The following is a 55,540-nucleotide window of genomic DNA, read 5'->3' as shown; positions in this document are numbered from 1 at the left end:
CGCGATCTTCTTTGGCCTGGGCACGGCGTCCTACACCTGCGTGCTGGCCTGGCTGGCGCCGTACTACGTGGAAAAAGGCTGGAGCGAACAAAACGCCGGTTTGTTGCTGGGTTTCCTGACGGCCATGGAGGTGTTGTCCGGCCTGCTGACGCCCGCGATCGCCAACCGCAGTCGCGACCGACGCCTGGTGCTGGTAGTGTTGCTGGCCCTGATCATGGCCGGTTTCTGCGGGCTGATTCTCAGCCCGCAACACATGAGTCTGTTGTGGCCGTGCCTGCTGGGGCTGGGCATTGGCGGACTGTTCCCGATGAGCCTGATCGTGTCGCTGGATCACCTGGACAACCCACAACGTGCGGGCGCACTGACCGCCTTCGTGCAAGGCATCGGCTACCTGATCGCCGGTCTATCGCCACTGATCGCCGGGATGATCCGCGATCGACTCGGCAGTTTCGAATGGGCCTGGTGGTCACTGACGGGCGTGATGGCGCTGATGCTGCTGATGGTCCTGCGCTTCAACCCACGGCACTACGCCCGTCACATTCACTGACCCGAAACGACCCTCGTGAAACACGTCACCGCGCCATGGCTGTCACTGTTCAGCGCTGAAGGTCACTGGCACTACCTCACAACTATTAGTGAAACTTCCTACAGGCCATTCTCCTGGAACTATCGTTCCGTTAGGATCAAACGCACGAGTTTGCGCTCAGTCAGCGCAAGGATCACAGCGAGACGAATGGATGCTGAACAGTAACTTGCTTAGAAAACTCGACATGCAGGACCTCATGGTGTTTGTGGCCGTGTATGAACAAAACAGCGTCACCAGCGTGTCCGAATCCCTCTGCGTCAGCCAGTCTACCGTCAGTTATTGCCTGAAAAAGCTGCGCACCGGATTCGAGGACGAGTTGTTCATCAATACCCGCGCCGGTATGCGCCCCACCTACAAAGCCAGCACCATGTACACGCATGTGCTGAAAATTCTGCAAAGCATCAACCTGTGCCACGCCGGAACACCCACGTTCGACCCCACCGTGCAACCGGTCACCTTCAACATTTGCGCACCGGAATACTTCGAGCAACTGATCCTGCCGCGCCTGTTGAAACGTTTTGATTTCGCCAATTGGCCGGTAATGGTCAACATGCACAAGTTCGAAACCGACATCCCGGTCGAGGAACTGCGTGACGGCAGCCTCGACCTGGTGATTTGCTTCGGTCCGAACTTTCACGGCAATCACACGGATTTCAAATCCCGGCTGCTGATGGAAGATGATCTGGTCTGTGTCTTCGATAAACGCGCCACACCGCTGGAGCCGCGATTAAGCCTGCAAGCCTTTACCGAACGCCGACATGTGTTCCCGACACCCTGGACGTCCACCACCAACATGGTCGACGGCTGGTTGGCGCAGCAGGCGCAAAAGCGGCAGATCGTCGCGCGATCCAACAGTTACAGCGCGGCGTTGAAAATGATCACCGGCACCGACTTCATCGTCACCCTGCCCCGCCGCATCCAACAGCTGCTGGCCAGCGAGGCCATCTTCAATCACTGCGAAGCGCCCAACGGTTTGCCGGGATTCAGCCTCGACATGCAGTGGAGTCAAAGTGCCGACGAGGACTGCGCCAATGCCTGGTTGCGTGAGCAGGTGGTGCAAGCCTGCACCGAGCAGGACATGACCTGAGGTTCAGTTGTTGATGGCGACTTTGCTGTAGGACTCTCGATCAATATCGAGGAGTTCCACAGCCAGCTGGACTTCAATTCCCGTCGGCCATTCACACAGATCCTGCACGACCGCGAGCAGGCTTTCGGACAACTGTTTTTTGATCGCCGGCGAGCGACCACTCAACAACGCCAGCTTCACATGCACGAACGCCCGCTCAGCCAATGCCGTGCCGACCTTGAACGTCTCGATTTTCACCGCGCGACTCTTGATGTCGTATTCGGCAGCAAACTGACCGGAAGCCACCAGCGTATTGTTCAACCTGATCAGTGCCACATCAGCATTCAGCTCGGGCAGGTTCGCGGTGTATTCCATGTGCAGGTGGGGCATGACGTGGCTCCTTGAGGTTGGCGCAAAGGTCGTACATATATCACAGAGTTGTCCTGCTCACAGGGACGGTGGCGACTCGAAGCGCTCACTCATGAACGCTTCCAGGCGCGAACGCAACCAGCGTTCGGCCGGATCGGTGTCGACGTGGCTGAGCCAGACCATGGACAGGTCCAGGGTCGGCGTCTTGAACGGAAAAGGCTCTTTGAACAGTTGACCAGAGGCTGCCATCGCTTCGGCGGCGTAATCCGGCAGGCTGGCGATCAGATCGGTGCCGGCGAGCAAGGCTGGCAATGAACTGTATTGCGGCACGGAGAGCACCACCTGGCGCGTACGGCCGATCTCCGCCAGCCACTCATCGGCGTAACCGCTGACATTGGCGGTGTGAGACACCAGCACATGCGGGCGCGAGCAATATTCATCCAGGGTCAGCGGCGTGTCGGACGCATCGGCACGCAAGATGCTCGGCAGAATGTGCCGCAGCAATTTGCGCTTGGCATTGGCCGGAAGACCCCGGGTCTGGCTGATACCCACGGTGATATCGCCGGACGCCAGCAAATCGGGAATCCGCCAGTAATCCACATGCTGCACCACAAACACCACCTTCGGTGCTTCCTGGCGCAGGGCACGCAACAACGGCGGCAGAAGACCGAACTCGACATCGTCCGACAGCCCGATGCGGAAGGTCATGGTGCTGCTGGCAGGGTCGAAATCATGGGTCAGGCTCAAGGCCACCGACAGTGAGTCCAGCGCAGGCGAGAGATACTGAATCAGCTCCTCGGCCCTGGCGGTCGGCTCCATGCGATGACCGACGCGAATGAACAGCGGATCGTTGAACATCGTGCGCAAGCGGTTGAGCGCCGAACTGATGGTCGGCTGCCCGAGAAACAACTTCTCCGCCACCCGGGTGACGTTGCGTTCGAGCATCAAGGTTTCGAACACCACCATCAGGTTGATATCCGCCTTGCGTAGTTCGTTACGATTCATCCACTGCCCCAGTCCTCAAATCTGCTGACAGTTTAGGTAGCTGTCGCAAGCGGCGTCTATGCGACTCAAGCAGTCTGCGTTTGATCCGAGCGCCAGGTTGCTTGCAAAGAAGCTGCCCTCACTGAGCAGCTTCACCGCTTGAGGTTCAGATTTCCTTTACCGGGGTCTGATCGTGAGTTCCCTTGATCAGGCTGATGGCATGCGTGCAATCCACCTTGTTGACGTACGCCTCGCCGCTGGCAATCGTTTCATGATTCCCCGCCCTCAAGCGCCACCGCCATTGACCTTTGCCAGTATGGGGGGTGCCACGGGTTTGCCTGTAAATCTCAAAATACATTGATCGCTCCTTGCGATGGCTGATGACGGCAGATCAGTGACCTGCGAAACCAGAGTAGATGAGGTTTTTTGGCGGCGAGGTCTTTCAGTGTCAGGGGATATTTCAAGGGAAACACTCTGGATTCCCGGGTCGGTCAACAGATACAGGAGGTGGTAATTCGAGCTACTCGACTCAGTCATTTTTCCTGTGAACAGGCTTATTTTTCTTACGCGAGGACCATACCGGTTCTCACAAAAAACAAGGCTGGACGCCTTACAACGTCCAGCCATTTCCTGTTACTTACTGGCCCAGGCGTTGAACCGCTCTTCCAGCTCTTCACCGTGATCGACCCAGAACGCCACGTCCATGGACAGCGCGCCCTTGAGATTTTGCGGAGCCGTGGGCACCCATTGCGCCAGTTTGCTATCCAGCCTGGCGGCGGCCTCGGTATTGGTCGGGCCATACGGGATCTGCTCGACATACTTGACCTGGGCATCCGGCTGATTGGCGAAGGCAATAAAGCGCTTGGCCTGATCAACATGTTTCGAGCCCTTGATGATCGCCCAGTAATCCATGCCATACAGACTGCCCGGCCAGACCAGCCCGAGGTGGCTGCCGGTTTGTGCAGCAGCGGCCACTCGCCCGCTGTAGGTGGACGTCATCACCACGTCCCCGGCCGTCAGCCATTGCGCGGGTTGCGCGCCGGCCTCCCACCACTGGATGTAGGGTTTGAGTTCGGTGAGTTTGGCGAAGGCGCGGTCGACACCTTGCGGGGTGTTCAACACCGAATACACGTCTTCGACTTTCACCCCGTCGGCCAGCAAGGCGAATTCCAGGTTGTACACCGCGCGTTTGCGCAGACCGCGTTTGCCGGGGATTTTCTGCACGTCCCAGAAGTCGGCCCAAGAGGTTGGTGCCTGCGCCAGTTTTTGCGTGTCGTAGGCAATCGCCACGCTCCACACCAGCGCCGCCGAACCGCACGCCTGCGCGGCATCGGGGATCAATTGCTCGACCCGCCCCAGACTTTTCCAGTCCAGTTTTTCGTACATGCCTTCGTCGCAGCCGCGCATCAGGTCCGGGCCTTCGATCTGCACCACGTCCCAATCGGCGTTGCCGGTGTCGACCATCACTTTGATCCGGGCCATCTCGCCGTTGTATTCGCTCTGAATCAATTTGCTGTGATCCGCCGCGCTGAACGGTTGGAAAAACGCTACATCCTGAGCCTTCTGGCCAGCGCCGCCGTAACCCACCACCACCATTTCCGGCGCTGCCTGAGCACTGCCGAGGCCCACGGCCAACGACAGCAACAAGGGATAAAAACCGTGCTTGAGCGTGTTCGATTTCATCAGTGGATCCTCTTGCAGGTGCCGCGCGGAGCAACGCCGCGTGACCCTTTTTTATTGTTGTGAGGTTCGCCCCAGCTACAGGCGCCAAAAGAATCTAATGCGATCACCAGTAAAAAAACAAGTTGATTTTTTACTGAAGGTAAATTTCTATAGACAAATAATAACAACGCCGAAAACCCGGCCTTTCGGCTTCAGCCTGCCTGGAGTACCCGTCCCATGCCGACCTCGTCCCCCGCTTTTGCGCACCTGTTCGAACCCTTGCAGCTGCGTGGCAAACGGCTGAAAAACCGCATCATGTCCAGCGGTCACGACACCTCGATGCCCACCGACAATCTGGTCAACGAGCAACTGATCGCCTATCACGCCGCGCGCGCCGAAGGCGGGGTCGGGCTGATCGTGCTGCAAGTGGCCGGCGTGCATGACAGCGCGCGTTACACCTCTCACGTGCTGATGGCCACCGACGACGCCTGCATCGAGGGTTATCGAAAAATCGCCGAACGTTGCCATGCTCACGGCACGATGGTGCTGTCGCAGATCTTCCATCCGGGCCGGGAAATCATGGAGTCCAGCGATGGCTTGCTCGCCGTCGCCTACTCGCCGTCGGCGGTGCCCAACGAGCGTTTCCGGGTGATGCCGCGGGCGCTGGACCAGACGATGATCGATGAAATCGTCGCCGGGTATGGCGCCGCGGCCCGACGCCTGTATCAGGCCGGCATCGACGGCGTGGAAGTGGTCGCCAGCCACGGTTACCTGCCGGCGCAATTCATCAATCCGCGGGTCAACCGACGCACCGATGGCTACAACGGTGAACTTGAGCGACGCCTGCGTTTTCTGCGTGAAGTGATCGCGGCCGTGCGCGCCAACACCGATGAACATTTCATCATCGGGCTGCGTATTTCCGCCGACGAACGCGACCCCGAAGGGCTGACCGAGGACGAATCCCTGGCCGCCGTACAATCACTGCAACCGAGTCTGGATTACGTGCACATCGTCGCCGGCACCTCGGCTTCGCTGGGCGGTGCGGTGCACATCGTGCCGCCGATGGCGATCGAAGCGGCTTACCTGGCCAAGGAAGCCGGGACATTCAAGGCCAGCCTGTCGATTCCGTTGTTCGTCACCGGGCGCATCAACCAGCCGCAGGAAGCCGAGCTGATCCTCGCCCGCGGCCAGGCCGATGTCTGCGGCATGACCCGCGCCCTGATCTGCGATCCGCAAATGCCCAACAAAACCGACACCGGCCATGTCGAAGATGTGCGCGCCTGCATCGCCTGCAATCAGGCATGCATTGGTCACTTCCACAAAGGCTTGCCGATCTCCTGTATCCAGCACCCGGAAACCGGGCGCGAACTGATTTTCGGCAACCGACAACCGACGGCGCAACGCAAACGCATCATGATCGCCGGCGGTGGCCCCGCCGGGATGAAAGCCGCTGCCGTCGCCGCCCAGCGCGGACATGACGTGACGCTCTACGAAGCCAGTTCGCAACTGGGCGGCCAAGTCTTGCTGGCGCAACTTTTACCAAGACGCGCCGAGTTCGGTGGCGCCAGTACCAACCTGCAACGGGAGATGGAGCTGGCCGGGGTGCGCGTCGTGCGCAACACCCACGTCGACCGGGCGCTGGTGGAGCGCGAACGGCCGGACATGGTGATCGTCGCCACGGGTGCCGAACCTTACTGGCCAACATTCGAGCGCGGGGGCGAGTTGCAGGTGGTGGACGCCTGGCAAGTGCTGCGTGATGAAGTGCAGATCGGCCGTTCGGTGGTGGTCGTCGACTGGCGCGCCGACTGGATCGGCCCCGGCATCGCCGAACGCCTGGTGCGCGCCGGGCATCAAGTGCAACTGGCGGTCAACGGCACCCACTGCGGGGAAAACCTGCCGCTGTACGTGCGCGATCAACTGGCCGGCGAACTGCACAAACTCGGCATCCCGATTACGCCTTATGCCCGCCTGTATGGTTGCGACGACAACACCGTTTACCTGCAACACACCGCCAGTGGCGAACTGATGTTGTTCGAAAACATCGACACACTGGTGCTCTGTCAGGGCCATCAACCGGTTGATGTTTTGGGAGCGCAATTGGAAGGTCTGGTGGAATTCCGGCGCATCGGCGACTGCCTCGCCCCGCGCACCGCCGAAGAAGCCATCTATGAAGGTTTGAAAGTCGCCTGGGAGCTTTGAGGCTGTTTTATACTCCGGGACTTTTATGAAGTCCCGGTTTGGAGCACGCCATGAGCAACAGCAAGATGCCGCCTGCCAACAGCGCGCCCACACAGGACAGCGCCACGGCGGAACCGCATTTTCTCGGCACACGCATCCGTGGCCTGCGCAAACGCCGGGGCATGACTCTGGCGGAACTGGCGCAGATGAGCGAGCTGACGGCGGGATACATCAGCCAGCTTGAACGCAACCTGGCCTACCCCTCCATCCCCGCCCTCTTCAACATCGCTCGTAGCCTGGGCGTAACCATTCAATGGTTCTTTGCCAGCGAAGCGCAAACTTCGCCGGAAGACGATGGCATCGTTGTGCGCAAGAACAGCCGCATGAGCGTGCATTACGAAGATGGGATCGTGGATCACCTGCTGACACCGCAGCCGAATCGACAACTGGAAATGCTGCATTCGCGGTTTCCGCCGGGGACTTATAGCCAGCAGAGTTACAGCCATGAGGGTGAAGAGGCTGGGTATTTGCTGTCGGGGAGTTTTGAGTTGTGGGTCGGGGAGCGGCACTTTCAGCTAAGCGAGGGCGACAGTTTTAGTTTTTCCAGTCAGGAGCCGCATCGATACGGGAATCCCGGGGAAGTGGATGCGGTGGTGATTTGGGTGATTACTCCGCCTACGTTTTGAGGTCCGTTCACAGATTTTTCTGATGAGCCTGCGCATCAGATGACAGGGTTAGCGGTTGATCCGCAACCAGCCCCACATCGCTCTCAAGTTCTGCCCGAGGGTCGGGGGCCACAGTGTCAAAACGGGCTACGAGCCGCCTTACCCCTCTTTCAATCAGCGAAAGCAATCCATAGCTGATAAAACCAAAGATCAACCCGGCAACCACAATGCTCAAAGGATGAATTTGCACTGCGTCCTGGCTTTCCAGCATGTATTGAAAAGCCTGAACAGCCACAGTCACGCAGGCCGCTGTGGCTGCTATCAGCTTCACAGACAACCAGATACGCCGCCATCTGTTCATGACATCACCCGTCATTCGATCAGTTGCTCTGTATTGCAGGATAGTCAATGAGCTTGATTCACGGGCTGTCGCGCCATTGCTGTGCTCCTCGAGGCGATAGCCGCGCTCTTCCCCCAAAACAAAACGCCAGAAGCGAAAAAGCCCCGTAGCTTTTTCAGCTACGGGGCTTAATGAGACGGTCAGCCTGACCTAGAAGCCCGGCAGATTTAAGCTGGCAGGTTCTTTGTTTAGTCCTTCGGCAGACTCCAGCATCGTCTGACAGCCCCTTCCTGATTTGTCCAACCCCCTAGCGGCACGAGGCTTAACCTCTAAGCTCTGCGACGTGCGGGGCGAAAAGGCCCTGACCATCGACAATCATGCGAACTCAAAAGGAGCCTCTGCAATGGCTAGAGACAAAGCGAAAGACGACAAACACTTCAACTGCACCCAGCCCCATGAAACCGACTACGTCGCAGGTCTTTACCCTCATGCAAAGGAAGAGGTCAAAACGTTCCTGGCATCGGCCTGCAAGGACAAAACCTTGCACAACTCTACCCACAAAGACGTCTACGAGTTGATAAATAGGAAACTGGGGCATTCGCAACCATAAAGGTTGGTGGAGCTAAAACGAAGCTGCTCTGACCGGGCAGCTTCATCCCATGAAACCTACTGCGAGGTATCGACCATCGCCTGCAGGATCGGCTCGATACTGATCAGCATGGGTGTGCTTCCTTTCACATCTGGCTCGCTCAGAGCCTGAAAGCCCAGAGTCCCGTAATAAGAAACGGCATTGGGCGCAGCGTCCAGATACAGACCTTTGACAGGCACCTCTCTGTGAACCTTAACCGCCTGCATAAACGAATGTCTCAGGATTTCCTGACCGATTCCAAGCCCCTGATATCGACGATCAACGCCAAACATCACCATCCGAACGATGGGCAGTTGGGTAGGCAGGTTCGTCTTCCTGATCGCGGTTTTCGCAAGGCCCCTGTCAATGTGCCCCAGTGTGAGCGTGCCAAAGCCGACGACTTCGCTTGCCGGATTGATAGCGCCAATGCCCCGGATGTTTTCGCTCTTCAAGGCGCGCTTCAAACTGCTTTTGTAGTACTCGTCCATCATGGCAAGACCACAATCGAAATCTTTCAGGAAGAGGTAAGAGTCAAAACGGGCCTGCAAATGGTTGTCGATTTCATAAGCCGGAATCGCTTTTGTCCCCATGCTTCCCTCTCATCAGGTTCAGTAATCCAGGCGTTGGGGCCGTATCCTCGTTGAGGATCTCCAGAGCCCGAGCATAGGCTTGCTCCGACACTTCGATACGTCGATGCTTTTCCATGACCTCCTCAGCCTTCTCAAAAGCCGACGAAATAATGAACGAAGTCATATCAAGCCCAGAGATAGAGGCGGCTTTGCGGATGAACTCTTTGGCGGCGTCCGTAGTTTTGAGTTCAAGGCGAGCATTTTTTGGTGCTTTGAGTATTTCGTTAATTTCTAACATAGGGTGTACCCGTTTTGAGTGAGTGTTTTCCCTTACTGAGTTTCGTTTTGTTGCTGCGGCATGAGCACGGCAGCGCAGTACGGATGCTAGCCGTACGCTGCGAGACGCGTCAATCACCAACCGTACAATAACCGTACGCAAATGTGATCTAAAAAACATAAACCCTGGAAACGAAAAAGCCCCGTAGCTTGTTCAGCTACGGGGCTTTTTCTATGTAATGGCGGAGAGATAGGGATTCGAACCCTAGGTACCGGTGAAGGTACAACGGATTTCGAATCCGTCCCATTCGGCCACTCTGGCATCTCTCCAACGGCGCGCATCATAACAACACTTTTGCCGGAAGCGAACCCCCTAAGCGAAATATTTCTGTGCTATCAGATGCTTGCGTCGATTAAAGCGGTACGCCCAGACGATTGGCGACTTCTTCGTAGGCTTCGATGACGTCACCGAGGCCCTGACGGAAGCGGTCCTTGTCCATTTTCTTGCCGGTGGCCTTGTCCCACAGACGGCAGCCGTCCGGGCTGAATTCGTCGCCCAGGACGATGGAGCCGTCGGAGAACACGCCGAATTCAAGTTTGAAGTCGACCAGCAGCAGGCCGGCGTCGTCGAACAGTTTGCTCAGGACTTCGTTGACCTTCAGCGACAGTTCTTTCATGCGAACCAGTTGCTCGGCGGTGCCCCAACCGAACGCCACGACGTGGGATTCATTGATGAACGGGTCGCCTTTGGCGTCGTCCTTCAGGAACAACTCGAAGGTGTAAGGGTTGAGCTTCATGCCTTCTTCGACGCCCAGGCGCTTGACCAGACTGCCGGCCGCGTAGTTACGCACGACGCACTCGACCGGGATCATGTCGAGTTTTTTCACCAGGCATTCGTTGTCGCCCAGCAGTTTGTCGAATTGGGTCGGCACACCGGCGGCTTCGAGTTTCTGCATGATGAAGGCGTTGAACTTGTTGTTCACCATGCCTTTGCGGTCGAGCTGCTCGATGCGCTTGCCGTCGAACGCCGAGGTGTCGTTGCGAAACAGCAGGATCAAGCGGTCAGCGTCGTCGGTCTTGAAAACCGATTTGGCTTTGCCGCGGTAGAGTTCTTCACGTTTTTCCATGATGGGCTCCGCTTGCTAAGTAGGTGGGCTAGGCGATGTGTCGCCAGTCGAGCCCTGAATCTTGATCGGCCAGTTGCAGCCAGTCCGGGTCGCACCCGAGGGTGTCGACAAAACATTGCCGGGCCAGCTGCGGCAGGTTGTTCTTGCTGCTCAGATGGGCCAGGACCAGGTGTTGCAGGCCTTGCCAGCCCAACTCGGACACCAGGAACGCCGCCTGGTGGTTGTTCAAATGTCCCAGTTCACCGCCCACCCGCTGCTTGAGAAAGTACGGGTAGTGACCGCGAGCCAGCATGTCTCGGCAATGATTGGCCTCGATCATCAACGCATCGAGGTCACGATAGCCGTCCAGCACTTTGTTGCAGTATGAGCCCAGGTCGGTCAACAGGCCGAAGCGCCGCTCACCGTCGCTGAACACATATTGCGTCGGTTCCTGTGCATCGTGGGCCACGGCAATGACGCCGATGCTCAGTGCGCCGATCTGCAATTGCTCGCCGCCCGCCAGAAGGCCGGCCGGTTCAATCGGTTTGCGCATCCCGCGCAGGGTGCCGCGACTGAGGTAGACAGGCAGATTGTAGCGCCGAGACAGCAAACCCACGCCATGCACGTGGTCGGCATGTTCGTGGGTCACGAGTATCGCGCTCAGCTGCGCCGGGTTCACACCCAGGCGCAACAGGCGTTTTTCGGTTTCCCGCAGGGAGAAACCACAATCCACCAGCACGTACGTATCAGCGCTGGCTATCAACGTGCCGTTCCCTTGGCTACCGCTGCCGAGAACGGCAAAACGCATGTGATCAGCCCAGATTGTCCTGAATCACGCTCAACACTTTGCGCGCCACGTCAGCCGGCGCCACGGTGTTGATGTTTTTCTCGACGGTGACCTGGACGTTATCGCCCACCTTGCTCAGGCGAACCTGATAACGCTCGGCACGGGCTTCAACCTCTTCCTTGCTCGGCGCACTGCCGAACAGGCCGCTGAGGAAACCGGGCTTCTCGTCTTTCTTCTCGGCTTTTTCAGACAGGTTGATGTAGTACAGGCCCAGGCTGCGGTTGATGTCTTCAACGCGCCACTCGCCCTGTTCCAGCGCACGACCGACGCTCGACCAGGCACGATCCAGGTCGTTACCGACGTTCAGGACCGGGTTGCCGCTGCCGTCTTCGCTCAGGCTGACGCGACTTGGCGTATCGAAATCACGCGAAGCCAGCATGGAGACCGAACCGCCCTTCTCCGAGATACGGCTCATGCTCGCGAGCATGTCGTCGACCAGTGCCGCGTCCAGGCCGGTGTTGACCGAACGGTTGGTGAACGCCACGTCGGCGGTGCTGCCGGCAGGACGTTCGGCGCTGACCACATAGACTTCACTGGTGTTGCGCTGCACGCCTGGCTCGATACGCACCCGCACGCGGGTTTCGCTGTCAGCGCCGACACCGGCTGCGCTCAGGCGCTTGGCCATCGCTGCGGACAGTTCGTCGGAATGCTGCCAAGTGGTGGTGAATTCGCCGGTTTGCGGACGCTGGTCATCCAGACGGAAACCGTTGTCCTGGAAGAACTGCACAGCCACTGGCCAGACTTCGGCTGGCGGGTTCTGGGCGACGATCCAGCGCGAGTCGCCGGTCTTCTGCAGCGAGTAGGCACTGGCGTCGGCACCTGCGGACAGCGGCTGCGGACGCGGCACGATGTATTCGCCCTTGACGGTGTCGTCGGCCACGTTGCGCGGGATCGGCAGCAGCGGATCCAGGTGTTTGGCGGTGCTGACGTCCGGTGGCAATTGCATCGGTGCAGTCTGTTGCGCTTCCAGGTAATCGCTACCACGGTCACGGAAATAACCTTCCGGGCCCCAGACCCATCCACAGCCACTGGTGCTGGAGATAATCAAGGCAAGTGCGGAAAGTCCGGCCATTCGCTTCATGCGTTGTACTTCCTCAATTAAACCAGGACGCTGCACTGGCGCAGAGCCGTGCGGAGCGTTTCATGACAAGGTGCGCTCAGCCAGGTCAGCGGCAGGCGAATGCCTTCGTGCATCAGGCCCATTTCAACCAAAGCCCATTTCACCGGAATCGGGTTGGCTTCGATGAACAGGTCCTTGTGCAGCGGCATCAGTTTTTCGTTGATTGCCCGAGCGGTCTCGGCATCGCCCTTGAGCGCGGCCTCGCACAGATCGGCCATTTCGCGTGGAGCAACGTTGGCGGTGACGGAAATGTTGCCCTTGCCACCCAGCAGGATCAGTTCGACGGCGGTCGGATCATCGCCGGACAGCACGATGAAGTCCTTGCTCACGCCATCGAGGATTGCCTTGGCGCGCTTCAGGTCGCCGGTAGCTTCCTTGATACCGATGATATTCGGCACGGTGGACAGGCGAATCACGGTCTCGGCCTGCATGTCGCAGGAGGTGCGGCCAGGAACGTTATAGAGAATCTGTGGGATGTCGACCGCTTCGGCAATGTGCTTGAAGTGCTGGTACAAACCTTCCTGGGTCGGTTTGTTGTAGTACGGAACAACCAGCAGGCAGGCGTCGGCACCGGCCTCTTTGGCATTGCGGGTCAGTTCGACGGCTTCGCGGGTCGAATTGGCGCCCGTACCGGCGATGACCGGAATACGGCCGTTGACCTGCTTGACCACGGCACGGATGACAGCAATGTGCTCATTGACGTCGAGGGTCGCCGACTCGCCAGTAGTACCGACCGCGACAATGGCATGGGTGCCGTTTTCAAGGTGGAAGTCCACGAGTTTGCTGAGGCTGTCCCAGTCAAGACGCCCTTGTGCATCCATGGGTGTGACCAGTGCCACCATACTGCCCGCAATCATGAAACCGCTCCTGCCGGAAAAAGAGAGCCGTAATGGTACTGGCGCCAAGATGCTTGTACAAGCGAAGTACTGCGCTGCTGCCATTCCCCTTGGCGCTGCTTTTCGCTACCCTTCAGACTTTGATCGGTACTGACATGCTCGTACGCCGGGTTTCAGCCTCCATTTTCGGCATCACAAGCCCCGATCCAGCGTTGCCACCCTTCGCTCTTGCCTTGATAGAGCACGTTGCAACCTTCGGCCGGGTTTTCTGAATTCGCATCCGCAGGCTCGCCCCCGGTAAAAAAAGCCCGTAGAAGTATCGACCGCTCATCGCTTTAGGAATGCTGCATGTCCACCCCCACAGTTCGCGAACAATTCCTTGTCATCAGTGCCCTCGGCGCCAACCCCATGGAGCTGACTAACGTCCTGTGCCGCGCCAGCCATGAAAACCGCTGCGCCGTGGTCACCTCTCGCCTGACCCGCCATGGCGAGTGCAGTGCGTTGATCCTCGAGATCTCCGGCAGCTGGGACGCCCTGGCGCGCCTCGAAGGCAGCCTGCCGACCCTCGCCAAGAAGCACGCCTTCACGGTCAACGTGGTGCGCAGCGCGGCGCTGGAGAACCGTCCTCAGGCCCTGCCGTATGTCGCTTATGTCAGTTCGGCCTACCGCTCGGACATCATCAACGAGCTGTGCCAGTTCTTCATGGACCACAACGTCGAGCTGGAAAACCTGACCTGCGACACGTATCAGGCGCCGCAAACCGGCGGCACCATGCTCAATGCCACGTTTACCGTGACCTTGCCGGCCGGTGTGCAGATCAGCTGGCTGCGTGATCAGTTCCTGGATTTCGCCGACGCGCTGAACCTGGATGCCCTGATCGAACCGTGGCGCCCACAAAACCCAATGTAAGGAAGCTTTCATGGCCGTTGCCATCGACCAACCGGTTGCCGACTTCGAAGCCCCCGCCACCAGCGGGCAGACCGTCAGCCTCGCGAGCCTCAAAGGCAAGCAAGTGGTGATCTACTTCTATCCGAAGGACAGCACGCCGGGTTGCACGACCCAGGGCCAGGGCTTTCGCGATCAGTTGGACGCCTTTAAAGCGGCGAACACTGAAGTCTTCGGCGTGTCGCGTGACAGCCTGAAATCTCACGAGAACTTCAAGGCCAAGCAAGCGTTCACCTTCGAGCTGATCAGCGACAAGGAAGAAGCGCTGTGCCAGCTGTTTGATGTGATCAAGCTGAAGAAACTTTATGGCAAGGAATACATGGGCGTTGATCGCAGCACGTTCCTGATTGATAAGGATGGCGTGTTGCGTCAGGAATGGCGTGGCGTGAAGGTGCCGGGGCATGTGGATGCTGTTTTGGCGGCGGCTCAGGCGTTGAACAAGGCCTGATTATTTGGCGCCTGTTCTGACGCCTTCGCGGGCAAGCCTCGCTCCTACGAATTATGCGCCGCGCCAAATCGAGCGATTGACGCAAAACCCGTAGGAGCGAGGCTTGCCCGCGAAGAGGCCCTCAAGACTGACAGTCAAAGCAGCGGCGCCACCACCGGCTCCTTGCGCGGCCACGCATCCAGCACCGCCTTGAACAGCGTCGCCAGCGGAATCGCAAAGAACACCCCCCAGAATCCCCACAACCCGCCAAACAACAGCACCGCGCAGATGATTGCCACCGGGTGCAGGTTGACCGCTTCGGAAAACAGCAGCGGCACCAGCACGTTGCCGTCCAGCACCTGGATGATTCCGTAAACAGCCATCAGATAGATGAACTGATCGCTCCAGCCCCACTGGAACAATGCAATCAGCAATACCGGAACCGTCACGACGACCGCGCCGACGTACGGCACCACCACCGACACGCCTACCAACAGCGCCAGCAGCGCCGCGTAGTTGAGCCCCAGAACGACAAAACCGATGTAGGTCGCGCCACCACAGATGAAGATTTCGATGACCTTGCCGCGAATGTAGTTGGCGATCTGCCGGTTCATCTCGTGGGCGACACGGGTGATCAGCGCTCGCTCGCGGGGCAGGTAACCGCGCACCCATTGGCCGATCATCTCGCGGTCCTTGAGGAAGAAGAACACCAGGATCGGCACCAACACCAGATAGATCATGATGTTCACCAGCAGCGGCAGACTCGACAGCGAGAACGTCAGCGCCCACTGGCCGAACTTGCCGATCTCGCCGCGCGCCACTTCGATCGCTTGCAGTACTTGCTCGTCAGACACCAGGTGCGGATAGCGCTCAGGCAGCAACAGCAACAGCGATTGCCACTTGGCGAGCATGCCTGGCAGCTCATTGAACAGCGTGATCAGCTGATGCCAGAGCAACGGCACCACGACAATAATGAAGACAAGTAAAACCCCCATGAACAACGCAAAGACCAGGCCCACGGCCACGCCGCCCGGCATGCGCAAGCGTTCAAGGGTCACCACCAGTCCTTGCATCAGATACGCCAGCACCATGCCAGCGAGCACCGGCGCGAGCATGCCGCCCAGCGTCAGTACGGCGGTAAACGCCAGAAACAGCAAAACCGCCAGCACCACGGCTTCTTCATCGGAAAAGTAGCGCTGAATCCAGTCGCGTAACACCTTGAACATCAATAATCCTTAAAAACGAACGCAGCAGGTTTCAGGCTTTTTTCAACCAGTAGCGGTAAACACCCGCTTCATCTTCTTCACGAAGCAGCGTATGACCGGCCAATCGGGCAAAGGTGCGGAAGTCACGCTGCGACCCCGCATCGGTGGCGATCACCTTGAGCACCGCGCCGCTGGCCATGCGATTGAGTTCCAGCTTGGCTTTGAGCAACGGCAACGGGCAATTCAGACCGCTGGCGTCCAGTTCGGCGTCGTGGGTTACAGCGTCGGTCATTGCGTCACTCCGGGTCAGGTGGTCGAGTGGCTTAGAATATCTGGTCCGAAGCGTACTGTCCGGCTACAGTAAGGTCTTTGTCGACTAAGGCTTTGTGCATGACTTTTTTGCGCCCTACCCTGCTGACGCTCGCTTGCCTGCTCGCCTCACCGGGCTTCGCCGACGACCTGCCGTCACTCGGCGACGCCAGTTCTGCCATTGTCTCGCCGCAACAGGAATACCAGTTGGGCCGCGCCTGGCTGGCGCTGCTGCGCAGCCAGGTTTCCCAACTCAATGACCCGCAGCTCAAGGACTACGTCGAATCCAGCGTCTACCGCCTGGTGGAGACCAGCCAGGTCAACGACCGGCGCCTGGAATTCATCCTGATCAACAGTCCGCAGCTCAACGCCTTTGCGGCGCCGGGCGGGATTGTCGGGGTCAACGGCGGTTTGTTCCTCAATGCCCAGACCGAGGGCGAATACGCCTCGGTACTCGCTCACGAATTGGCTCACTTGTCGCAGCGCCACTTTGCCCGTGGCGTCGAAGCGCAACAGCGCATGCAGGTGCCGATGATGGCCGCACTGCTGGCCGGGATCGTGATTGCCGCTGCCGGTGCCGGCGATGCCGGGATCGCGGCCATTGCGGGCACGCAGGCAGCGGCAATTCAGGAACAACGCCGCTTTTCGCGCCAGAACGAGCAGGAGGCCGACCGCATCGGCATTCTGAACCTGGAAAAGGCCGGTTACGATCCACGCTCGATGCCAACCATGTTCGAGCGGTTGGCGCGCCAATACCGCTTCGATGCCAAGCCACCGGAATTCCTTCTGACTCACCCGGTAACCGAATCGCGGATCGCCGACACCCGCAACCGTGCGGAGCAGGCGAAACAGGGCGGTATTGAAGACACCATGCGTTATCAGCTGATTCGCGCGCGGGTCCAGCTGATCTACGAAGAGACCCCAGGTCTGGGCGCCAAACGCTTCCGTGCCCAGCTTGATGAAAACCCGAAAAACGACGTTGCGCGTTATGGCCTCGCGATCGCCCAGATCAAGGGCGGCCAACTGAACGAAGCGCGGGAAAACCTCAAGCTGCTGCTGGCCAAGTCGCCGAACGAGATCATCTACAACCTGGCGCAGGTCGATCTGGACATCACCAACAATCGCTTGCCGGATGCTCAGACCCGGGTTGACCGGATGCTGACCCAGTATCCGGGCAACTATCCGCTGAATCAGGTGCGCGTCGATTTATTGCTCAAGCAGAACCGTGCGCCCGAAGCGGAACAAGCGCTGGAGAGTCTGCTCAAGAGCCGTCCTGATGATCCGGACGTCTGGTACATGGTCGCCGAAACCCGCGGGCTGTCCGGCAACATCATCGGCCTGCATCAGGCTCGCGCCGAGTACTTTGCATTGGTCGGCGACTACCGCCAGGCCATCCAGCAACTGGACTTCGCCAAGCGCAAGGCAGGTACCAACTTCCCACTGTCTTCGCGAATCGACGCCCGGCAGCGGGAGCTGATGGAACAGGAGCGCATGATCAAGGACATGATGGGCTGATTTGTTTCAGGCACAAAAAAACCGCCTCTTTCGAGGCGGTTTTTCATTCAGCCGACAACCGGTTTATTCAGCCAGTTTGAAAGTGATGAAGCTGGCGCGACCCTGACGCAGAACCCGCATCGACACCGAGCGATTCTTCGGCAAAGCCTTGGCGATATCAGTGAACTCCTTGGCAGAGCCGATCGCCTGATTGTTCAAGTGAGTAATGACGTCACCTGGCTGCAGGCCGATCAGAGAAGCAGGACCGTCCTGCACTTCCTTGATTACCACGCCGCCCTTGAGGTCGTAGGCTTTCTTCTGCTCGTCGGTCAGCTCGGCGACGGCAACGCCCAGGCGATTGCTGCTGCGCTCGACACTGGCTTTTGCGGAAGCCAGTTCTTTGCCTTCCTCAGGAATGGCGCCAACCGTCAGCTCGACATTCTGACGCTTGCCTTCACGAATCACCTCAAGATTGGCCTTGGAGCCCGCCTTCAACGCGCCGACCAAATGCGGCAGATCGGCAGACATGACGATCGGCTGACCGTTCATGCTGAGGATCACGTCGCCCACTTGCAAGCCGCCCTTGGCGGCTGCCGGACCATCATCCTGGATTTGTGCCACCAGCGCGCCGGCAGGCTTATCCAGACCGAACGATTCGGCCAAATCCTTGTTCACTTCCTGAATGACGACGCCCAACCAGCCACGGCTGACCTTGCCGCCGCTTTTCAGCTGATTGGAAACGTCCATGGCCACGTCGATAGGAATCGCGAACGACACGCCCATGAAGCCGCCGGAACGGGTGTAGATCTGCGAGTTGATCCCGATGACTTCGCCTGCCAGGTTGAACAGCGGACCACCGGAGTTACCCGGGTTGATCGGAACGTCGGTCTGGATGAACGGTACGTAGTTTTCGTTCGGCAGGCTACGACCGACGGCGCTGACGATGCCCTGAGTCACCGTATGGTCGAAACCGAATGGCGAGCCGATGGCGACGACCCACTGGCCGGCTTTCAGGTCCTGGGATTTGCCAAGCTTGAGGACTGGCAGATCCTTGCCTTCTATTTTCAACAAGGCCACGTCGGAACGTGGATCGGTGCCAACCAGCTTGGCTTTCAGCTCACTGCGGTCAGCCAGGCGAACGAGAATTTCGTCGGCATCGGCGATCACATGATTGTTGGTGAGGATGTAGCCATCAGACGAAATGATGAAACCCGAACCCAAGGATTGGGCTTCGCGCTGACGATCACCGCGAGGTGAACGCGGCTGCGGCATGCCGCGCTCGAAGAACTCGCGCAACATCGGCGGCAAGCCTTCAAGGTCAGGCATCTGTTCGTTCACTTTGCGATCCGGCAGTTTCTGTGTGGTGCTGATGTTCACCACGGCAGGCGAGGCCTGTTCGACCAGTTGCGTAAAGTCAGGCAACTCGACTGCTTGAGCAGCGACGGCCTGGCCGAGCACCAGTACAGTGGCAAAAATGGAGAGGTAAGACTTCAAGCGTGGTATCGACATACGGCTCCCGTTACGACGAGCATGGTTAAGCGATATGGAGCAAGGAACACCGGGAACGATACGCCGGTATTTTTGTTCCGGGAACAACAAACAAGGCCAGAGCCGAGGGGCTCTGACCTATAAAAAATTTTAGGGATATTTGCAAACTGAAATGCTCACCAAACATTTCGATACGAGCTCACTACTGGGTCGCAGTGGCATCGGTGCGCATGGACAGCGCAATCCTTTCAGCGGTACCTACCGGGATTTCACCCACCACGGTGACCATCATATCGCCCTGAGGCGTGGTCAAGCGTCGGGATACCGCAACGGTCGGACCGAGCTGAGTGCGAGTATCAGTGACGGCTGCGCCATTCAGTGGTTCAAGGAATACCGAGAAACGAGCCAGTCCATCGTCATACATCAGACTGTTGACCTGGGTTTTGGTCTCTGGATCCTTGCGCGAGGTACTGCTGGTCAGCTCGAACCCTGCAGGCAACCAGTCCGAATGCCAGGTCTGGGCGACCTTGACCGCTGAGGACTTGTCGCTTTCGAGAGCGACGGTCTTGCAATCACTGCCCGGCTGAAGATCGCTGTCGGAAGGAACGTCGGAGGTATCCAGCTGCGTGAACTGGAATCGCTCCAGCAACTGCCCTTTATCAGTCAGGAGCAGTGACTTGAGCGGCAAACCGGTTTCTTTATCCAGATGCAGTTCAAAACCGTAACGGTGCTGATCGCGAGGCGTCAGGGAAACGATGACAGCGGAACGCCCGGCCACACGCGACTTGCCGATGACGGCAAGGTTGTACCAATTCTTGAGCTTCTGTGGATCGAGTGTACGAGCAGCGGAATTGGGGGAGTCCCCAAGTCCTGCGATCAAGGTGCCGCTGACGCATTGAGTATGCCCATCAATGCGCACGACTTCCTGAGCAGAGCCGTCGAGCTGGAGTAAACGCTCGTGGACCTTGCCATCCTGGACGCGGTGCCAGATGTTGTGGGTAGAAAAACTACCGTTTCGCTCGTAGACAAAAGTACCGTGAAAGCTTTGCTGTTGCTCGGCCTGACCAAGACGGGTCAACCAGTCTTGGGCTTCATCGGCGTGGGCTGGAACAATGAACCAGCCACCGAGCAGAAGCGAAAGTAGAGGTATGGCGCGCATGATCCTCCTTAACGGTTTTCCAGGCTTGCTGCACGAGCGTAAGGCAGAGCGCTCTCAGTACCTTTCATTGCAGCCTGTTGAGCATGTTGGCGCAAGTAGCCAGGCATACGCTGATCGTGCCAGCCCGGTTGACCTTGCAATACGCCGTTGGCCATAGGACCAGTGGCTTCCGAACTCTCATTATAGCCGGCCAATACAGCTGGGCCTTTCACTTGAGGAACGGCCAGACCCGGTTGGGTGGATTGCTGCGCCAGTTCAACGCCAGCGATCTCGTCCTGGTTGTACAGACGAACACCTGCCAATACGGCAACGGTGACCGAAGCTGCAACTGCCAGACGACCCAGGCTACGCCATGGACCACGGGAAGCTTTTGCCGGTACGGCTTCGTCAGCCAGCGCAGCGGAAACTGCCGCAGCGATATCCAGACGTGGAAGCAGCAAATCCTTGTGCATCACTGCCCGAGCGATCTGATAACGAGCCCATGTATCACGGGTTTCAACATCGTCAAAGGCATTCAATACCCGACGCAATTCCAATTCGTCCGCTTCGTTATCCATCACTGCGGACAGCGATTCCTGCAGGGCTTCACGACTCATGGCGTTCCTCTCTTGGCTGTCGCCGCTGTCTCAGTTTTCCTGCAACAACGGCTGCAGGGCTTTATCGATGGCCTCCCGAGCGCGGAAAATCCGGGAGCGCACGGTACCCACCGGACATTGCATGACGCTCGCAATGTCCTCGTAACTCAGACCATCGAATTCACGTAAAGTTAAAGCCGTACGCAAATCTTCTGGCAGTTGCTGAATGGTTCGATGGACGGTGCCTTCGATCTCATCCCGCAGCAATGCACGTTCTGGCGACTCGAGATCCTTGAGGCCATGATCGCCATCGTAGAACTCTGCATCCTCGGAACTGACATCGCTATCCGGCGGCCGACGGCCGCGTGAAACCAGATAGTTTTTCGCCGTGTTGATGGCGATGCGGTAAAGCCACGTATAAAACGCGCTGTCTCCGCGAAAATTTCCAAGCGCACGGTATGCCTTGATAAAGGCTTCCTGCGCCACATCCTGGGCTTCATGGGTGTCGTGCACAAAACGCACGATCAACCCGAGAATTTTGTGCTGGTATTTCAGCACTAGCAGATCGAAAGCTCGCTTGTCGCCGCGTTGAACGCGTTCGACGAGCTGCTGATCCTCTTCCTGGGTTAGCATGAACTCTCCTCGATAAGCTCGGAGGAAGCTTGCATAACTAAACGACCAGACTTGCAAACATAGACTCGGGCTTTTCGCAAAAGTTCTCCCCCTCCAAGCAAGTTTCCTGCGGGCTCTGACTGGCACGCACGAAAAGCGCAGCTCGAGCTAACCCGGCTGCGCGAATAATCTTGTCATCGGATTCGACAGCAAGGATCAAATTGCAATCCCGCGCTGAAGCCGACACTGTCCCTTGATTCAGGCAACGGTCTATTGATCTTGGGCCTTTGGCAAAAGTTCCAATTATTTATAGCTGTGCCAGGCCGACATTGTGCAACCCTGAACGGAAAAAGACTGTTAAATCCACGATACAGTCGTCTTGTCGCCGAACGGGCCGAAAAACCATCCGACGAAGCGTCAGGTCTTTTCTGTCACTGTAGTTTCACAATGCCATGTCAGCCCGGCTATTGTGCCGGTCCCCCCCTCTATATACTAGTGGGCTGTGTGGCCGCCTTGACTCGCCGTTCCAGGAGTCTGGCGCCAACCCCGACCCGGGTCGCTTTGAGCGGAATCCTGAAATGAGCCAACAGTTTCAACACGATGTTCTGGTCATTGGCAGCGGTGCAGCCGGTTTGAGTCTTGCGCTGACCTTGCCCGATCATTTGCGTATCGCCGTACTGAGCAAAGGCGACCTCGCCAATGGCTCGACCTTCTGGGCCCAGGGCGGTGTCGCTGCCGTTCTGGACGACACCGATACCGTTGAGTCCCACGTCGATGACACCCTCAACGCCGGCGGCGGCCTGTGCCACGAAGACGCAGTGCGCTTCACAGTCGAGCACAGTAAGGAAGCCATTCAATGGCTGATCGACCAGGGCGTGCCTTTTACCCGCGACGAGCAGTCCGGCACCGAGGACGGCGGCTTCGAATTCCATCTGACCCGTGAAGGCGGTCACAGCCATCGGCGCATCATTCACGCCGCCGATGCCACCGGTGCAGCGATTTTCAGAACGTTGCTCGACAAGGCCAGACAGCGGCCGAACATCGAACTGCTGGAACAGCGCGTCGCGGTCGACCTGATCACTGAAAAACGCCTGGGCCTTGAAGGCGATCGCTGCCTCGGCGCTTACGTCCTCAATCGTGGCACAGGCGAAGTCGACACCTATGGCGCACGCTTCGTAATCCTCGCATCTGGCGGTGCCGCCAAGGTCTACCTCTACACCAGCAACCCCGACGGCGCCTGCGGTGACGGCATCGCCATGGCCTGGCGTTCAGGCTGCCGGGTGGCGAACCTGGAATTCAACCAGTTCCACCCGACCTGCCTGTATCACCCGCAGGCCAAGAGTTTCCTGATTACCGAGGCGTTGCGTGGCGAAGGCGCACACCTGAAGCTGCCCAACGGCGAACGTTTCATGCAACGTTTCGACCCGCGCGCCGAGCTGGCGCCACGGGATATCGTCGCCCGGGCGATCGACCATGAGATGAAGCGACTCGGTATCGACTGCGTCTATCTGGACATCAGTCACAAGCCGGAAGCCTTTATCAAAACGCACTTCCCGACGGTGTACGAGCGCTGCCTCGAGTTTTCCATCGACATCACCAAGCAACCGATCCCGGTGGTTCCGGCGGCGCACTACACCTGCGGCGGCGTGATGGTCGATCAGCAGGGTCGCACCGACGTGCCGGGGCTGTATGCGATTGGCGAAACCAGCTTCACCGGCCTGCACGGCGCCAACCGCATGGCCAGCAACTCGCTGCTGGAGTGTTTCGTCTACGCGCGCTCGGCGGCGGCAGACATTCTTGAACAGTTGCCACAGGTTTCGATTCCCGTCGCCCTGCCCGTCTGGGACGCCAGCCAGGTCACCGATTCGGATGAAGACGTGATCATTGCGCACAACTGGGATGAACTGCGGCGGTTCATGTGGGACTACGTCGGCATCGTGCGCACCAACAAGCGCCTGCAACGGGCGCAGCACCGCGTGCAGTTGTTGCTGGACGAAATCGACGAGTTCTACAGCAACTACAAGGTCAGCCGGGATTTGATCGAACTGCGTAACCTGGCCCAGGTCGCCGAATTGATGATTCTGTCAGCCATGGAGCGCAAGGAAAGTCGCGGCCTGCATTACACCCTCGACTACCCGAACCTGCTGCCGGTGGCGCTGGACACTATTCTGGTGCCGCCCACCTACGCCGACTGAACGTGAGCCGAACCCGCAGGCGTCTGTGCAGATCCGCCGCCTGCGAATCCCGTGGCACGCAAATCGACCGGATCCGCCGCTCGCCCTGCAAACGAAAACGCAACACCACGACCAACGGCAACGCCAGGCTGTCCCGCTGCAGCTGAACCGCCTGCCAACCGGCCGCCTGACTCCATAACTGCCAGCCATCCGTATCGCGACGCAAACCGCTAAACGCTTGTGGATGTGTCAGCAAAATCTGTCGTGGCAATGCCCAAACGCCATGCGCCAGACAGCACAAGGCACCGAGCGAACTGGCCCAGACCGGTATCGAAAGAAAAATAAACGAACCCAGCGCGAACAGCTGAGCCAACAGATACGCCGCCAGCAACTGCCGTGAGGCATGCCAGCGGCATTCGAACCCATTACTTGGGCTGGACACGATCCAGGATCATGCGAACCATGCGCTGAAGCTCCGGATCTTCCGATTCGGCGCGCTCCATGAACCAGCCGAACATGTCCTGATCTTCGCATTCGAGCAGTTTGCGGTAGCAATCGCGGTCGACATCGTTGAGGTGCGGGTAAACCTCTTTCACGAACGGTACCAGCAACACGTCAAGTTCAAGCATGCCGCGACGGCTATGCCAGTAGAGGCGATTCAGTTCAACATCTTCGACCATGGAGCGCTCCTCAAATAGGCGGCAAGTATACAGCCCCCGACTCCATCGAACAGTCGGCTTTGGTCGGGCACTACCGACCTTTTGTGAACTACCCATTTCATGGGCGCCCCCTTATGATGTCCCCCAGACTCTTCATTCCTGCGATGACCCATGGCCGATTCTGCTTTTTTCTGCACCCTGACTCACGAAGGCGTTCTCGCGGTCCGCGGCGCGGATGCCGGTAAATTCCTGCAAGGCCAACTGACCTGCAACCTCAACTACCTGAGCGACACCCAGTCCAGCCTCGGCGCGCGCTGCACCCAGAAAGGCCGGATGCAATCGAGTTTCCGCATTCTGCTGCAAGGTGACGGCGTGCTCATGGCCATGGCCACCGAGCTGTTGGAACCGCAACTGGCGGACCTGAAAAAATACGCGGTGTTCTCCAAGTCCAAATTGACCGATGAAAGCGCCGCATGGGTCCGCTTCGGTGTTAACCATGGCGATGCCGCCCTGATCAGCCTGGGCCTTGACCTGCCGGCAGACACCGACAGCGTTGCGCGCAATGACGGGCTGATCGCTGTCCGCGTTTCGCCGGACCGTGCCGAGCTCTGGGTTGCCGCCGATCAGGCCGACGCCATCAAAGGCCGGTTAGCTGCCCTGTTGACCGAAGGCGATCTCAATCAATGGCTGCTGGGTCAGATCCGCGCAGGGATCGGCCAGGTCATGCCGAGCACCCGCGAGCTGTTCATTCCGCAGATGCTCAACCTGCAAGCGGTCGGCGGCGTGAGTTTCAAAAAGGGTTGCTACACCGGCCAGGAAATCGTCGCGCGGATGCAGTACCTGGGCAAACTCAAGCGCCGCTTGTATCGTCTCAAGCTGGACGCCAATGACTTGCCTGAGCCCGGCACTCAACTGTTCTCCCCGACCCACGGCAGTTCCATCGGCGAAGTGGTGCTCGCCGCACACACCGGACAAAACATTGAGCTCCTGGCCGTGCTGCAAGCCGAAGCAGCCGAAGGCGGTGATGTCCATCTGGGCGCACTCGAAGGGCCAGCCCTGCACCTGCTCGACCTGCCTTATGAACTGGATCGCGATCGCGAGATCCAGCGTTAACGGCAGCACTTGTCGCAACACCTAGAGAAATGAAATGAGTGAGCTGGCGGATAAGGTCCAACAGGATTTGGTTGAGGCCATCGATAACGATGACCTGGTTCTGCCGACATTACCGGAAGTGGCCCTGCAGATTCGCAAGGCCGCTGAAGACCCGGAAATCAGTGTCAGTACCCTGAGTAAAGTGATCGGCCGTGACACCGCGTTGTCGGCGCGCCTGATCAAAGTGGTCAACAGCCCACTCCTTCGCGCGACCCAGGAAGTCACTGACTTGCACACGGCCATCACGCGCCTGGGCATCAACTACAGCAGCAACCTGGCCATTGGCCTGGTCATGGAGCAGATTTTCCACGCGCGTTCCGACGTGGTGGAGAAAAAAATGCGCGATGTCTGGCGCAAAAGCCTGGAAATCGCCGGCGTCAGCTACGCATTGTGCCGCAACTACACCCAACTCAAACCTGATCAGGCGGCACTCGGCGGGCTGGTGCATCAGATCGGCGTATTGCCGATCCTGACCTACGCCGAAGACCATTACGAGCTGCTATCGGACCCGGTCAGCCTGAATCATGTGATCGACCAGATTCACCCGCTGCTCGGCGACAAGTTGCTGCGGGTCTGGGAATTTCCGGAAATGCTGGTACAAGTGCCGGGGCTGTATCTGGACTTCAAGCGTGAGTCCGAGCGCGTCGACTATGTGGATCTGGTGCAGGTGGCCAGTTTGTATTGCCACAAGGACACCGACCATCCCATCGCCCGTATCGACCCGCTCAGCGTGCCGGCCTTCAGGAAGCTCGGGATCGATCCGGAGAACGAAGCGATGTGCAGGGATCTGGAAGAGTCGCGGTCGATGTTTTACTAGCCGAGACCGCAGCGCGCCCTTCGCGAGCAAGCCCGCTCCCACATTCGATCGAATTTCTTCAGGAAGAACTCGTTCAAGTGTGGGAGCGGGCTTGCTCGCGAAGGGGCCTGACCTGACACCACAAAATTACCCCGCGATAAAACTCACCCGCACCTTCAACCCCGCCTGCTCACCATCGTGCAGGCTGATCTGCGCCAAATGCGCACGGCAAATCTCGCCAACAATCGCCAACCCCAATCCCGAGCCGGCGACTTGCTGATTGCGTCGATAGAAGCGCTCGAACACCCGGTCGCGTTCTTCAAGAGGAATCCCCGGACCGTCGTCCTCGACCTCCAGCACCGCCGGTGCCGAAACCCGCAGGATCACATTGCCGCCGGACGGCGTATGGGCCAAGGCGTTATCCACCAGATTGCTCAATAGCTCATTCAACAGCGTCGGCTCACCGCGCAGCCAAACCGGCTCGTCCGCCTCCAGCGCCAATGCCACGCCGCGGGCATGGGCCAGCGGCGCCATGGCCATGCCGAGTTCGCGGGCCAGCTGACTCAAGTCCAGCAACTGCGCGCCGCCCTCGGCGATCGCCCGGGCACCGTTCTCGACCCGCGCCAATGAGAGCAGTTGGTTGGCCAGATGGGTCAAGCGGTCCGTCCCTTGTGCGGCTGTTTCCAAGGTGTTGCGCCAAGTCTCCGGTTCGGTCGAGCGCAGGCCCAGTTCAAGCCGGGCCTTGAGCGCCGCCAGTGGCGTGCGCAGTTCATGGGCAGCATCGGCGATGAATTGCGCCTGTCGTTCGAACTGCCCGCGCAGGCGCTCGGTAAAGTGATTGAGCGCGCGCACCAGCGGCCACAATTCGTGCTGCACTTCCACCAACGGCAGCGGCCGCAGATCGTCGGACTGCCGCTCCTCCACCGCCGTGCGCAAGCGCTCCAATGGACGCAACGCCGCACTGACTGCAAACCAGACCATCAGCAATGCGCCGACCGCCAGCATGCCTAATCGCAGCAACGTGTCCGCCGCCAGGCTACGAGCCATGCTGACCCGCGCTTCATCGGTTTCCGCCACGCGGATTTCCGCCATGCCGTTCATGTTCGGCTCGCTCACGGGTTTGAGCAGGCTCACCACCCGCACGTTCTGCCCCTGATACGTTGCGTTGTAGAAACGTGCGAGCGCCGGATAGTCATCGGTGCGCGGCGTGCCCGGCGGCGGGGGCGGCAGGTTTTCGTAACCGGAGATCAACTTCTGGTTGATGTCATTGACCAGGTAGAAAATCCGCCCGGCGCTGTCGTAGGCAAAGGTATCGAGGGCCACGTAGGGCACGTCGGCGCTGAGGCTGCCATCGCGCTGGGACACCCCGGCGGCGATGGTTCGTGCCGAGGCCAGCAAGGTCCGGTCGTACGCGGTGTCGGCGGCCTCGCGCCCGTTCCAGTACGCGCTCAAACCACTGGCCAGCATCAACACCACCAGCAACAGCGCGAGGTTCCACAGCAACCGCCAGCGCAGGCTGCTGGGCTTATGCATCGCGGCTTTCCAGCAAATAGCCGAGACCGCGGAAGGTCACGATGGCGACCGGTTGGCCGTCGAGTTTCTTGCGCAAGCGGTGGACGTAGATTTCGATGGCGTCGGGACTGGCTTCTTCGTCCAGACCGAACACCTGGGCAGCCAGTTGCTCCTTGCTCATCACCCGACCGGGACGGGCAATCAGGGCTTCGAGCACCGCCTGTTCGCGGGAGGTCAGGGTCAGCAATTCTTCGCCAAGGGTGAAGCGCCGGGTGTCCAGATCGTAAGCCAGCACGCCGCAGGTCTGCTGGCGCTCGCCGCCGAGCACGCTGCGGCGCAGCAAGGCTTTGACCCGGGCTTCGAGTTCGGTCAGTTCGAAAGGCTTGGCCAGGTAATCGTCAGCGCCAAGGTTCAAGCCATGGACCCGGTCCTTGACGTCGCTGCGCGCGGTCAGCATCAGCACCGGCAGGTTCTTGCCCCGGGCCCGCAGGCGCGCCAGCACTTCGAAACCATCCATGCGCGGCAGGCCGACGTCGAGGATCGCCATGGCGTATTCCTCGCTGCTCAACGCCAGGTCGGCGGCCACACCGTCATGCAGCACATCCACGGTCAACCCGGTGCTCTTGAGCGCCTGGGCGACACTGTCGGCAAGTTGCAGATGGTCTTCGACGAGCAGAACACGCATGGATCTTTACCTCATTCAGGGATGTTCGACGCCATTCTTTGGCGCGGAGTTTACAGCCGCATCCGCCGGTGTGAAGCCTGAAAGCCGTGAAAGTCTGCTGAAAGGTTAGTGAAAGGTTCGACGGTTAGAGTCGGCCCACGGATGGTTTCGACTGCGAGCCATCCGTCGTGCTTTGAAATGTAGCTCCCGAAAAACGCCTTGATGCGTTTTCGCCAATAAGAACAATAACGAGGTACTTCGCCATGCTGTCCACGCCGCTCCAGATTTGCCCGCCCCACCCCTTTTCTCGCTCCCCTTCGTATACGCTCGTCGGCGCCGTCAACGGCTGCGCGACGCGAAACCGCCGCATCTGAAACATCCCCAAAAACAACAACTCCAGTGGAGACACCCATGAATCAATCACTGCGCCGTTTCGCCCTCGCCGCCAGCTGCATGCTGTTCGCCGGCCAATTGATGGCCGAGCCGAAACGCCCGGAATGCATCGCCCCGGCCTCGCCCGGCGGCGGTTTCGACCTGACCTGCAAACTGGCGCAGAGCGCGCTGGTCAACGAAAAACTGCTGACCAAACCGATGCGCGTGACCTACATGCCGGGCGGTGTCGGCGCAGTGGCGTATAACGCGGTGGTCGCACAGCGTCCGGCCGATGCGGGCACACTCGTGGCGTGGTCCAGCGGATCGCTGTTGAACCTGGCGCAGGGCAAGTTCGGTCGCTTCGATGAAACCAACGTGCGCTGGCTGGCCGCCGTCGGCACCAGCTACGGCGCCATCGCGGTGAAAAGCGATTCGCCTTACAAGACCCTGGACGATCTCGTTCAAGCGTTGAAGAAAGATCCGAGCAAAGTGGTGATCGGTTCCGGCGGCACCGTCGGCAGCCAGGACTGGATGCAAACCGCGCTGATTGCCAAGGCCGCCGGGATCAACCCGCGCGACTTGCGCTACGTCGCCCTCGAAGGTGGCGGTGAAATTGCCACCGCGCTGCTCGGCGGCCACATTCAGGTCGGCAGCACCGACATCTCCGACTCCATGCCGCACATTCAGAGCGGCGACATGCGCCTGCTGGCGGTGTTCTCCGAGAAACGCCTGGACGAGCCGGAAATGAAAGACATTCCGACCGCCAAGGAGCAAGGCTACGACATCGTCTGGCCAGTGGTTCGCGGTTTCTACCTCGGGCCAAAAGTCAGCGATGAAGACTACGCCTGGTGGAAAGACTCCTTCGACAAACTGCTGGCCTCACCCGAATTCGCCAAGCTGCGCGATCAGCGTGAACTGTTCCCGTTCGCCATGACCGGCCCGGAGCTGGACACCTACGTGAAGAAGCAGGTCGCGGACTACAAAGTGCTGGCCAAAGAGTTCGGCCTGATTCAGTGATCGCCTCTGTCTAGCTGCTGCGGCCCCCGTTCTGCGGGGCCGCGGCACAGGAGTTTCCTATGCTCTTACAACGCATTTTTGCGTCGGTGCTGTTGCTGGCCTGTCTCAGCCTGGTGCTGATGGCCTGGCCCTACCAGGCACCTTTTTCCTACGAACCAATCGGACCACGGGCCTTTCCCCTGTTGATGCTGGGCCTGATGGGCCTGGGACTGGTTTACATGGTGTATCGCCCCTCGCCGATCAAACACACCGATGAAGATCCGCCGATGGATCGCGAAACCCTGACCAAGATTGGCCTCTGCGTGTTGCTGCTGCTGGTATTCGCCGGATTGTTCGAACCTCTGGGCTTTATCCTCAGCAGCATATTGATCGGCATTCCGATGGCGCGCCTGTACGGCGGACGCTGGTTGCCGGGCGCGGTGATCATCTGCCTGATGAGCATCGGTCTGTACCTGCTGTTCGACAAAGTCATGGACGTGCCACTGCCTCTGGGCCTGCTCGACGTTCTGGAGAACTGATATGGATACGCTTGGTTATTTGAGTCATGGCTTTGGCGTCGCGCTGACCCCTTACAACCTGGTCACCGCTCTCAGCGGCACGCTGATCGGCACCGTCGTCGGCCTGTTGCCCGGCCTCGGTCCGATCAACGGCGTGGCGTTGCTGATCCCGATCGCGTTCGCCCTCGGCCTGCCACCAGAATCAGCGTTGATCCTGCTGGCCGCGGTATACCTGGGTTGCGAATACGGCGGCCGGATCAGTTCGATCCTGCTGAACATTCCGGGCGAAGCGTCCACCGTCATGACCACCCTCGACGGCTACCCGATGGCCCGACAAGGCATGGCGGGCGTTGCATTGTCACTGTCGGCGTGGAGTTCGTTCATCGGCGCCTTTATTGCGACCTGCGGGATGGTGGTTTTCGCACCGATCCTGGCTAAATGGGCGATTGCCTTCGGTCCGGCGGAATACTTCGTCCTGATGGTGTTTGCGATTGTCTGTCTCGGCGGCATGGCGGGTGATCGCCCACTGAAGACTTTCATCGCAGCGTTGATCGGTCTGTTCCTCTCGACCGTCGGCATTGACGCCAACAGCGGTGTCTACCGCTTTACTGGGGACAACATCCACCTCACCGACGGCATTCAGTTTGTGGTGCTTGTGCTGGGCCTGTTCTCCATCAGCGAAATCCTGTTGCTGCTGGAAAAAACCCACCGGGGTCAGGAGGCGTTCCAGGCCACCGGCCGCATGATGTTCAACTTCAAGGAAGCCGCTTCGGTGTTCTGGGTGAACATGCGTTGCGGTGTGCTGGGTTTCATCATGGGCGTGCTGCCTGGTGCCGGCGCGACACTGGCCAGCGCCGTGGCCTACATGACCGAGAAACGTATCGCTGGCCCGAGCGGAAAATTCGGACAGGGCGACAAGCGTGGCCTGGCCGCTCCGGAAACCGCCATCGGTGCTGAAGCCTGCGGCGCGCTGGTGCCGATGCTGACGCTGGGTGTTCCCGGTTCGGGCACTACGGCGGTGATGATCGGTGCCTTGTCGCTGTACAACATCACGCCAGGCCCGCTGCTGTTCCAACAGCAACCGGACATCGTCTGGGGCCTGATCGCTTCGTTGTTTGTCGCCAACATTATGCTGGTGATCCTCAACATTCCGATGATCCGCATCTTCACCCGCATTCTTGCCGTGCCGAACTGGGCGCTGGTGCCGATGATCGCGATCATTACCGCCATCGGCGTGTTCGCGGTGCATGCCACCACCTTCGATCTGTTCCTGATGATTGGCATCGGCATCTTCGGCTACATCCTGCGCAAGCTAGACTTCCCGTTGTCGCCGGTTCTGCTGGGCTTCATCCTCGGAGGTTTGATGGAACAGAATCTGCGCCGGGCCCTGTCGATCTCCAACGGTTCGCTGGAGATTCTCTGGTCGAGCGGGATCACCATGGGCGTCTGGGCGTTGATCGCTGTGATGCTGCTGGTGCCGATCCTGCGGATCTGGCGCAAACGCTCGGTCGCTCGTCGCGCTATCGCCGATGTCTGATCGAACACCCTTCAAAGCCTGGTGGGGTACGCCGCTGGTCGGCGCGCTGGGCGGTTACCTGGCCAGCCTGGTCGGCTGGCCGCTGCCGTGGATGGTCGGCTCGTTGCTGGCAATCATCCTGGTGCGCTGCCTGACGCCCTGGCAATTGGCGGAAATCCCTGGCGGCCGCAAGTGCGGCCAGTGGGTGGTCGGCATCGGCATCGGTCTGCACTTCACCCCGGTGGTGATGGAGCAGGTGCTGAGCCACTTCGGTCTGATCTTCTTCGGTGCGCTCGTCACCAGCCTCTCGGCCATCGTCGGGGTCTGGTTGATGCGGCGCACCGGTGAGGATCGCGCCACCGCGTTCTTTTCCAGCATGCCCGGCGGCTCCGGCGAGATGGTCAACCTCGGCGCGCGCAATGGCGCCGTGCTCAGTCGCGTAGCGGCCGGGCAAAGCCTGCGGGTGCTGGTGGTGGTGCTGTGTGTGCCGGCGGCGTTCAAGTATTTGCTGGGCGACGGCGCGCCAATCGTTCATCCGACGGCCGTCAACTGGTGGTGGCTGGCCCTTCTATTCCCGGCAGGCGCGTTGGCAGCCTGGCTTTGGGAACGTCTTCGTCAACCCAACCCGTGGCTGTTCGGGCCGTTGCTGGTGAGCGCGGCGGTGAGCATTGGTTGGGATTTGCACATTGGCTTGCCCCACGGGGGCAGTCAGATTGGCCAATGGCTGATCGGCAGCGGCCTGGGTTGTCACTTCAATCGGCAGTTTTTCCGGCGGGCGCCTTCGTTTATGGGGCGGACCTTGATCGGAACGGTGCTGACGATGTTGATCGCCACGGCGGCGGCACTCGGGTTGAGTGCGCTGACACACCTGGATTTGCGTTCGCTGACCCTGGGCATGATGCCCGGCGGGATTGCGGAGATGAGCCTGACGGCGGAGACCCTGCAATTGTCGGTGCCATTGGTGACGGCGATGCAGGTGATGCGGTTGTTGTTTGTGTTGTTTCTGGCCGAGCCGTTGTTCAAGTATTGGAATCGGGTGCCGGATTCGGACGGATAGACCAAGTCGCCCCTTTCGCGGGCAAGCCTCGCTCCTACAGGACTTGTGTCGTTTGTGGATTACATGATCGACTCAAATCCTGTAGGAGCGAGGCTTGCCCGCGAAGCTTTTAGACTGGCGGTAACCGCCACTCAATCGGCGTCTCGCCATTCTGCTCAAGAAACTTGTTGGTCCGACTGAAGTGCCCGCACCCAAGAAAACCGCGATAAGCGGACAGCGGTGACGGATGCACCGACGTCAGCACCAGATGCTTGGTCGCATCGATCAGTTTCTGCTTGCTCTGGGCATGCGCGCCCCACAGCATGAACACCAGATGCGGTTGCTGCTGACTGACCACTTCAATGATCCGATCCGTAAAAAACTGCCAGCCCTTGTCCTTGTGCGCATTGGCATTGGCGCGCTCAACGGTCATGGTGGTATTGAGCATCAGCACGCCCTGGTCGGCCCAGCTCTGCAGGTAGCCGTGATTGGGAATGTCGATGTTCAGGTCGCGTTTCAACTCTTTATAGATGTTCACCAGCGACGGCGGCGCCGGTACGCCCGGTTGCACCGAGAAGCACAAGCCATGGGCCTGGCCCGGGCCGTGATAAGGGTCCTGACCGAGGATGACGACCTTGACCTTGTCCAGCGGCGTCGAGTTGAGTGCATTGAAAATCATCGGTCCCGGAGGATAGATTTCCTTGCCCGCCGCACGTTCCTGTTGCAGGAAATTGCGCAACTCTGCCATGTAGGGCTGGTCGAACTCAGCACGCAGTGCCTCCTTCCAGCCCGGTTCGAGTTTGATACGGTCATCAGCAGTCATGGTTACATCCGGCAAAAACAATGGGGCGAACCCTAGGAAAGCCCGTCACGCTTGTCAATTGATCTGTCGCAGAACCGGCACTTTCCTGCATTGCGATCATACTGAACGCTCAAATTCCCGATCGAGGTCACGATGAATCTGCACTTCGAAGAACTCACCGGCACCGACGGCGCCCGCATCGGCGTTGCCAGCCTGGATGCTGAAAAGTCCCTGAACGCCCTGTCCTTGCCGATGATCAACGCCTTGCGCGATCAATTGGACGCCTGGGCCAAGGAGCCGCAAATCGTCTGCGTATTATTACGCGGCAAAGGTGCCAAGGCCTTTTGCGCCGGCGGCGAAGTGCGCAGCCTGGTGGAAGCCTGTCGCGCACATCCCGGTGAAGTACCGCCGCTGGCCGCGCATTTCTTCGCGGCGGAATACCGGCTGGACTACAGCCTGCACACCTACCCAAAACCGTTGATCTGCTGGGGCCACGGGTATGTGCTGGGAGGCGGCATGGGCCTGCTGCAGGGCGCAAACATCCGCATCGTCACGCCGAGCAGCCGATTGGCGATGCCGGAAATCAGCATTGGTTTGTACCCGGATGTCGGCGCCAGTTGGTTTCTGTCGCGCCTGCCCGGCAAGCTCGGTTTGTTCCTCGGCCTGACCGGTGCGCACATGAACGGTCGGGATGCGATCGATCTGGACCTGGCCGACCGTTTCCTGCTCGATGAACAGCAGGGAGAGCTGATCGAAGGCCTGCTGCAATTGAACTGGCAGGAACAGACGCCCATGCAGCTCAACAGTCTGCTCAAGGCCTTGCAGCAGGAAGCGCTCGCACAGATGCCCGAAGCCCAATGGCTGCCACGTCGTCAGCAGATCGATGAACTGCTGGACGTCAGTAACGTGGAATGCGCCTGGAAAGCCATCAGCCAACAGCGTGATAGCACCGACCTGCTACTCAGCCGTGCTGCGCGGACAATGAGTGAAGGTTCACCGCTGACCGCTCATCTGGTGTGGGAACAAATTGCCCGCGCCCGGCATATGTCGCTGGCTCAGGTTTTTCAGATGGAATACACCTTGAGCCTCAACTGCTGCCGTCATCCGGAATTCAGCGAAGGCGTACGGGCGCGATTGATCGACAAGGATCAGAAACCGCACTGGCATTGGCCGGACATCAATAATGTGCCGGATGCGGTGGTGGAGGCGCATTTTCATAAGGTTTGGGAGGGGCGGCATCCGCTGGCGGATTTGTAAGGCCACAAAACGAAATGTGGGAGCGAACCAGCTCGCTCCCACAGGCATTGCATTTAACTCATGTTACCGGTGACTGCCTCGTCCATCGCCGCGCCCATCATGGCCGCCCCGACCGCCCCGGCTATCGCGTCCACCGTGGCCGCCGCGATTGTCGTTGTTCCAATTGCCACGGTTACGGCCATCCCAACCGCCACGGCTATGACCGTCCCAGCCGCGACTCTGATGAGCCCGGTAGTCGCCTCGTGGCGACGGCTGGTAATAACGCGGGGCCGGTTGATAAACCCGCGGCTGGTGGTAGTACCGCGGTGTCGGCTGGTAATAGCGTGCCGGCGGTGAGTAATACCGGCGCTGCGACGTGTAGTAACCGCCATTCGAGTAGTAAGGCCCGCCACCGGAGTAGTACGGCGCAGGGGACGTGTACACCTCGGAACTGTAGTAGCTGCCTCCTCCATCGGCATAGGGCACGCACGCAACGATAGACAAACCCAGCACAGCAATCAGAAGAATTCGGCGATACATAGCGGCCTCCTGGACCGCGAGTGAGCCACACCAGCGACGCTGGCGAGCGACAGTCAATTATTCGGTGACTGTCGATAGATCAGACATCGATTTCGAAATCTGGTGCGGTCTTGCAACAAGTTGAAACATCTCGCCGATGAAAGGTTTTTCATCTATTCACGTGCTGATTAGTGGTGGCCACCGCGATATCCACCGCCGTAATGACGGGGCGAATGTCCGCCCCAATAGTAGTAGCGATAGCCGCCATAAAAGCGCGGGCCATAGTAGTAGCGCGGGCCGTAATAGTAGGAATACGGGGCATAGCCGGGATAGTAATAAGGCGTGGAATACACATCGTATGAGCCGGCGTAGTAATAACAGCCGGACAACCCGATACCGAGCACAGCACCCAGCAACAGTCGACGGAACATGGCGGCCTCCTGAAAGACCCACAGCCGATACGGGCCGGCTGACACCTGTTTTGACTGGCAATTAAACGGCGAGTGCCGGGCATTCACGACCTTCGGATCAGCGGCCGGCCACGCTACATCTCAGTGCACGGACGCACCATCACAAAGCAGCGAACCGCCCTTCCCTCCTGCCAACGAATGGCAATCCCTCGGCCCAGAGCGCTTCGGCCGACTTGGCACGGCTCTCGCTTTAACAAACCCGTGCAGGAGTCATCACAGGTTCGCGGCACCACAATTTGCAATGGCTGACTAGGGTTCCGGCTCGCTGACGCGAGTGGCTGGTCCGAGAGTTGGCGACCTCCAGTTGAGGTTACACGGCGGGACAAAAGCCCGGGAGACAAGCCACCGTTTACGGTGCCGCGTTGACTCCTGCCCGCCCTTGATCAACTGGAGAACCACCCATGCTCAAGCTTCGTTTACCCGCCCTGCTCGCCGCTGCGTTCGCAGCCTTCGTGAGCGTCTCGTCCCAGGCTGCGCAAAAAGACCACTTCAGCGTCTGCTGGACCATCTATGCCGGCTGGATGCCTTGGGAATACGCCGGCAGCCAAGGCATCGTCGACAAATGGGCGAAGAAGTACGGCATCAAGATTGATGTGGTGCAGCTCAACGATTACGTCGAATCCATCAACCAATACACCGCCGGCCAGTTCGACGGCTGCACCATGACCAACATGGACGCGCTGACCATTCCGGCGGCCGGTGGCGTCGACAGCACCGCGCTGATCGTCAGCGATTTCTCCAACGGCAACGACGGCATCGTGCTCAAGGGCGACGGAAAGAAAGTCACCGACCTCAAGGGCATGGACGTCAATCTGGTCGAACTGTCGGTTTCCCACTACCTGCTGGCCCGGGCACTGGATTCGGTGAACCTCACCGAGAAAGACCTGAAAGTGGTCAACACCTCCGACGCCGATATCTCGGCGGCTTTCAACACTGACCAGGTCAACGCTGTCACTACCTGGAACCCGATGCTTTCGGACATCAAGGCCAAGCCGGGCGTGACCGAAGTCTTCAACTCCAGCCAGATCCCCGGCGAAATCATGGACATGATGGTGGTCAACAGCGCCACCCTCAAAGACAACCCGGCCCTGGGCAAAGCGCTGACCGGCGCATGGTTCGAAGTGGTCGAGTTGATGAACGCGAAAAACGCCGCCAGCAAAGCCGCCCTCGAACACATGGCCAAGGCCTCGGGCACTGACCTGGCAGGTTTCCAGGCGCAACTCGACACCACCAAATTGTTCGCCACGCCCAAAGAAGCCCTGGCGTTCTCCACCAGCAAGCAGCTGCCGGAAACAATGCGCAAGGTCGCCGAGTTTTCCTTCCAGCACGGCTTGCTCGGAGAAGGCGCCAAGGACACCAGCGCCGTCGGCATGGCCTTCGCCAATGGTGTGACCAGCGGCGACAAGACCAACCTCAAGCTGCGCTTCGACCCGAGCTACGTGCAGATGGCCGCCGACGCCAAGCTGTAAGAAGAGGACCTGGCCATGCGCCTGATCAATCGCCACCCGGATCGCCCGAGTTGCCTGTTGTTGGTGATCCTGCCGTTCGCCCTGGTGCTGTTCGCCTACTTCATGGGCTCGGCCGAACGGCTGACGGACAACCCCAACGACAAACTGTTGCCGAGCGCCGTGCAGATGACCGATGCGGTGAAGCGCCTGGCGTTCACCGCCGACAGCCGCACCGGTGAATACGTGCTTTGGCAAGACACCGCATCCAGCCTGCGTCGGCTCGCGATCGGCCTCGGCATCAGTGCGTTGGCCGGGCTGTGCCTGGGCATTGCTGCCGGGACTTTGCCACTGTTCGGCGCGCCGTTGTCGCCGTTGCTGACAGTGCTGTCGATGGTGCCGCCGCTGGCGATCCTGCCGATCCTGTTCATCGTGTTCGGGCTGGGGGAATTGTCGAAAGTGATGCTGATCGTGATCGGCATCACCCCGTGTCTGGCACGGGACCTGGAACAGCGCGCCCGGGAAATTCCGGTGGAGTTGCTGATCAAGGCCCAGACCCTCGGCGCTTCAACCTGGACGTTGATGCTGCGCGTGGTGCTGCCGCAATTGCTGCCGCGCCTGCTGATCTCGCTGCGGCTGATGCTCGGCTCGGCGTGGTTGTTCCTGATTGCCGCCGAGGCCATCGCTTCCACCGACGGCCTGGGCTACCGGATTTTCCTCGTGCGTCGTTACCTGGCGATGGACGTGATTCTGCCGTACGTGGTGTGGATCACCCTGCTCGCCTGGCTGATGGATTGGGGCCTGAAGCGCCTGACTCAGCGTGCCTTCCCCTGGTATGAAGGAGCCCGCACATGAGCTTCATCACGGTAAAAAACGTCTGGCAGCAATACGCCGATCAGGTGGTGCTCGAAGGCTTGAACCTGAACGTCAACGAAGGTGAATTCTGCACCTTGGTCGGCGCCTCGGGTTGCGGCAAATCGACCTTTCTGCGGCTGTTGCTCGGTCAGGAGCGCGCCAGCCGTGGCGAGATTCTGCTGGATGGCCAGGCCCTGGCCGGCGAGCCGGATTCAAGCCGTGGCGTGGTGTTCCAGCGCTACTCGGTGTTCCCGCACCTGACGGTACTGGACAACGTCGCCCTCGGCCTCGAACTGCCGCGTTCGCCGCTGCTTGGGCGGTTGTTCGGCAGCTCTAAAAAAGATGCACGCGAACAGGCCTCGGTGCTGCTGCACAAAGTCGGCCTCGGCCACTCGCTGGACAAGTTCCCGGCGCAGCTTTCCGGTGGCATGCAACAACGGCTGGCCATCGCCCAGGCGCTGATCATGAAACCCCGCGTGTTGCTGCTCGACGAACCGTTCGGCGCCCTCGATCCGGGCATCCGCAAAGACATGCACGCCTTGTTGCTGGAGCTGTGGCGCGAGACGCAACTGACGGTATTCATGGTCACCCACGACCTGTCCGAAGGTTTCAGCCTCGGCACGCGATTGCTGGTGTTCGACAAGGTTCGCGTCGACCCGCACGCCCCCGGTGCCTATGGCGCGCGTATCACCTACGACATCCCTTTGAACAGCGACCGCCGCGCCTCCCGTGCCGCCGTCGATGCCTTGCCGGCTGAGCTGGCAGGCACGCTTCGTATCGCTTAGAGGAATCTGAACATGAATGATTCGACCCAACTGTTTCCGCCCTTCGCCGAAGAAATGCTCCCCGGCGGCGGCCATCGTTCGTTCGTCCTGAAACGCGGCCAACTGCTGCGCCTGACCGACCTGCGTGGCGGCGCCAACGTCAGCCTGACACTGCTCAACGCCAATGAAAAAACCGAACGCCTGAACCTGCCCGACAGCCTCAAGTGCCAACACACCGCCAAGCTCACCACCGGCCATTGCCTCTACTCGGACATGGGTCGCGTGCTGGCGGCAATCACCGCCGACACCTGCGGCTGGAGCGACAGCCTCGGCGGCGTGCTCTGCGCTGAGGAAGTCGCGGAAAAATACGGTGCGGGCCGCTACCAGGAACTGCGCAACGGCTTCTTCCGCAACGGCACCGACAACCTGTTGGTGGAACTCGGCAAGTGGGGTTTGGGCCTGTCGGACTTGTTGATGACGCTCAACCTGTTCAGCCGCGTGAACGTCGATGAAGCCGGGCGTTTCCACTTCGTCGAAGCCAATTCCAAGGCTGGTGATTACATCGAGTTGTACGCGCCGATGGACACGCTGGTGGTGCTCACCGCCCTGCAACATCCGATGGACCCGTCGCCGGACTACGCACCGAAATCCTTGAAGTTGAGCTGGATGAACGCCGACGCCAGCGTCGCCGAACACTGCCGCACTTCGCGCCCGGAAAACGAGCGCGGCTTTATCAACACCGACCGTCTGTTCGCCTGAGGATCGCTGCCATGTCACTCGCAATCGCTACCGCTCAAAAGCATCCAGACACGGCGGTCTATCGCGCCACCATCCCGGCCGGCGAACCCTGGCTGATGGAAGTCAAGGCTGGCCAGACCTTGCGCATTCTCGATCTGGAAGGCAACCAGGCCGTCGATACCTTGTTCTACAGCGTCGCCAACCCGAAAGAACGCTACGACGTGCAACGCACCTTGCGCCGGCAAAACAGCGTCTACCTGAGCACCGGCAGCGTGCTCTATTCCAACCTCGGCAAACCGATGCTGACCATCGTCGCCGACACCTGCGGCCGCCACGACACCCTCGGCGGGGCCTGCGCACAAGAGAGCAACACCGTGCGCTACGCGCTGGAGAAACGCTACATGCACAGCTGCCGCGACAACTACCTGCGCGCCTGCGTCCACGACGGTCGACTGGGCAAGGGTGACATCGGGCCGAACATCAATTTCTTCATGAACGTACCGGTCACCGCGGATGGCGGGCTGACGTTTGAAGACGGGATTTCAGCGCCGGGCAAGTACGTCGATCTGCGAGCGGAGATGGATGTGATCGTGCTCATTTCCAACTGCCCGCAACTGAACAATCCGTGCAATGCCTACAACCCTACGCCTGCGGAGTTATTGGTATGGAACTGAAAATGACGTGGTTGCGTAAATGGTTGTTTGCCCTGTGCCAGGCCCGTTCCGGGCAGTGCCTGAAATCTCCCGACCACCACTGAACCTGTGGGAGCGGGCTTGCCCGCGATGGCGGTATGTCAGACACATCACTGTTGAATGTGCCGACCCAATCGCGGGCAAGCCCGCTCCCACAGGTTCGGTGTTGTTCGCCAGAGAATTGATTCTGCCGTCGGGGACGACCCCGGCGCTTATCGAAAACTGCGGGACGGCCCGCATCCCCTCCGGGGTCTATGCCATGTTCGAAAAAGTCCTGATTGCCAACCGTGGCGCGATTGCCTGCCGCATCCTGCGCACCTTGCGTGAACTGCACGTCAACGGCGTCGCCGTGTACTCCGAAGCCGATGCCGCGAGCCTGCACATTCTGCAAGCCGATGAAGCCCACAGCCTCGGTGAAGGCGCGGCGGCCGACACCTACCTGGCGGTCGACAAAATCCTCGCCATCGCCAAAGCCACCGGCGCCACGGCGATCCATCCCGGCTACGGTTTCCTCTCGGAAAACGCCGCGTTCGCCGAAGCCTGTGAGGCCGCCGACATCGCCTTCATCGGCCCGACGCCAGAGCAACTGCGCGTGTTCGGCCTCAAGCACACTGCGCGCGCACTGGCCAAACAACACGGCGTGCCGATGCTCGAAGGCACCGAGTTGCTCGACAGCCTCGACGCGGCGTTGATCGCCGGTGAACAAGTCGGTTACCCGGTGATGCTCAAAAGCACCGCCGGCGGTGGCGGCATCGGCATGCGCGTGTGCCGCAGCGCTGCCGAGCTGAGCGAATCCTTTGAAGCAGTGAAACGTCTCGGCCAGAACAACTTCAGTGACGCAGGAGTGTTCATTGAGAAGTACATCCAGCGCGCGCGGCACCTGGAAGTTCAGGTGTTCGGTGACGGTCGTGGTGAAGTGATCGCCCTCGGCGTGCGCGACTGCTCGGTGCAGCGCCGCAACCAGAAAGTCCTCGAAGAAACCCCGGCGCCGAACCTGCCCGAAGGCATGGCCGAAGAGTTGTGTGCAGCCGCGATCAAACTGGCCAAAGCCGTGAATTACCGCAGCGCCGGTACTGTGGAGTTCGTCTTCGACAGCGACGCCAGGCGCTTCTATTTTCTCGAAGTGAACACCCGTTTGCAGGTGGAGCACGGCGTCACCGAGCAGGTTTGGGGTGTGGACCTGGTGCGCTGGATGGTGGAACTGGCGGCCGGGGATTTGCCGCCGTTGAGCGAGTTGAACCAAGGCTTGAAAGCCGACGGCCATGCGATTCAGGCACGTCTTTATGCGGAAGACCCGGGTCGTGATTTTCAGCCCAGCCCTGGATTGCTGACCGCTGTAAATTTCCCTGTCGCCGATGGCCAACAGCTGCGCATCGACACCTGGGTCGAGGCCGGTTGCGAGATTCCGCCGTACTTCGATCCGATGATCGCCAAGGTCATCTGCTGGGCGCCGACTCGCGAAGAAGCGCGTGCCGATCTGCATCAGGGATTGGGCGACAGCCTGCTCTACGGTGTGGAAACCAACCGCGATTATCTGCGGCAGATTCTGCTCGACACACCGTTTGCCAGCGGTCAGCCGTGGACCCGTTGCCTCGAAGGTCTGGTCTATCAGGCCAACACGTTCGAAGTGCTCAGCGCCGGCACACAGACCAGCGTTCAGGACTATCCCGGCCGACTTGGATACTGGGCCGTGGGCGTGCCGCCGTCGGGGCCGATGGACAGTCGAGCGTTGCGTTTGGGCAACCTTTTGCTGGGTAACGATGAAGGCGCCGCCGCGCTGGAAATCACCATGAGCGGGCCGTTGCTGCGCTTCAATTGCGACGCCGTAGTGGCGGTGACCGGGGCGGTGATTCCACTGACGTTGAATGGTGAAACCGTCGCGATGAACACGGCGCTGCTGATTCCCGCCGGTGCCACATTGAGCCTCGGGACGATTGCCGGTGCAGGCGCTCGCAGTTATCTGTGCCTGCGTGGCGGGCTGCAAGTGCCGGATTATCTGGGCAGTAAAAGTACCTTCACCCTGGGGCAGTTTGGTGGGCATGGTGGTCGGGCATTGCGGGCGGGGGACGTGTTGCATGTGCCTGCTTTGATCGATCGCGGCGTCGGTCAACAACTGGACCACATAACCGACTTGCCTGCCGTGCGTCAGATTCGGGTGATCTACGGCCCGCACGGCGCACCGGAATACTTCACCGAAAACTACATCGGCACCTTCTTCGCGACTCAGTGGGAAGTGCATTTCAACTCCAGCCGTACCGGCGTGCGGTTGATCGGGCCGAAGCCGGAATGGGTGCGCGCTGATGGTGGTGAAGCGGGGCTGCATCCGTCGAACATTCATGACAATCCGTATGCCATTGGCGCGGTGGATTTCACCGGGGACATGCCGGTGATCCTCGGCCCGGATGGTCCGAGCCTGGGCGGGTTTGTGTGCCCGGTGACGGTGATCGAGGCGGACCTTTGGCAGCTGGGGCAGCTCAAGGCTGGTGACAAAGTCCAGTTCCTCCCCGTCGATCTCAAGACCGCCCGCACTCTCGCCCTGAAATGGAATCCCCCCTGTGGGAGCGGGCTTGCTCGCGAAGGGGCCGTGTCAGTCGGCATTGATGTGTCTGACAAATCGCATTCGCGAGCAAGCCCGCTCCCACAGGGGGTTGTGTCGCCTGTGGTTTTGGATTTGGGTCAGGGAGATACGCGATTGGTTGCGAGGCTGTCGGGGGATACGCATCTTCTGCTGGAAATCGGCGCACCGGAACTGGATCTGGTCCTGCGCTTCCGCGCCCACGCCCTCATGCAATCCCTGGAAAGCAAAACCCTGCACGGCGTAATCGACCTCACCCCGGGCATCCGCTCGCTGCAAGTGCACTACCAACCCGAACAGCTGCCACTGACCGATCTGCTCGGCATCGTCGCCGGAGAATGGGACGCGGTGTGCGCCACCAGGGACCTGCAAGTTCCCTCGCGCATCGTCCACTTGCCGCTGTCCTGGGACGACCCGGCTTGCCAGTTGGCCATCGAGAAATACATGACCACCGTGCGCAAGGATGCGCCGTGGTGCCCGAGTAATCTGGAGTTCATCCGCCGCATCAACGACCTGCCGAACCTCGACGAAGTGCAGCGTACGGTGTTCGACGCCAGCTATCTGGTGATGGGCCTGGGCGACGTTTATCTAGGTGCACCGGTCGCCACCCCGCTCGACCCGAGACACCGTCTGGTGACCACCAAATACAACCCGGCCCGCACCTGGACTGCGGAGAATTCGGTGGGCATCGGTGGCGCCTACATGTGCGTGTACGGCATGGAAGGCCCCGGCGGTTATCAGTTCGTCGGTCGTACGTTACAGATGTGGAACCGCTACCGCGAAGTCGCCGCGTTCGAGGGCAAGCCGTGGCTGCTGCGCTTCTTCGACCAGATCCGCTTCTACCCGGTGAGCGCCGATGAACTGCTGCGCATCCGTCGGGACTTCCCCCTCGGGCGCTTCGATCTGAACATCGAACACAGCCAGTTGAACCTCGCGGACTATCAGGCGTTCCTGACGAAAGAAGCCGAGACCATCGCCGCGTTTCGCGAGCAGCAACAAGGCGCGTTCAACGCCGAGCGCGAACGCTGGATCGCCAGCGGTCAGGCGCATTTCGACAGTGAAGAACCGGCCCCGGAAACGACCGCAGACGCAGCGCTGGCCAGCGGTGAAATGAGCGTCGACAGCCACATCGCCGGCAACCTCTGGCAGGTTCAGGTTGAGACCGGCAGCCGTGTTCAGGCCGGTGATGTGCTGGTGATTCTGGAGTCGATGAAGATGGAAATTCCGCTGCTCGCGCCCATGGCCGGCGTGGTGCGCGAGATTCGCGTGCAACCGGGTTCGGCGGTGCGTGCCGGACAGCGCGTCGTGGTGCTGGAACTCGACTGAACCCATTTTGGAAAAGGACTCACTTCATGACCATCAATCTGCAACTCGACGCCCTGCGCAGTGCTTACCGCGTCGGCAACATCACGCCACGTCAATTGCTGCTGAGTCTGCGCGACAGAGCCGCGGCGCTGAACCCGGACTATCACCTGTTCATCCACTTGCTCAGTGTCGAAGAACTGGAACCGTACTTCGCTGCGCTCGACGGTCGGGACATCGACAGCCTGCCGCTGTACGGCGTGCCGTTCGCGATCAAGGACAACATCGATCTGGCGGGCATTCCGACCACGGCAGCGTGCCCGGCGTTTGCCTATGTACCGCAGCAATCAGCGACCATCGTCGAGCAGTTGCTGGCACTGGGGGCGATCCCGCTGGGCAAGACCAATCTTGATCAGTTCGCCACCGGGCTCAACGGCAGCCGCTCGCCGTATGGCGCCTGCCCGAACAGCGTGTTGACGGAGTATCCGTCGGGCGGTTCCAGCGCCGGGTCTTCGCTGGCAGTGGCACTGGGGGTGGCGAGTTTTTCGTTGGGCACGGACACGGCGGGTTCCGGGCGCGTGCCGGCGGCACTGAACAATCTGGTGGGGATGAAAGCCAGCAAAGGGTTGATCTCCACGGCGGGTGTGGTGCCGGCCTGTCGTACGCTCGATTGCGTCACGACGTTTACCGCGACGGCGCGGGAGGCGAGTCAGTTGCTGGCGCTCACCGCACACCTTGATCCGCGGGATGAGTACAGCCGCGCCAACCCGCAGTGGAATGACGGCTCGGCGTTTGGCACGCCGCGTCCGTTCCGCTTTGGTGTGCCGCGTGCGCAGGACCTGGCGTTTTTCGGTTGCCCGGAAGGTCCGCTGTTGTTTGGAGACGCCATCGATCAGCTCAAGGCGTTGGGCGGTGAAGCTGTGGAACTGGATATGTCGCCGTTTCTCGAAGCCGCGCGTTTGCTTTATGAAGGCCCGTGGGTGGCTGAGCGCTACAGCGTTGCCGGTGAGTTGATGGAGCAGAATCCTCAAGCGGTGTTGCCGGTGATTCGCGCCGTGCTGGCCAAGGCGCCAGCGGTGAGCGGCGTGCAAACGTTCCGCGCGCAGTATCGGCTGCAAGCCTTGAAAGCCCTGTGCGACAAGGCGCTGGAACAACTGGATTGCGTGGTCACCCCGACCATCGGCCGCCCGGTGACGTTGGCGGAACTTGAGGCTGAGCCGGTGCTGCGCAATTCGGAACTGGGCTACTACACCAACTTCATGAACCTGCTCGATTACGCTGCCGTCGCGGTGCCAAGCGGGTTCATGGGCAATGGTTTGCCGTGGGGTGTGACGCTGTTTGGTCGGGCGTTTACCGATCAGTATTTGCTGAGCGTGGCGGATGCGTTTCAGCGTCGTTCGGAGGCGCCTGCACCTTCGGCAGTCGCCCGCAATGACCGCGCTCGGTTGGTGGTGTGCGGTGCGCATCTGGATGGATTGGCGTTGAACTGGCAGTTGAAGCGGCGCGGCGCGACGTTGGTCGAGACGACGTTCAGCTCGCCGGACTATCAGCTGTATGCGTTGGCCGGCGGTCCGCCGTTTCGTCCGGGGATGGTTCGGGTGAAGGACGGCGGTGTGGCGATTGCGGTGGAAGTGTGGGAATTGCCGAGCAGTGAACTGGGGTCGTTCCTGACCGGGATTCCGGCGCCGCTGGGGTTGGGCAAGGTGCAATTGGCGGATGGTCGTTGGGAGAGCGGGTTTATCTGTGAGGCATATGGATTGGAAGGTGCGGTGAATATCAGTCATCTGGGTGGATGGCGGGCGTATCTGACAGATCGGGGTTGATCTCACGATTCGCGGGCAAGCCCGCTCCCACAGGTTTTGCGCAGTCCTTGTGGGAGCGGGCTTGCCCGCGATGGCGTCCGCACAGACGCTATCGCACCTGATCCCGACCGATTCACCCCACAAATCACGCAGTTATTTCCCCGCAGTCCCACTAGAATGCTTGCCATCGGGTCACTGCCAACGGAATCGTCATGCCGCTTCACTCGCCGCTGTATTCGCAACGTTCGCTGGTCCTCACGCTAATCGCATTGCTGGGCGCGGGTTTTCTCGCCACTTCATTCCTCAGCTACTACGCCTCGCGCGCCTCGATCCGCGACAACATCGTCAATACCGAGCTGCCGCTGACATCCGACACGGTCTATTCGGAAATCCAGAAAGACCTCGTCAGACCGATCCTGATTTCCTCGATGATGTCCCGCGACACCTTCATGCGCGACTGGGTGGTCAATGGCGAAAAAGACCCCGACCAGATGACCCGTTACCTCAACGAGGTCATGACCCACTACGGCGCCTACACCGCATTTTTCGTCTCCAACGGCACGCTCACTTACTACCACGCCAAAGGCGTGCTCAAGCAAGTCAAAGTCACTGAACCGCGCGACGCCTGGTACTTCCGCGTGCGGGACATGGCCGATCCCTACGAGATCAACGTCGACCCGGACCTTGCCAACAAAGACAACCTGACCTTCTTCATCAACTACAAGGTCTACGACTACAACAACCGTTTCATCGGTGCGGCGGGCGTCGGCCTGACGGTGGATGCGGTAATCAAGCTGATCGACAAGTATCAACAGCGCTACCAGCGCAGCGTGTATTTCGTCGACAACTTCGGTCGGCTGGTGCTCACCGGTGCCGATGGCGGCCCGCAAGGTTCGCGAGTCGGGCAAACCCTTGGCGAACTCGACAGCATGAAGAGCCTCGTCAGCCAACTGCCCAAACCCCACAGCGGCAGCTACGAATATTCCGTCCAGGGTCAGGGACATTTCCTCAACGTGCGGTTCATTCCGGAACTGAACTGGTACCTGTTCGTCGACAAACGCGAAGACGGCGCCCTGAGTGAAATCCGTCAGTCGCTGTACCTCAACCTGCTGATCTGCCTGCTCGTTACGCTGATCGTGCTGATGCTGCTCAACCGCGTGATCAAGCGCTATCAGGGCAAGATCCAGGCGCAGGCGACGCTGGACAGCCTCACCGAACTGCCGAACCGTCGCGGCTTCGACTTGCTGGCCGCGCAAGCCATGCACGAAGCCCAACGTGAACCGAAACCGCTGACCGCGTTGCTGCTGGACCTGGACCACTTCAAAGTCTTGAACGACACCTACGGTCACCTCGCCGGCGATCAGGTGCTGATCGGTTTCGCACGAGACCTCGAGAGTTGTTTGCGTCATTCCGACATCGTGTGTCGCTGGGGTGGTGAAGAGTTCATCGTGCTGCTCAAGGACACGGACGGTGAGACCGGTCTGATGATCGCCGAGAAAATTCGCCACCACGTCGAGCACCAGCGTTATGCCTACAACGGTCACGCCTTGCAACTGACCGTCAGCATTGGCTTGACCACACTGCAGCCGGATGAAACCCTGCACACCCTGCTTTCCCGGGCCGATCATGCGATGTATCGGGCCAAGCAATCCGGCCGTAACCGAACCTGCGCGGAAATGTCCCACACCAGTTATGCATAGCCCTACATGAACAAACCTGAATTCTGCCCGGCCTGCGGCGCCTCCAATGACTGCAGCCTGGCCGACCCTCGAACCGCCGATCGGCCCTGCTGGTGCTACGGCGTCAGCATCGACCCGGCGGTGCTCGAAGCGCTGCCTGCCGAGCTGCGTGACAAATCCTGCCTGTGCCCACGTTGCGCGCAGGTCGAGTCGCAGTTGTAAGCAGCGGCCCGGCCGATCGCGTAAGATGCGCGGCCCTTTTCCTACCGATCTCACTCCATGCGCGTTGACCGTTTCCTCAGCAACCTGCCTCGCTTCAACCGTCAGCAGGTTCGCCTGTTGCTGGTGGAAAAGCGCGTGCGGGTCGACGGAAAAATCGTCAGCGACCCGCACACCGAGGTGCTGGAGTTCAGCCGTGTCGAAGTCGATGAAGAAGTCCTGCAAGTCGGCAAACCCGCCCGCTACTTCATGCTGCACAAGCCGCCCGGTTGCGTCAGCGCCACCCGCGACCCGGAGCACCCGACCGTCCTCGACCTGATCCACGAGCCGGACAAGGAAGACCTGCACATCGCCGGCCGCCTGGATTTCAACACCACTGGCCTGATGCTGATCACCAACGACGGCAGCTGGTCGCGACGCCTGACCCAACCGCAGACCAAACTGCCCAAGGTCTATTACGTCGAGACTGAACAGGAGATCGGCCCCGAATACGCGCTGAAATTCACCGAGGGGTTGTACTTCGCCTTCGAAGACCTCACCACCCAACCGGCCAAGCTGATCGTGCTCGGGCCGACCTCGGCGCGATTGAGCATCGTCGAAGGTCGTTATCACCAGGTGAAACGGATGTTCGGCCACTTCGACAACAAAGTGCTGCGCCTGCACCGCGAATCCATGGGTCCGCTGGTGCTCGATAACGCGCTAAAACCGGGCGAGTACCGACCGTTGCGCACCGAAGAGATCCATTTGATCTAAGCAGCCTACCGCTCAGCAGAAGTTGTCGAACAATTTACCAATGGCACTTGCGCGATCCCCTCTCCCCTGCTTGAATCAGGTCGTCAGCCGAAATGTGACTGACGAGTCACAACATACTTCTAAGAAACTTTTTGTCGGTTAGAGAACCCTCAGGTTCCGCGTTGCACCGGCAGACTGCCCGCCAATAATAATACCCGTCGACCTGCTTTAACGGATCGACATGGGCCTCTCAAATTCCAGGCGTATGCCTACCTGTCACAAAGCTCGTGCAATCTCATTTGCGCGCATACCCGCTTGCCAGGAGTCTTATGACATGAGGCCAGAAATCGCTGTGCTGGATATACAGGGTCAGTATCGGGTTTACACGGAGTTCTATCGCGCAGACGCCGCAGAGAAGACCATTATCTTGGTCAACGGCTCGATGGCCACGACTGCGTCGTTTGCACAAACCGTGAAAAACCTCCACCCGCAGTTCAATGTGGTTTGCTACGACCAGCCCTACGCGGGCAGGTCAAAAGCCCACAACCTGCATGAGAAATTGCTGACCAAGGAAGTCGAAGGGCAGATCCTCCTGGAGCTGATCGACCACTTCGCCGCCGAACACGTGCTGTCGTTTTCCTGGGGTGGCGCCGCGACCCTGGTCGCCCTCGCCCAACGGCCACGGCGCATCGAAAAAGCCGTGATCAGCTCGTTCTCCCCGGAGATCAACGCGCACATGCTCGACTACCTCGAGCGCGGTGTTGACTACCTCGGCAGCCGTGACGGCGACCGGGTCGGCAACCTGGTGAACAGCACCATCGGTAAACACTTGCCGACCCTGTTCAAGCGCTTCAACTACCGGCACGTCAGCAGCCTGGCCGATCATGAATACGGGCAGATGCACTTCCACATCAGCGACCTGCTGCACAGCGATCGCGAGTGCTTCCTCAAGGCCTCGGAAAAAATTAACGTGCCTGTGCTGTTCATGAACGGCGAATGGGACGAATACACCGCCGCCGAAGGCGCGCGACTATTCGCCAATCGCGTGCAACACGCCACCTTCACGACGCTGGACGCGACGGGCCACTTTCTCGACATGGAACACAAAGCCGCCTGCCGAGACAGTCGCAATGCGCTGCTGGGTTTCCTGAAACCTGAGCAACAGGCAAGCCGACCGCGTTACCACTACGTCCAGGACCACCATGCATTCGCAATCTGAAACAGCGTCATCGCGAGCAAGCTTCGCAGCCTAACGCCGTACTGTAGGAGCGAGGCTTGCCCGCGAACGACCGTCACCCGGTCCGATGTCTTGTTTCACCTGCGCTAAAGCCATCCCGCGCAAAGAAAAACTTCATTTCCACGCGCACATCTGGTACAAAGTCAGCCGCTCTGAGCGGGTGTCGTATAATGGCATTACTCCAGCTTCCCAAGCTGATAACGAGGGTTCGATTCCCTTCACCCGCTCCAATCGAATTTTTGGTCTCACGTTGAGTTTTGACGGGAGATGCAGGTACAGAAAAAACCGGCCTTGATGGCCGGTTTTTTTGTGTCTGGGATTTGGTGGAATTGCCTTTTGCCCTCAAGGCAGTTACGACTAAGCTGAGCTACGTTAACGTTTTTTTTGGTAATCACGGTTTTAGTATCAAAATTCACACCGAATTAGTATTTTCGCACCCCATAAAATTAACGTTTTCGCGCCACAATAGCATTCTGTTAACGTTTTCATTGCTCTGTTAAGGAATTCGCCAATGCCAGTCGGTTTCAAGGCCCTCGCCGAACGCTATGCCATCGCACTTGCACAGCCTCTGCGCGTCGAGTCCACGATTGGCTCTGCACGTGTCAGCCGCGAAAGTGACGGTAATGTGAAGAACCGGTATCCGCAAAGTTACAGACCTGCGGACGATTTCGCCGGACATTTCGAATTCGGTCTCAAGTACGAAGAGATTCATCTTGAGTTCTTTGCTCGCCTCTTTGCGGCGATAGGCCCGCAGCCTGTCGAAGACTGGTGTCGACGAGAACCTTTCGGCCAATACGCCCGGCGCACCGGATTCCTTTACGAATGGCTGACAGGGGAACGTCTGGATGTGCCAGACGTGACCAATGGCCCCTATGTCGACATACTTTCACCCCAAAAATACCTGACTCGTCGCGAGCCACTGCGAACGCGACGCTGGCGAATCAATAACAACCTGCCCGGGACGGCAGAGTTCTGCCCTTTGGTTCGTCGCACGGCGTCAGTGCAGGAAGCTTTGCAGTTCGATCTACGTGCAGCATTGGATGAGCTGGATCAGGCCTTTGGCGCCGACATCCTTTTGCGTACGGCCAGTTGGCTGACATTCAAGGAATCGCGCGCGAGCTTCCTTATTGAAAAGGAAGCCGACCAGGCGGATCGCATTCAGCGGTTCGCCCATGTCATTGCCCAGCATTGCGGGCATATCGAAAACCCGTTGAGCGACGACAGCCTGCAGTCTCTGCAAGCGGGCATTTTGGGGCGTAATGCCATCGGACTAGGCTTGCGGCGCTCTCCAGTTTTTGTAGGTCAGGCCACAATGCGCGAGGACATCGTGCATTACATCGCCCCCCACTTCGCGGACCTTGCGCCACTGTTGGCAGGACTCAACGAATTCGAGGTCGCAACCCGTGGCGCGGAGTCACTGGCACGTGCGGCTGTGTTGGCATTTGGCTTCGTGTACATCCATCCCATGCGCGATGGCAACGGCCGGATTCATCGTTTCCTGATCAACGACACCCTGATTCGGGACAAGGCCGTGCCCGACGGAGTGATCCTGCCAGTGTCAGCCACAATCACCAGTTCGATCGACTTCAGGGCCGGATACGATCGTACGCTCGAAGTGTTCTCGCGACCGTTCATGCGGCGTTACGCGACGGCCTATCGATTCGGCGAACTCGTGACCTACGAGGATGGCACTCCCAGCAACTTCATCTTCGATGAATACACGGACGCAGGCTTTGCCTGGCGGTATCCCGATCTGACCGAGCACGTCCTGTACACCGCACGCGTGGTCGAGCACACGATTCGAACGGAAATGGCGGATGAAGCCAGAGTGCTGGTGATCTTTCAACGGGCTCAAGAGCAATTGAAAGAAGTACTGGAGATGCCAGACCAGGATGCGAACCGCATCATTCGATCCATCAAGGAGAATGGTTGGATGGTGTCGGGCAAGCTGAAAAAAGGGTATCCGCAGCTTGAAGATGAGGGCATGGCGGGACGTGTTGTGGAGGCTGTGCGTTCTGCATTCGAGCGATAGCGGCTGGCGAAAAGTGAAGAAGCAGGTCGAAGTGGCCGGTTTTTTATGCCTGAAGATTTAGCTATGCAAGCACTCCGGTCGGGCCGGCAAAACCCTGCAATACAGAAAACGCCTCATTTGCGGCCATCTCCGAACTCTATCCTCACGCCCTCCTAGACTCGTTTCTCACATCACCTTTCCATCAGCGCCGAGAAGGCTCAGTGGTTATAGTGTTGATCATATAAATTCAGTAGGTATAGTAACCACCTAAGCACACCACACGGAGGTGATGTGAATAGCCGATTTTTGATAAGCCAAATTGTTGCGGATGGCTGGTATCTGGTGCGTATCAAGGGCAGTCATCATCACTTCAAGCACCCGACCAAACCGGGGCTGGTGACAGTTCCTCATCCAAAAAAGGACCTGCTCAAAAAAACGGCCTTGAGTATTTTGCAACAGGCGCTGCTCTGACGATTTCAAAGCTCAGCGCCTCAGAGGATAGTGAAAATGCTTTACCCGATTGCGATTTCAATGGGCGATAACGAACACGCTTGGGGCGTGGAGGTACCGGATATTCCAGGGTGTTTCTCCGCAGGTGAGGATCTGGATGATGCGATGGCCATGGCTCGTGAAGCCATTGAGGGCCATTTCGAAATTCTTGCCGAAGACGGTTCACCGATTCCACCTGCAAACAAAGTGACCTTGCATGCGGCGAATCCGCAGTACGCCGGTTGTACATGGGCGGTGGTGGACATCGATGTTACCAAGTATCTGGGGAAAGCCCAGAAGCTGAACATCACCCTGCCGGGGTACCTGCTCAACCGCATCGACGAATACGTGTTGCATCACCCGGAAGAGAAAAGCCGTTCAGGCTTTTTGGCCTCGGCAGCGCTTAAGGTGTTGCAGCAGAGCTGATGTCCTTGTTTCCAAACTGCAAAAACCGGCCCCAGCGGCCGGTTTTTTATGGATCGGATTTAGTGACGCGGCATTCACTTCTCAGCTCCGACTGTTTTCAATTCCCGCCGCTCGTCAGCTGTCCAGCACGCACCCTCTACCCTGCCTTCCAATGAGTACATCCCTTGCACGGAAGGCTTAAGCATGAACACCAAAATCGCTGCTCTGACGCTCGCGGGCCTACTGTCTTCCTGCCCGCTCTACGCGCTAGCGGCCGAGAAGACGACTGGAACCGCCGTTCCTCCTGCCGCGCTTCCCGGTCTTAATCAAGGGCAAGGAGCTGAATCAAACGAGGAGAAGACCAGCAAAAAGGGTGAGGAGTCTTCGGGTGCAAATTCCGGAGCCGATTCTAAAACGCTGGAGAAAGATTCAGATTCCTCGCACAAGGCGGAGGAGTACCAGAAAAAACAACGTGAAAGCCACCCTGGAGGCGTGAAGCAACCGGCCTCGTGAGCATCCTTCGCAGTTCAACGCTGAAATTAGCGTTTTTCCATGAAATCGGCGTTTTATTAGCGTTTTCGATGCCCAGTTAACGGATTGCCGACATTCACGCGGCAGAGGCAATGCCCATTCTCCGGGGGTTAAGCGAGGCCGTATGCGGAAAAGGCAAGGTCCTACACGACTCTGGGAATTGTCCGTAGACTTGTCCATTGCTGTGCCTTTGTCATGAGACCTATAGTCCGAGCGCGTCCAAATGGCGTATCGGGTTTGGCGACTCGATGACTGGTACAGAAGCCTCCGAGAATTTCTCGGAGTGCTTTTGAACGCAATTGGCTGCCTTTTTTTTGGTGGCTGTGCGTGGGAGACCCCAGGGTCTGCCGGTTTTACCATGTCCCGGTTCGCCAACCCACGTACAGCTACCACCCTATTGTTTGGCGACGATTGAGTGGTAGGTCTTCCCTCCGATATGGTGATCACTCATGAATGACTACATGGCTTTAACCAGCAACGCCGACGACCTCCCCACGTTCTACGTCAATACCACCCAACCGCTGCATTCCCTTCTCAGCTCCGCCCGTTACAGAATCGGCGCGGTGACGCAGGTCCTGGAAAACCTCGCAATGCGTGGCGAAATCTCCACCGACTCGGTAATTCTCAGCGACTTCGCAATGCTCTGCGCCATACCGCTGCGCGATGGCTGTGATGTGCTGGATGTCATTGCGCGACGGATGGATGCAGAACCATCCTGACGTTAAACAGGGGCGCCTTTCGGGGCGCCCTCTGCATTTCGGCGTTCAACGTATAGTTTCCGTATAGATCCCCGCACCCCAGTAAAGAAGCCGTAGCGCAGCATCATCCCCAACCAAAAACCCCCTACTCTGCTCTCTCACCTTTCACGCAGAGATCAGCATGGACAATTCAGAGTTGGGGATCATGATCATTTCAATGATTGGGTTGTTCGGCTTTGCGTCGTTTCTTTTCGACTACCTGAGTGCCAAGCGAAGGGACAGATAACGTTATCCGTCCCTCTTTGGCATCAGCGGGTCGCGACGATGAACAATCGCGGGAATGGCAGCAGCACCGAACCATCACTCAGCGCCGGATACGCCTGCTCGATCGCGGCGTGATATTGCTTGAGGTATTGCGCCTTCTCCGCGTCATCCAGCGGTTCGAGAAACGGCCGCAAACCACTGCCCTTGAACCACTCGACCACGCCCGACGCCCCGCCCGCCAGCGGGTGATGGTAAGTGGTGCGCCACACATCGACGCGCGCGCAGTGCGGTCGCAGCATCGAGTAGTAATCGCTGGCACTGGCCATTTCCGTGCGTTGCCCGGCGGCGTCCGCCAACTTGCCGGCCCAAGGGCCATCGGCAGCCACTTCGCGCATCAGGCGATGGGAGGCTTCGTTGAGGTTGTCGGGCATCTGAATGGCCAGGCTGCCGCCCGGGGTCAGTCTGGCGGCGAGCGAAGGCAGTAACGTCGCGTGATCGGGCAACCATTGCAGCACCGCGTTGGCGAAGATCACGTCGAACGGGCCGCTGTCGTTCCAGGTGCCGATATCAACCGTGTCGAACTGCACCTGCGGCAAGCGCTTGCGGGCGGCGTCGATCATGTCGGTTGAATTGTCGACGCCGCGCACTGTGGCGCTGGTGAAGCGCTCCACCAGCAACTCGGTCGAGTTGCCGGGGCCGCAACCGATGTCGATGGCCGAGCGTGCGTCCACAGGCGGGATCGCCGCGAGCAGATCCCGTGCCGGGCGGGTGCGTTCATCTTCAAAAGCGACGTATTGCTTGGCGGACCAACTCATTGCGTTCTCCTGTCGATTCGTTGTCCGGGTTGAGGCCGACAACCAGCTCGCTACAATACATCGACTTACAGGCTCTGCTCTATTCCACCTTTGGCGAGAAACGTCAGTTAGCGCCTCAGCAAAAAAACCGGCTCTATCAGCCAGACTTTTCGTCGCGAGATAAAGGGCTTAATCGTAATAGCCGACCGTCTTCTTCAAATGATCCGAGTAGTCGTAGATGTCATCGACAGAATGGATTGCATGCCGGGTTTCGTTCTTCTCTTCGTCAAATATGCCGATGTATTTCTGTGAACGATTGAAGTGCAGGCGGCAAATCGGCTTACGGTTGTTGTCGTCCAGCAAGATGCCGAAGTAACTCTGGGTATCGCGCTGAACAATTCGCTTGGCATCCACGACTGAGCGGACCACGGCACGGACGA

The 55,540-nt window shown here is 59.3% G+C and carries 57 protein-coding genes, 2 tRNA genes, 1 pseudogene and 1 riboswitch (2 of these 61 only partly in view); of the genes and pseudogenes, 33 read left to right on the top strand and 27 right to left on the bottom strand.

The window, feature by feature from the left end:
* Both J2Y86_RS25115 and J2Y86_RS25110 read left to right on the top strand, forming a co-directional pair.
* On the top strand, positions 1-547 hold the 3' portion of the coding sequence (locus J2Y86_RS25115; RefSeq protein WP_253437799.1) for a cyanate transporter. 638 nt of this gene lie to the left of the window's left edge; only the last 547 of its 1,185 coding nucleotides appear in the window; its start codon lies beyond the left edge, outside the window; the stop codon is at positions 545-547.
* A 190-nt stretch (positions 548-737) separates the two neighbouring features.
* Positions 738-1,673 (top strand): LysR family transcriptional regulator, encoded by a 936-nt coding sequence (locus J2Y86_RS25110; RefSeq protein WP_253437796.1) that lies wholly within the window; start codon positions 738-740, stop codon positions 1,671-1,673.
* 3 nt (positions 1,674-1,676) lie between these two features.
* Here the strand turns inward: J2Y86_RS25110 and J2Y86_RS25105 are convergent, their stop codons facing one another.
* The 4 genes from J2Y86_RS25105 to J2Y86_RS25090 form a co-directional block, all read right to left on the bottom strand.
* Positions 1,677-2,042: a 5-carboxymethyl-2-hydroxymuconate Delta-isomerase gene (locus J2Y86_RS25105; protein ID WP_253437792.1), complete on the bottom strand. Its 366-nt coding sequence runs from the start codon at positions 2,040-2,042 to the stop codon at positions 1,677-1,679.
* A 57-nt stretch (positions 2,043-2,099) separates the two neighbouring features.
* Positions 2,100-3,026, bottom strand: coding sequence for a LysR family transcriptional regulator (locus tag J2Y86_RS25100; RefSeq protein ID WP_253437787.1), 927 nt, complete (start codon positions 3,024-3,026; stop codon positions 2,100-2,102).
* 145 nt (positions 3,027-3,171) lie between these two features.
* Positions 3,172-3,363: a YegP family protein gene (locus J2Y86_RS25095; RefSeq protein ID WP_253437784.1), complete on the bottom strand. Its 192-nt coding sequence runs from the start codon at positions 3,361-3,363 to the stop codon at positions 3,172-3,174.
* A gap of 275 nt (positions 3,364-3,638) precedes the next feature.
* Complete coding sequence (locus tag J2Y86_RS25090) at positions 3,639-4,688, bottom strand: ABC transporter substrate-binding protein (protein ID WP_253437781.1); 1,050 nt, start codon at positions 4,686-4,688, stop codon at positions 3,639-3,641.
* 216 nt (positions 4,689-4,904) lie between these two features.
* Here J2Y86_RS25090 and J2Y86_RS25085 point away from each other — a divergent pair, with 216 nt between their 5' ends.
* Both J2Y86_RS25085 and J2Y86_RS25080 read left to right on the top strand, forming a co-directional pair.
* The gene (locus J2Y86_RS25085) at positions 4,905-6,866 is read left to right on the top strand and encodes an FAD-dependent oxidoreductase (protein ID WP_253437778.1); all 1,962 of its coding nucleotides are present in this window, start codon (positions 4,905-4,907) and stop codon (positions 6,864-6,866) included.
* A 65-nt stretch (positions 6,867-6,931) separates the two neighbouring features.
* Entirely contained in the window at positions 6,932-7,531 is a 600-nt protein-coding gene (locus tag J2Y86_RS25080; protein ID WP_253440422.1) for a cupin domain-containing protein, read from the top strand.
* Positions 7,532-7,538: 7 nt separating this feature from the next.
* Here J2Y86_RS25080 and J2Y86_RS25075 read toward each other — a convergent pair whose 3' ends face one another.
* Positions 7,539-7,988, bottom strand: a complete 450-nt coding sequence (locus tag J2Y86_RS25075) for a hypothetical protein (protein ID WP_253437775.1) — start codon at positions 7,986-7,988, stop codon at positions 7,539-7,541.
* 265 nt (positions 7,989-8,253) lie between these two features.
* Between J2Y86_RS25075 and J2Y86_RS25070 the strand changes: the two genes are divergently transcribed.
* Entirely contained in the window at positions 8,254-8,460 is a 207-nt protein-coding gene (locus J2Y86_RS25070; RefSeq protein ID WP_253437772.1) for a hypothetical protein, read from the top strand.
* A 56-nt stretch (positions 8,461-8,516) separates the two neighbouring features.
* Here the strand turns inward: J2Y86_RS25070 and J2Y86_RS25065 are convergent, their stop codons facing one another.
* From J2Y86_RS25065 to dapA, 7 genes are all read right to left on the bottom strand, one after another.
* Positions 8,517-9,068, bottom strand: a complete 552-nt coding sequence (locus J2Y86_RS25065) for a GNAT family N-acetyltransferase (protein ID WP_253437769.1) — start codon at positions 9,066-9,068, stop codon at positions 8,517-8,519.
* The gene (locus J2Y86_RS25060) at positions 9,040-9,345 is read right to left on the bottom strand and encodes a DUF1778 domain-containing protein (protein ID WP_253437766.1); all 306 of its coding nucleotides are present in this window, start codon (positions 9,343-9,345) and stop codon (positions 9,040-9,042) included. The genes J2Y86_RS25065 and J2Y86_RS25060 overlap by 29 nt, the downstream gene beginning before the upstream one ends.
* Before the next feature lie 218 nt (positions 9,346-9,563).
* A tRNA-Ser gene (locus J2Y86_RS25055) sits at positions 9,564-9,653 on the bottom strand.
* Between the two features lie 83 nt (positions 9,654-9,736).
* Positions 9,737-10,450: a phosphoribosylaminoimidazolesuccinocarboxamide synthase gene (purC, locus tag J2Y86_RS25050; protein ID WP_008034929.1), complete on the bottom strand. Its 714-nt coding sequence runs from the start codon at positions 10,448-10,450 to the stop codon at positions 9,737-9,739.
* 28 nt (positions 10,451-10,478) lie between these two features.
* Complete coding sequence (locus J2Y86_RS25045) at positions 10,479-11,237, bottom strand: MBL fold metallo-hydrolase (RefSeq protein WP_008034928.1); 759 nt, start codon at positions 11,235-11,237, stop codon at positions 10,479-10,481.
* Between the two features lie 4 nt (positions 11,238-11,241).
* On the bottom strand, positions 11,242-12,357 hold the full coding sequence (gene bamC, locus J2Y86_RS25040; protein WP_253437763.1) for an outer membrane protein assembly factor BamC: 1,116 nt from the start codon (positions 12,355-12,357) through the stop codon (positions 11,242-11,244).
* 17 nt (positions 12,358-12,374) lie between these two features.
* The gene (gene dapA, locus J2Y86_RS25035; RefSeq protein WP_214381282.1) at positions 12,375-13,253 is read right to left on the bottom strand and encodes a 4-hydroxy-tetrahydrodipicolinate synthase; all 879 of its coding nucleotides are present in this window, start codon (positions 13,251-13,253) and stop codon (positions 12,375-12,377) included.
* A gap of 327 nt (positions 13,254-13,580) precedes the next feature.
* On the opposite strand from dapA, the gene J2Y86_RS25030 reads away from it, so the two are divergent.
* Entirely contained in the window at positions 13,581-14,141 is a 561-nt protein-coding gene (locus J2Y86_RS25030; RefSeq protein WP_017336973.1) for a glycine cleavage system protein R, read from the top strand.
* Between the two features lie 10 nt (positions 14,142-14,151).
* Complete coding sequence (locus J2Y86_RS25025) at positions 14,152-14,625, top strand: peroxiredoxin (protein ID WP_028621874.1); 474 nt, start codon at positions 14,152-14,154, stop codon at positions 14,623-14,625.
* Between the two features lie 134 nt (positions 14,626-14,759).
* On the opposite strand, the gene J2Y86_RS25020 is transcribed toward J2Y86_RS25025, so the two are convergent.
* Both J2Y86_RS25020 and J2Y86_RS25015 read right to left on the bottom strand, forming a co-directional pair.
* Entirely contained in the window at positions 14,760-15,830 is a 1,071-nt protein-coding gene (locus J2Y86_RS25020; protein WP_253437760.1) for an AI-2E family transporter, read from the bottom strand.
* A 31-nt stretch (positions 15,831-15,861) separates the two neighbouring features.
* Positions 15,862-16,101 (bottom strand): sulfurtransferase TusA family protein, encoded by a 240-nt coding sequence (locus J2Y86_RS25015; protein ID WP_237884180.1) that lies wholly within the window; start codon positions 16,099-16,101, stop codon positions 15,862-15,864.
* 98 nt (positions 16,102-16,199) lie between these two features.
* On the opposite strand from J2Y86_RS25015, the gene J2Y86_RS25010 reads away from it, so the two are divergent.
* Positions 16,200-17,633, top strand: a complete 1,434-nt coding sequence (locus J2Y86_RS25010) for a M48 family metalloprotease (RefSeq protein ID WP_253437756.1) — start codon at positions 16,200-16,202, stop codon at positions 17,631-17,633.
* A 63-nt stretch (positions 17,634-17,696) separates the two neighbouring features.
* Here the strand turns inward: J2Y86_RS25010 and J2Y86_RS25005 are convergent, their stop codons facing one another.
* The 4 genes from J2Y86_RS25005 to rpoE form a co-directional block, all read right to left on the bottom strand.
* Positions 17,697-19,121 (bottom strand): DegQ family serine endoprotease, encoded by a 1,425-nt coding sequence (locus J2Y86_RS25005; protein ID WP_253437753.1) that lies wholly within the window; start codon positions 19,119-19,121, stop codon positions 17,697-17,699.
* Between the two features lie 181 nt (positions 19,122-19,302).
* Entirely contained in the window at positions 19,303-20,259 is a 957-nt protein-coding gene (locus J2Y86_RS25000; protein ID WP_253437750.1) for a MucB/RseB C-terminal domain-containing protein, read from the bottom strand.
* An 8-nt stretch (positions 20,260-20,267) separates the two neighbouring features.
* Complete coding sequence (locus tag J2Y86_RS24995) at positions 20,268-20,855, bottom strand: sigma-E factor negative regulatory protein (protein WP_253437747.1); 588 nt, start codon at positions 20,853-20,855, stop codon at positions 20,268-20,270.
* 30 nt (positions 20,856-20,885) lie between these two features.
* Positions 20,886-21,467, bottom strand: coding sequence for an RNA polymerase sigma factor RpoE (rpoE, locus tag J2Y86_RS24990; RefSeq protein ID WP_003172477.1), 582 nt, complete (start codon positions 21,465-21,467; stop codon positions 20,886-20,888).
* A 557-nt stretch (positions 21,468-22,024) separates the two neighbouring features.
* Here rpoE and nadB point away from each other — a divergent pair.
* Positions 22,025-23,641 carry an L-aspartate oxidase gene (gene nadB, locus J2Y86_RS24985; protein ID WP_253437744.1) on the top strand — a complete coding sequence of 539 codons (1,617 nt, stop codon included), beginning with the start codon at positions 22,025-22,027 and terminating at the stop codon, positions 23,639-23,641.
* Here nadB and J2Y86_RS24980 read toward each other — a convergent pair.
* Positions 23,610-24,062, bottom strand: a complete 453-nt coding sequence (locus J2Y86_RS24980; RefSeq protein ID WP_253437741.1) for a protein YgfX — start codon at positions 24,060-24,062, stop codon at positions 23,610-23,612. The genes nadB and J2Y86_RS24980 overlap by 32 nt on opposite strands.
* Entirely contained in the window at positions 24,046-24,300 is a 255-nt protein-coding gene (locus tag J2Y86_RS24975; RefSeq protein WP_007944081.1) for a succinate dehydrogenase assembly factor 2, read from the bottom strand. Before J2Y86_RS24975 ends, J2Y86_RS24980 begins: the two co-directional genes overlap by 17 nt.
* Positions 24,301-24,450: 150 nt before the next feature.
* On the opposite strand from J2Y86_RS24975, the gene ygfZ reads away from it, so the two are divergent.
* Both ygfZ and J2Y86_RS24965 read left to right on the top strand, forming a co-directional pair.
* Positions 24,451-25,392 (top strand): CAF17-like 4Fe-4S cluster assembly/insertion protein YgfZ, encoded by a 942-nt coding sequence (gene ygfZ, locus J2Y86_RS24970; protein WP_253437738.1) that lies wholly within the window; start codon positions 24,451-24,453, stop codon positions 25,390-25,392.
* A gap of 34 nt (positions 25,393-25,426) precedes the next feature.
* Positions 25,427-26,248: an HDOD domain-containing protein gene (locus tag J2Y86_RS24965; protein WP_253437735.1), complete on the top strand. Its 822-nt coding sequence runs from the start codon at positions 25,427-25,429 to the stop codon at positions 26,246-26,248.
* A gap of 126 nt (positions 26,249-26,374) precedes the next feature.
* Here the strand turns inward: J2Y86_RS24965 and J2Y86_RS24960 are convergent, their stop codons facing one another.
* On the bottom strand, positions 26,375-27,760 hold the full coding sequence (locus J2Y86_RS24960; RefSeq protein WP_253437731.1) for a sensor histidine kinase: 1,386 nt from the start codon (positions 27,758-27,760) through the stop codon (positions 26,375-26,377).
* Positions 27,753-28,424 (bottom strand): response regulator, encoded by a 672-nt coding sequence (locus J2Y86_RS24955; RefSeq protein WP_084322654.1) that lies wholly within the window; start codon positions 28,422-28,424, stop codon positions 27,753-27,755. The genes J2Y86_RS24960 and J2Y86_RS24955 overlap by 8 nt, the downstream gene beginning before the upstream one ends.
* 390 nt (positions 28,425-28,814) lie before the next feature.
* Between J2Y86_RS24955 and J2Y86_RS24950 the strand changes: the two genes are divergently transcribed.
* Genes J2Y86_RS24950 through J2Y86_RS24935 form a run of 4 tightly spaced genes read left to right on the top strand, consistent with a single transcriptional unit; the run spans position 28,815 to position 32,862 of the window.
* Positions 28,815-29,792 (top strand): Bug family tripartite tricarboxylate transporter substrate binding protein, encoded by a 978-nt coding sequence (locus J2Y86_RS24950; RefSeq protein WP_253437728.1) that lies wholly within the window; start codon positions 28,815-28,817, stop codon positions 29,790-29,792.
* Between the two features lie 59 nt (positions 29,793-29,851).
* Positions 29,852-30,310: a tripartite tricarboxylate transporter TctB family protein gene (locus tag J2Y86_RS24945; RefSeq protein WP_253437725.1), complete on the top strand. Its 459-nt coding sequence runs from the start codon at positions 29,852-29,854 to the stop codon at positions 30,308-30,310.
* Between the two features lies 1 nt (position 30,311).
* The gene (locus J2Y86_RS24940; RefSeq protein ID WP_253437722.1) at positions 30,312-31,826 is read left to right on the top strand and encodes a tripartite tricarboxylate transporter permease; all 1,515 of its coding nucleotides are present in this window, start codon (positions 30,312-30,314) and stop codon (positions 31,824-31,826) included.
* The gene (locus J2Y86_RS24935) at positions 31,819-32,862 is read left to right on the top strand and encodes an AbrB family transcriptional regulator (RefSeq protein WP_253437718.1); all 1,044 of its coding nucleotides are present in this window, start codon (positions 31,819-31,821) and stop codon (positions 32,860-32,862) included. The genes J2Y86_RS24940 and J2Y86_RS24935 overlap by 8 nt, the downstream gene beginning before the upstream one ends.
* A 109-nt stretch (positions 32,863-32,971) precedes the next feature.
* Here the strand turns inward: J2Y86_RS24935 and ung are convergent, their stop codons facing one another.
* Positions 32,972-33,664 carry a uracil-DNA glycosylase gene (ung, locus tag J2Y86_RS24930; protein WP_010462292.1) on the bottom strand — a complete coding sequence of 231 codons (693 nt, stop codon included), beginning with the start codon at positions 33,662-33,664 and terminating at the stop codon, positions 32,972-32,974.
* Positions 33,665-33,796: 132 nt separating this feature from the next.
* Here ung and J2Y86_RS24925 point away from each other — a divergent pair, with 132 nt between their 5' ends.
* Positions 33,797-34,900, top strand: a complete 1,104-nt coding sequence (locus tag J2Y86_RS24925; RefSeq protein ID WP_253437716.1) for an enoyl-CoA hydratase/isomerase family protein — start codon at positions 33,797-33,799, stop codon at positions 34,898-34,900.
* Between the two features lie 63 nt (positions 34,901-34,963).
* Here the strand turns inward: J2Y86_RS24925 and J2Y86_RS24920 are convergent, their stop codons facing one another.
* Positions 34,964-35,419, bottom strand: coding sequence for a hypothetical protein (locus J2Y86_RS24920; RefSeq protein ID WP_253437713.1), 456 nt, complete (start codon positions 35,417-35,419; stop codon positions 34,964-34,966).
* 167 nt (positions 35,420-35,586) lie between these two features.
* Positions 35,587-35,829 carry a hypothetical protein gene (locus J2Y86_RS24915; protein ID WP_253437710.1) on the bottom strand — a complete coding sequence of 81 codons (243 nt, stop codon included), beginning with the start codon at positions 35,827-35,829 and terminating at the stop codon, positions 35,587-35,589.
* A 277-nt stretch (positions 35,830-36,106) separates the two neighbouring features.
* Positions 36,107-36,207, top strand: a riboswitch (guanidine-I (ykkC/yxkD leader).
* A 62-nt stretch (positions 36,208-36,269) separates the two neighbouring features.
* On the opposite strand from J2Y86_RS24915, the gene J2Y86_RS24910 reads away from it, so the two are divergent.
* The 17 genes from J2Y86_RS24910 (at position 36,270) to J2Y86_RS24830 (ending at position 54,063) form a co-directional block, all read left to right on the top strand.
* Positions 36,270-37,337, top strand: coding sequence for a putative urea ABC transporter substrate-binding protein (locus J2Y86_RS24910; protein WP_253437707.1), 1,068 nt, complete (start codon positions 36,270-36,272; stop codon positions 37,335-37,337).
* Positions 37,338-37,352: 15 nt separating this feature from the next.
* Complete coding sequence (locus J2Y86_RS24905) at positions 37,353-38,168, top strand: ABC transporter permease (RefSeq protein WP_253437704.1); 816 nt, start codon at positions 37,353-37,355, stop codon at positions 38,166-38,168.
* The gene (locus J2Y86_RS24900) at positions 38,165-38,953 is read left to right on the top strand and encodes an ABC transporter ATP-binding protein (RefSeq protein ID WP_253437701.1); all 789 of its coding nucleotides are present in this window, start codon (positions 38,165-38,167) and stop codon (positions 38,951-38,953) included. The genes J2Y86_RS24905 and J2Y86_RS24900 overlap by 4 nt, the downstream gene beginning before the upstream one ends.
* A gap of 12 nt (positions 38,954-38,965) precedes the next feature.
* A complete protein-coding gene (locus J2Y86_RS24895) occupies positions 38,966-39,691 on the top strand; it encodes an urea amidolyase associated protein UAAP1 (RefSeq protein ID WP_253437698.1) in 726 nt (241 codons plus the stop codon).
* 11 nt (positions 39,692-39,702) lie between these two features.
* Positions 39,703-40,344, top strand: coding sequence for an urea amidolyase associated protein UAAP2 (locus J2Y86_RS24890; RefSeq protein WP_253437694.1), 642 nt, complete (start codon positions 39,703-39,705; stop codon positions 40,342-40,344).
* A 277-nt stretch (positions 40,345-40,621) separates the two neighbouring features.
* On the top strand, positions 40,622-44,263 hold the full coding sequence (gene uca, locus J2Y86_RS24885; protein ID WP_253437691.1) for an urea carboxylase: 3,642 nt from the start codon (positions 40,622-40,624) through the stop codon (positions 44,261-44,263).
* 26 nt (positions 44,264-44,289) lie between these two features.
* Positions 44,290-46,062 (top strand): allophanate hydrolase, encoded by a 1,773-nt coding sequence (gene atzF / locus J2Y86_RS24880; protein ID WP_253437688.1) that lies wholly within the window; start codon positions 44,290-44,292, stop codon positions 46,060-46,062.
* A 191-nt stretch (positions 46,063-46,253) separates the two neighbouring features.
* Positions 46,254-47,741 carry a sensor domain-containing diguanylate cyclase gene (locus J2Y86_RS24875; RefSeq protein WP_253437684.1) on the top strand — a complete coding sequence of 496 codons (1,488 nt, stop codon included), beginning with the start codon at positions 46,254-46,256 and terminating at the stop codon, positions 47,739-47,741.
* Between the two features lie 6 nt (positions 47,742-47,747).
* Complete coding sequence (locus J2Y86_RS24870; RefSeq protein WP_253437682.1) at positions 47,748-47,942, top strand: cysteine-rich CWC family protein; 195 nt, start codon at positions 47,748-47,750, stop codon at positions 47,940-47,942.
* A 57-nt stretch (positions 47,943-47,999) separates the two neighbouring features.
* Positions 48,000-48,692, top strand: coding sequence for a pseudouridine synthase (locus tag J2Y86_RS24865; protein ID WP_253437679.1), 693 nt, complete (start codon positions 48,000-48,002; stop codon positions 48,690-48,692).
* Between the two features lie 313 nt (positions 48,693-49,005).
* Positions 49,006-49,890 carry an alpha/beta fold hydrolase gene (locus tag J2Y86_RS24860; protein WP_253437676.1) on the top strand — a complete coding sequence of 295 codons (885 nt, stop codon included), beginning with the start codon at positions 49,006-49,008 and terminating at the stop codon, positions 49,888-49,890.
* A gap of 174 nt (positions 49,891-50,064) precedes the next feature.
* Positions 50,065-50,138: transfer RNA gene (locus J2Y86_RS24855), tRNA-Gly, on the top strand.
* 281 nt (positions 50,139-50,419) lie between these two features.
* Positions 50,420-51,940 carry a Fic family protein gene (locus J2Y86_RS24850; protein WP_253437673.1) on the top strand — a complete coding sequence of 507 codons (1,521 nt, stop codon included), beginning with the start codon at positions 50,420-50,422 and terminating at the stop codon, positions 51,938-51,940.
* Between the two features lie 270 nt (positions 51,941-52,210).
* Positions 52,211-52,390, top strand: a complete 180-nt coding sequence (locus tag J2Y86_RS24845; protein ID WP_017336896.1) for a type II toxin-antitoxin system HicA family toxin — start codon at positions 52,211-52,213, stop codon at positions 52,388-52,390.
* A 36-nt stretch (positions 52,391-52,426) separates the two neighbouring features.
* Positions 52,427-52,834, top strand: a complete 408-nt coding sequence (locus J2Y86_RS24840; RefSeq protein WP_031318476.1) for a type II toxin-antitoxin system HicB family antitoxin — start codon at positions 52,427-52,429, stop codon at positions 52,832-52,834.
* A gap of 183 nt (positions 52,835-53,017) precedes the next feature.
* Entirely contained in the window at positions 53,018-53,326 is a 309-nt protein-coding gene (locus J2Y86_RS24835) for a hypothetical protein (protein ID WP_253437669.1), read from the top strand.
* Positions 53,327-53,793: 467 nt separating this feature from the next.
* Entirely contained in the window at positions 53,794-54,063 is a 270-nt protein-coding gene (locus J2Y86_RS24830) for a short-chain dehydrogenase (protein WP_253437666.1), read from the top strand.
* Between the two features lie 287 nt (positions 54,064-54,350).
* Here the strand turns inward: J2Y86_RS24830 and tam are convergent, their stop codons facing one another.
* Both tam and J2Y86_RS24820 read right to left on the bottom strand, forming a co-directional pair.
* Positions 54,351-55,121 carry a trans-aconitate 2-methyltransferase gene (gene tam, locus J2Y86_RS24825; protein ID WP_253437663.1) on the bottom strand — a complete coding sequence of 257 codons (771 nt, stop codon included), beginning with the start codon at positions 55,119-55,121 and terminating at the stop codon, positions 54,351-54,353.
* A gap of 168 nt (positions 55,122-55,289) precedes the next feature.
* Positions 55,290-55,540: pseudogene (locus J2Y86_RS24820) on the bottom strand (type I restriction endonuclease); it runs 833 nt beyond the window's last position.

It is taken from the genome of Pseudomonas migulae (assembly GCF_024169315.1).
Lineage (GTDB): Bacteria > Pseudomonadota > Gammaproteobacteria > Pseudomonadales > Pseudomonadaceae > Aquipseudomonas > Aquipseudomonas migulae_B.
Note: the sequence above shows the minus strand (reverse complement) of the source record. Positions and strands in the feature narration are given on the sequence as shown.

Bases quoted from the DNA above. Each gene is read 5' to 3' on its own strand.
- ygfZ (WP_253437738.1), top strand. From the start codon at position 24,451: ATGGCCGATTCTGCTTTTTTCTGCACCCTGACTCACGAAGGCGTTCTC.
- J2Y86_RS24900 (WP_253437701.1), top strand. From the start codon at position 38,165: ATGAGCTTCATCACGGTAAAAAACGTCTGGCAGCAATACGCCGATCAG.
- J2Y86_RS24925 (WP_253437716.1), top strand. From the start codon at position 33,797: ATGAATCTGCACTTCGAAGAACTCACCGGCACCGACGGCGCCCGCATC.
- J2Y86_RS25105 (WP_253437792.1), bottom strand. From the start codon at position 2,042: ATGCCCCACCTGCACATGGAATACACCGCGAACCTGCCCGAGCTGAAT.
- J2Y86_RS25090 (WP_253437781.1), bottom strand. From the start codon at position 4,688: ATGAAATCGAACACGCTCAAGCACGGTTTTTATCCCTTGTTGCTGTCG.
- bamC (WP_253437763.1), bottom strand. From the start codon at position 12,357: ATGAAGCGAATGGCCGGACTTTCCGCACTTGCCTTGATTATCTCCAGC.
- atzF (WP_253437688.1), top strand. From the start codon at position 44,290: ATGACCATCAATCTGCAACTCGACGCCCTGCGCAGTGCTTACCGCGTC.
- J2Y86_RS24850 (WP_253437673.1), top strand. From the start codon at position 50,420: ATGCCAGTCGGTTTCAAGGCCCTCGCCGAACGCTATGCCATCGCACTT.
- J2Y86_RS24905 (WP_253437704.1), top strand. From the start codon at position 37,353: ATGCGCCTGATCAATCGCCACCCGGATCGCCCGAGTTGCCTGTTGTTG.
- J2Y86_RS25060 (WP_253437766.1), bottom strand. From the start codon at position 9,345: ATGTTAGAAATTAACGAAATACTCAAAGCACCAAAAAATGCTCGCCTT.
- J2Y86_RS25045 (WP_008034928.1), bottom strand. From the start codon at position 11,237: ATGCGTTTTGCCGTTCTCGGCAGCGGTAGCCAAGGGAACGGCACGTTG.
- nadB (WP_253437744.1), top strand. From the start codon at position 22,025: ATGAGCCAACAGTTTCAACACGATGTTCTGGTCATTGGCAGCGGTGCA.
- J2Y86_RS24860 (WP_253437676.1), top strand. From the start codon at position 49,006: ATGAGGCCAGAAATCGCTGTGCTGGATATACAGGGTCAGTATCGGGTT.
- J2Y86_RS24910 (WP_253437707.1), top strand. From the start codon at position 36,270: ATGCTCAAGCTTCGTTTACCCGCCCTGCTCGCCGCTGCGTTCGCAGCC.
- J2Y86_RS24920 (WP_253437713.1), bottom strand. From the start codon at position 35,419: ATGTATCGCCGAATTCTTCTGATTGCTGTGCTGGGTTTGTCTATCGTT.
- purC (WP_008034929.1), bottom strand. From the start codon at position 10,450: ATGGAAAAACGTGAAGAACTCTACCGCGGCAAAGCCAAATCGGTTTTC.
- J2Y86_RS24875 (WP_253437684.1), top strand. From the start codon at position 46,254: ATGCCGCTTCACTCGCCGCTGTATTCGCAACGTTCGCTGGTCCTCACG.
- J2Y86_RS24830 (WP_253437666.1), top strand. From the start codon at position 53,794: ATGAATGACTACATGGCTTTAACCAGCAACGCCGACGACCTCCCCACG.
- J2Y86_RS25015 (WP_237884180.1), bottom strand. From the start codon at position 16,101: ATGACCGACGCTGTAACCCACGACGCCGAACTGGACGCCAGCGGTCTG.
- J2Y86_RS25005 (WP_253437753.1), bottom strand. From the start codon at position 19,121: ATGTCGATACCACGCTTGAAGTCTTACCTCTCCATTTTTGCCACTGTA.
- J2Y86_RS25020 (WP_253437760.1), bottom strand. From the start codon at position 15,830: ATGTTCAAGGTGTTACGCGACTGGATTCAGCGCTACTTTTCCGATGAA.
- J2Y86_RS24895 (WP_253437698.1), top strand. From the start codon at position 38,966: ATGAATGATTCGACCCAACTGTTTCCGCCCTTCGCCGAAGAAATGCTC.
- J2Y86_RS24915 (WP_253437710.1), bottom strand. From the start codon at position 35,829: ATGTTCCGTCGACTGTTGCTGGGTGCTGTGCTCGGTATCGGGTTGTCC.
- J2Y86_RS24935 (WP_253437718.1), top strand. From the start codon at position 31,819: ATGTCTGATCGAACACCCTTCAAAGCCTGGTGGGGTACGCCGCTGGTC.
- rpoE (WP_003172477.1), bottom strand. From the start codon at position 21,467: ATGCTAACCCAGGAAGAGGATCAGCAGCTCGTCGAACGCGTTCAACGC.
- tam (WP_253437663.1), bottom strand. From the start codon at position 55,121: ATGAGTTGGTCCGCCAAGCAATACGTCGCTTTTGAAGATGAACGCACC.
- J2Y86_RS24955 (WP_084322654.1), bottom strand. From the start codon at position 28,424: ATGCGTGTTCTGCTCGTCGAAGACCATCTGCAACTTGCCGACAGTGTC.
- J2Y86_RS25095 (WP_253437784.1), bottom strand. From the start codon at position 3,363: ATGTATTTTGAGATTTACAGGCAAACCCGTGGCACCCCCCATACTGGC.
- J2Y86_RS24950 (WP_253437728.1), top strand. From the start codon at position 28,815: ATGAATCAATCACTGCGCCGTTTCGCCCTCGCCGCCAGCTGCATGCTG.
- J2Y86_RS24870 (WP_253437682.1), top strand. From the start codon at position 47,748: ATGAACAAACCTGAATTCTGCCCGGCCTGCGGCGCCTCCAATGACTGC.
- J2Y86_RS24975 (WP_007944081.1), bottom strand. From the start codon at position 24,300: ATGGTCGAAGATGTTGAACTGAATCGCCTCTACTGGCATAGCCGTCGC.
- J2Y86_RS25100 (WP_253437787.1), bottom strand. From the start codon at position 3,026: ATGAATCGTAACGAACTACGCAAGGCGGATATCAACCTGATGGTGGTG.
- J2Y86_RS24995 (WP_253437747.1), bottom strand. From the start codon at position 20,855: ATGAGTCGTGAAGCCCTGCAGGAATCGCTGTCCGCAGTGATGGATAAC.
- J2Y86_RS25080 (WP_253440422.1), top strand. From the start codon at position 6,932: ATGCCGCCTGCCAACAGCGCGCCCACACAGGACAGCGCCACGGCGGAA.
- J2Y86_RS24940 (WP_253437722.1), top strand. From the start codon at position 30,312: ATGGATACGCTTGGTTATTTGAGTCATGGCTTTGGCGTCGCGCTGACC.
- J2Y86_RS25025 (WP_028621874.1), top strand. From the start codon at position 14,152: ATGGCCGTTGCCATCGACCAACCGGTTGCCGACTTCGAAGCCCCCGCC.
- J2Y86_RS25085 (WP_253437778.1), top strand. From the start codon at position 4,905: ATGCCGACCTCGTCCCCCGCTTTTGCGCACCTGTTCGAACCCTTGCAG.
- J2Y86_RS25065 (WP_253437769.1), bottom strand. From the start codon at position 9,068: ATGGGGACAAAAGCGATTCCGGCTTATGAAATCGACAACCATTTGCAG.
- J2Y86_RS24945 (WP_253437725.1), top strand. From the start codon at position 29,852: ATGCTCTTACAACGCATTTTTGCGTCGGTGCTGTTGCTGGCCTGTCTC.
- J2Y86_RS24890 (WP_253437694.1), top strand. From the start codon at position 39,703: ATGTCACTCGCAATCGCTACCGCTCAAAAGCATCCAGACACGGCGGTC.
- J2Y86_RS25010 (WP_253437756.1), top strand. From the start codon at position 16,200: ATGACTTTTTTGCGCCCTACCCTGCTGACGCTCGCTTGCCTGCTCGCC.
- J2Y86_RS25030 (WP_017336973.1), top strand. From the start codon at position 13,581: ATGTCCACCCCCACAGTTCGCGAACAATTCCTTGTCATCAGTGCCCTC.
- J2Y86_RS25110 (WP_253437796.1), top strand. From the start codon at position 738: ATGCTGAACAGTAACTTGCTTAGAAAACTCGACATGCAGGACCTCATG.
- J2Y86_RS25070 (WP_253437772.1), top strand. From the start codon at position 8,254: ATGGCTAGAGACAAAGCGAAAGACGACAAACACTTCAACTGCACCCAG.
- J2Y86_RS24865 (WP_253437679.1), top strand. From the start codon at position 48,000: ATGCGCGTTGACCGTTTCCTCAGCAACCTGCCTCGCTTCAACCGTCAG.
- dapA (WP_214381282.1), bottom strand. From the start codon at position 13,253: ATGATTGCGGGCAGTATGGTGGCACTGGTCACACCCATGGATGCACAA.
- J2Y86_RS24965 (WP_253437735.1), top strand. From the start codon at position 25,427: ATGAGTGAGCTGGCGGATAAGGTCCAACAGGATTTGGTTGAGGCCATC.
- J2Y86_RS24835 (WP_253437669.1), top strand. From the start codon at position 53,018: ATGAACACCAAAATCGCTGCTCTGACGCTCGCGGGCCTACTGTCTTCC.
- J2Y86_RS25000 (WP_253437750.1), bottom strand. From the start codon at position 20,259: ATGCGCGCCATACCTCTACTTTCGCTTCTGCTCGGTGGCTGGTTCATT.
- J2Y86_RS24960 (WP_253437731.1), bottom strand. From the start codon at position 27,760: ATGCATAAGCCCAGCAGCCTGCGCTGGCGGTTGCTGTGGAACCTCGCG.
- J2Y86_RS24840 (WP_031318476.1), top strand. From the start codon at position 52,427: ATGCTTTACCCGATTGCGATTTCAATGGGCGATAACGAACACGCTTGG.
- ung (WP_010462292.1), bottom strand. From the start codon at position 33,664: ATGACTGCTGATGACCGTATCAAACTCGAACCGGGCTGGAAGGAGGCA.
- uca (WP_253437691.1), top strand. From the start codon at position 40,622: ATGTTCGAAAAAGTCCTGATTGCCAACCGTGGCGCGATTGCCTGCCGC.